This is a genomic window from Parafrankia soli (genome assembly GCF_001854695.1).
Taxonomy (GTDB): Bacteria; Actinomycetota; Actinomycetes; order Frankiales; family Frankiaceae; genus Parafrankia; species Parafrankia soli.
The window spans coordinates 1-52204 of the sequence record NZ_MAXA01000244.1 but is presented as its reverse complement, the minus strand read 5'-3'; the positions used below and the strand labels follow the sequence as shown (position 1 = coordinate 52204).

General features: G+C 72.6%; 32 protein-coding genes and 1 pseudogene. 9 read left to right on the top strand and 24 right to left on the bottom strand.

What is annotated here, in order from left to right; all coding sequences use genetic code 11:
• Window positions 1-784: 784 nt before the first annotated feature.
• The 3 genes from BBK14_RS26795 to BBK14_RS26785 all read right to left on the bottom strand — a co-directional run bounded on the left by BBK14_RS26795 (window position 785) and on the right by BBK14_RS26785 (window position 3337).
• Window positions 785-1333, bottom strand: a complete 549-nt coding sequence (locus BBK14_RS26795) for a helix-turn-helix transcriptional regulator (RefSeq protein ID WP_071066012.1) — start codon at window positions 1331-1333, stop codon at window positions 785-787.
• Window positions 1334-1574: 241 nt separating this feature from the next.
• A complete protein-coding gene (locus tag BBK14_RS26790; RefSeq protein WP_071066011.1) occupies window positions 1575-2537 on the bottom strand; it encodes an electron transfer flavoprotein subunit alpha/FixB family protein in 963 nt (320 codons plus the stop codon).
• A 14-nt stretch (window positions 2538-2551) separates the two neighbouring features.
• Window positions 2552-3337, bottom strand: a complete 786-nt coding sequence (locus BBK14_RS26785; RefSeq protein ID WP_041253713.1) for an electron transfer flavoprotein subunit beta/FixA family protein — start codon at window positions 3335-3337, stop codon at window positions 2552-2554.
• Window positions 3338-3875: 538 nt separating this feature from the next.
• On the opposite strand from BBK14_RS26785, the gene BBK14_RS26780 reads away from it, so the two are divergent.
• Both BBK14_RS26780 and BBK14_RS26775 read left to right on the top strand, forming a co-directional pair.
• Window positions 3876-5615: an NsdA family TPR-like regulatory protein gene (locus BBK14_RS26780; RefSeq protein ID WP_071066010.1), complete on the top strand. Its 1740-nt coding sequence runs from the start codon at window positions 3876-3878 to the stop codon at window positions 5613-5615.
• 28 nt (window positions 5616-5643) lie between these two features.
• Window positions 5644-6858, top strand: a complete 1215-nt coding sequence (locus tag BBK14_RS26775) for an endonuclease/exonuclease/phosphatase family protein (protein WP_241831871.1) — start codon at window positions 5644-5646, stop codon at window positions 6856-6858.
• Window positions 6859-6964: 106 nt separating this feature from the next.
• Here BBK14_RS26775 and BBK14_RS26770 read toward each other — a convergent pair whose 3' ends face one another.
• Window positions 6965-7741, bottom strand: a complete 777-nt coding sequence (locus BBK14_RS26770) for an enoyl-CoA hydratase/isomerase family protein (RefSeq protein WP_071066009.1) — start codon at window positions 7739-7741, stop codon at window positions 6965-6967.
• Between the two features lie 405 nt (window positions 7742-8146).
• On the opposite strand from BBK14_RS26770, the gene glgX reads away from it, so the two are divergent.
• Window positions 8147-10519: a glycogen debranching protein GlgX gene (glgX, locus tag BBK14_RS26765; RefSeq protein ID WP_083391274.1), complete on the top strand. Its 2373-nt coding sequence runs from the start codon at window positions 8147-8149 to the stop codon at window positions 10517-10519.
• Between the two features lie 74 nt (window positions 10520-10593).
• On the opposite strand, the gene glgP is transcribed toward glgX, so the two are convergent.
• From glgP to BBK14_RS26695, 14 genes are all read right to left on the bottom strand, one after another.
• Window positions 10594-13158, bottom strand: coding sequence for an alpha-glucan family phosphorylase (glgP, locus tag BBK14_RS26760; protein ID WP_071066008.1), 2565 nt, complete (start codon window positions 13156-13158; stop codon window positions 10594-10596).
• Window positions 13159-13326: 168 nt separating this feature from the next.
• Window positions 13327-15336 (bottom strand): acetate--CoA ligase, encoded by a 2010-nt coding sequence (gene acs / locus BBK14_RS26755; RefSeq protein ID WP_071066016.1) that lies wholly within the window; start codon window positions 15334-15336, stop codon window positions 13327-13329.
• 166 nt (window positions 15337-15502) lie between these two features.
• Complete coding sequence (locus BBK14_RS26750) at window positions 15503-15838, bottom strand: putative antibiotic biosynthesis monooxygenase (RefSeq protein ID WP_241831870.1); 336 nt, start codon at window positions 15836-15838, stop codon at window positions 15503-15505.
• Window positions 15839-15912: 74 nt separating this feature from the next.
• Window positions 15913-16794 (bottom strand): sucrose-6-phosphate hydrolase, encoded by an 882-nt coding sequence (locus BBK14_RS26745; protein WP_420849198.1) that lies wholly within the window; start codon window positions 16792-16794, stop codon window positions 15913-15915.
• A complete protein-coding gene (locus BBK14_RS26740; RefSeq protein ID WP_071066006.1) occupies window positions 16791-17960 on the bottom strand; it encodes a cysteine protease StiP family protein in 1170 nt (389 codons plus the stop codon). The genes BBK14_RS26745 and BBK14_RS26740 overlap by 4 nt, the downstream gene beginning before the upstream one ends.
• A complete protein-coding gene (locus BBK14_RS26735) occupies window positions 17957-19339 on the bottom strand; it encodes a phosphoribosyltransferase family protein (RefSeq protein ID WP_071066015.1) in 1383 nt (460 codons plus the stop codon). Before BBK14_RS26735 ends, BBK14_RS26740 begins: the two co-directional genes overlap by 4 nt.
• Window positions 19340-19353: 14 nt before the next feature.
• Entirely contained in the window at window positions 19354-20547 is a 1194-nt protein-coding gene (locus BBK14_RS26730) for an HpcH/HpaI aldolase/citrate lyase family protein (protein WP_071066005.1), read from the bottom strand.
• Between the two features lie 360 nt (window positions 20548-20907).
• A complete protein-coding gene (locus BBK14_RS26725) occupies window positions 20908-22710 on the bottom strand; it encodes a glycoside hydrolase family 26 protein (protein WP_071066004.1) in 1803 nt (600 codons plus the stop codon).
• A gap of 587 nt (window positions 22711-23297) precedes the next feature.
• Window positions 23298-27182, bottom strand: a complete 3885-nt coding sequence (locus tag BBK14_RS26720; RefSeq protein ID WP_071066003.1) for a zinc ribbon domain-containing protein — start codon at window positions 27180-27182, stop codon at window positions 23298-23300.
• Window positions 27183-27315: 133 nt separating this feature from the next.
• Entirely contained in the window at window positions 27316-29049 is a 1734-nt protein-coding gene (locus BBK14_RS26715) for an Hsp70 family protein (protein WP_071066002.1), read from the bottom strand.
• Window positions 29050-29263: 214 nt separating this feature from the next.
• Window positions 29264-32218 carry a hypothetical protein gene (locus BBK14_RS39155; protein WP_071066001.1) on the bottom strand — a complete coding sequence of 985 codons (2955 nt, stop codon included), beginning with the start codon at window positions 32216-32218 and terminating at the stop codon, window positions 29264-29266.
• A gap of 166 nt (window positions 32219-32384) precedes the next feature.
• A complete protein-coding gene (locus tag BBK14_RS26705) occupies window positions 32385-33062 on the bottom strand; it encodes a TerD family protein (protein ID WP_071066000.1) in 678 nt (225 codons plus the stop codon).
• A 96-nt stretch (window positions 33063-33158) separates the two neighbouring features.
• Window positions 33159-34361 (bottom strand): DUF475 domain-containing protein, encoded by a 1203-nt coding sequence (locus BBK14_RS26700; RefSeq protein WP_071065999.1) that lies wholly within the window; start codon window positions 34359-34361, stop codon window positions 33159-33161.
• A 403-nt stretch (window positions 34362-34764) separates the two neighbouring features.
• Window positions 34765-35340 (bottom strand): TerD family protein, encoded by a 576-nt coding sequence (locus BBK14_RS26695; protein ID WP_020458691.1) that lies wholly within the window; start codon window positions 35338-35340, stop codon window positions 34765-34767.
• Window positions 35341-36200: 860 nt separating this feature from the next.
• On the opposite strand from BBK14_RS26695, the gene BBK14_RS26690 reads away from it, so the two are divergent.
• The 4 genes from BBK14_RS26690 (at window position 36201) to glgB (ending at window position 44260) form a co-directional block, all read left to right on the top strand.
• Window positions 36201-38219 (top strand): alpha-1,4-glucan--maltose-1-phosphate maltosyltransferase, encoded by a 2019-nt coding sequence (locus BBK14_RS26690; RefSeq protein ID WP_071065998.1) that lies wholly within the window; start codon window positions 36201-36203, stop codon window positions 38217-38219.
• The gene (gene treS, locus BBK14_RS26685) at window positions 38216-39934 is read left to right on the top strand and encodes a maltose alpha-D-glucosyltransferase (RefSeq protein ID WP_071065997.1); all 1719 of its coding nucleotides are present in this window, start codon (window positions 38216-38218) and stop codon (window positions 39932-39934) included. Before BBK14_RS26690 ends, treS begins: the two co-directional genes overlap by 4 nt.
• A gap of 266 nt (window positions 39935-40200) precedes the next feature.
• Window positions 40201-41589, top strand: a complete 1389-nt coding sequence (locus tag BBK14_RS26675) for a maltokinase N-terminal cap-like domain-containing protein (RefSeq protein ID WP_071065995.1) — start codon at window positions 40201-40203, stop codon at window positions 41587-41589.
• 124 nt (window positions 41590-41713) lie between these two features.
• Window positions 41714-44260, top strand: coding sequence for a 1,4-alpha-glucan branching protein GlgB (gene glgB / locus BBK14_RS26670; protein ID WP_071065994.1), 2547 nt, complete (start codon window positions 41714-41716; stop codon window positions 44258-44260).
• A 97-nt stretch (window positions 44261-44357) separates the two neighbouring features.
• Here glgB and BBK14_RS26665 read toward each other — a convergent pair whose 3' ends face one another.
• Both BBK14_RS26665 and BBK14_RS26660 read right to left on the bottom strand, forming a co-directional pair.
• Window positions 44358-45353 carry a tetratricopeptide repeat protein gene (locus BBK14_RS26665; RefSeq protein ID WP_071065993.1) on the bottom strand — a complete coding sequence of 332 codons (996 nt, stop codon included), beginning with the start codon at window positions 45351-45353 and terminating at the stop codon, window positions 44358-44360.
• 110 nt (window positions 45354-45463) lie between these two features.
• Complete coding sequence (locus BBK14_RS26660; RefSeq protein ID WP_020458684.1) at window positions 45464-45760, bottom strand: MTH1187 family thiamine-binding protein; 297 nt, start codon at window positions 45758-45760, stop codon at window positions 45464-45466.
• 246 nt (window positions 45761-46006) lie between these two features.
• Between BBK14_RS26660 and BBK14_RS26655 the strand changes: the two genes are divergently transcribed.
• Complete coding sequence (locus tag BBK14_RS26655; protein ID WP_071065992.1) at window positions 46007-47476, top strand: ATP-binding response regulator; 1470 nt, start codon at window positions 46007-46009, stop codon at window positions 47474-47476.
• A gap of 53 nt (window positions 47477-47529) precedes the next feature.
• Here BBK14_RS26655 and meaB read toward each other — a convergent pair whose 3' ends face one another.
• The 4 genes from meaB to BBK14_RS26635 form a co-directional block, all read right to left on the bottom strand.
• A complete protein-coding gene (gene meaB / locus BBK14_RS26650) occupies window positions 47530-48603 on the bottom strand; it encodes a methylmalonyl Co-A mutase-associated GTPase MeaB (RefSeq protein ID WP_420849197.1) in 1074 nt (357 codons plus the stop codon).
• Window positions 48600-49784: an acetyl-CoA C-acetyltransferase gene (locus tag BBK14_RS26645; protein ID WP_071065991.1), complete on the bottom strand. Its 1185-nt coding sequence runs from the start codon at window positions 49782-49784 to the stop codon at window positions 48600-48602. Before BBK14_RS26645 ends, meaB begins: the two co-directional genes overlap by 4 nt.
• 352 nt (window positions 49785-50136) lie before the next feature.
• Window positions 50137-51135 (bottom strand): hypothetical protein, encoded by a 999-nt coding sequence (locus BBK14_RS26640; RefSeq protein WP_071065990.1) that lies wholly within the window; start codon window positions 51133-51135, stop codon window positions 50137-50139.
• Window positions 51132-51689 carry a SigE family RNA polymerase sigma factor gene (locus tag BBK14_RS26635; protein ID WP_050796088.1) on the bottom strand — a complete coding sequence of 186 codons (558 nt, stop codon included), beginning with the start codon at window positions 51687-51689 and terminating at the stop codon, window positions 51132-51134. The genes BBK14_RS26640 and BBK14_RS26635 overlap by 4 nt, the downstream gene beginning before the upstream one ends.
• Window positions 51690-51873: 184 nt before the next feature.
• Between BBK14_RS26635 and BBK14_RS35960 the strand changes: the two are divergent.
• Window positions 51874-52204 (top strand): annotated as a pseudogene (locus BBK14_RS35960) (crotonyl-CoA carboxylase/reductase); the annotation flags it as partial.

Below are 52204 nucleotides of genomic sequence, written 5' to 3'. Positions count from 1 at the left end.
GGCCATGGACGGGGGTTAAAAAATATGGCACTGACTATTCGGTACGCTGTTGAGTTCTCAAGGAGCAGATGCGACCGTTCTTCGCCTTCCGGCGTCGCCCGGTGCGTCTTTTTCAGCTTACTCGGTGTTTCTGGCCTTTGTCAAACCGCTCCGTGTTGGCTGCGATTTGAACTTCGGCTTTTGCCGTATCCGTTTCGGCCTTTCGGCCCCGGCTGCGGCGACTCGGTCAAGTTACCGAGACTTTCGGGTTTGTGTCAAATCACTCCGGCCGAGCCGGTGACTGCCACTCTTTCAAACCTTACCGCACCGTTTTCGGGCCTCTTCCTCGGGGGGTCCATGCCCCCTCGGAGGATCCTGGCCCGCCAACGCCCTGGACTGTTCGTCCTGGGTGGGCGGCGAGATGGAACTATACACGAGCAATCCGCGGGGGTGCGTGGACCACCCCGACCTATGCAACCCAGGCCTGGACCGCCCCCACCCCCGCCCGCCGCCGAGCCCGACGAAGGCTCCCCGACCGCCTGTCACCGGCCACTGCCCGGCTTCCCCGGCGCCCCGCAGGCCTGCCCACGGTGGGTCTCTCCCGGCGAGTTCCGACGATTGCCTCCCGGCGTCGCCGCTTCAGGACTGCTACCCCATATCGAGCGCCCCGACACCCGTGCCCACGGGGAACATCCGTGGCCGGGTATCGCACGCTTCGACGTCCATGGCCGGGTATCGGTGTTCTCGCGGTTGCCTGCTGCGCCCAGGTGGCTTCCGATGCGCCCGAGAGCTGCCGGCTCGCGTTTCAGGGCCGTGGACGTCCACCCGCCGCCTCGGAGCGCTCGGCCGCCCACCGTGCCCAGCCGGCCAGGRCCTCGTACAGCCGCGCTCCGCCCTCGATCGCCAGGCGCAGCGACCGGTTCTGTGGGGTGTCGGGGAAGTCGCCGCGGTCGGTGGCCTGCGCGTAGGCGCGGTACCGGCCGGCCGCCGACGCGAAGAACTCGGCCTCGCGCACCAGGTGCTGGTTGAGGTCCGCCGGTTCCATGAGCCAGAAGAAGAACGACCGCAGCAGCGACTGGAGCCGCATGGTGTGGTCGACCTCCGACGGCTCACGCAGCCAGCGCCTGATCTCGTCCAGGCCGGAGTCGGTGATCCGGTAGGCCTTGCGGCCGCGGGGGCCCTCGCTGTCGATCTCGATCAGGCCGTCGCCGGCGAGCCGGCTCAGCTCCCCGTAGATCTGCGGGTGCCCGGCCGGCCAGACGGCGCCCAGCACCTGCTCGAATCGCCTCGTGAGGTCGTAGCCACTGGCCGGACCCTCCGCGAGCAGCCCCAGCAACCCGTGACGTAGCGACACTCAGACACCTCCCGCTCCCAGTTCGACACCGAGCGTAACCGTCGGTGGCGCGGACTGCCCCTGCTCAGGAGCCGGGGGCGGCGGGACCGGGAGAGGCTTCGGCCGGGAGACGACCTCAGCGCCCCGGGAACGGCGACGGCCGGGTGCGGCCCTCCGGACAGAGAGGGAACGCACCCGGCCGTCCTGCGCCCGGTCGGGACGGCCCGGTCGCGGGCCGTCCCGGATGGAGCGGCTCGGCTGGTCAGCCGGCCTTGTGCTTCTGGATCTCCTCGGTGAGCTGCGGGACGACGTTGAACAGGTCACCGACCAGTCCGTAGTCCGCGAACTCGAAGATCGGGGCCTCGGGGTCCTTGTTGACCGCCACGATCGTCTTCGAGGTCTGCATGCCGGCCCGGTGCTGGATGGCGCCGGAGATCCCGACCGCGATGTACAGCTGGGGCGACACCGTCTTACCGGTCTGGCCGACCTGGTTCTGGTGCGGGTACCAGCCGGCGTCGGTCGCGGCGCGCGAGGCGCCGACGGCCGCGCCGAGCGTGTCGGCCAGCTTCTCGACCAGCGCGAAGTGCTCGGCGGCACCCAGGCCACGACCGCCGGAGACGACGACCTGGGCCTCGGTGAGGTCCGGACGGCCGGACTTCGCCTCGACGACGCGGTCCACGATCTTCGCGCCCTTCGCGGCGTCGGAGATCGCGATGTCGACCGGGGTCTCCACCGGGGTCGTCGGCGCGGCCTCGGGTGCGGTCGAGTTCGGCCGGACGACGACGATCGGGGTGCCCTTGGTGACCTTCGAGTTGACGATCGTCGAACCGCCGAAGATGCCCTGGGTGGCCGTCAGGTCGGAGGTGAGCGCGGTGGCGTCCCAGATCAGGCCGGAATCCGTGCGGGCGGCCGTGCGGGCCGCGACCTCACGGGAGTCCGGCGTGGCCGCGGCCAGGACGGCTGCGGGCGAGACGTCCGCGACCAGCTTCGACAGGACCTCGGCCGCCGGCGCCCCGATGTAGTCGGCGACGTCTTCGGACTCGACCAGGTAGACCTTGGCCGCGCCGTACTGGGCCAGGTACTCCTTCGCCTTGGCGTAGCTGCCCGGGCCGCCGAGGAACACCGCCGAGGGCTCGCCGATCGTGCGGGCCAGCGTCAGCAGCTCGGCCGTGACCTTCTTCGGCTCGCCATCGCTGTGCTCGACGAGTACAAGAACTTCAGCCATCGAACAACAACCCCTCAGATGAGCTTCTGGGCCGCGAGGAACGCAGCGACCTTCGCGCCGCCATCGCCCTCGTCCTTGACGATGGTGCCGCTCTGGCGCGGCGGTGCCGGCTGCGCGTCGACAACCGTGGACGTCGCCCCGGCGAGGCCAACCGAGCCCGCGTCGAGACCGGCGTCGGCGGCCGAGAGCTTGGTCAGCGGCTTCTTCTTGGCCGCCATGATGCCCTTGAACGAGGGGTAACGCGGCTGGTTGATCTTCTCGACCACGCCCACGACGGCCGGCAGGGTCGCCTCGACGAGCGCGTAGCCGTTGTCGGCGAGGCGCTCGACGGAGACCTTGTTCGCGCCCGGGTCGACCGTGACCTTGCGGGCCTGCGTGAGCTGCGGCAGACCGAGACGCTCCGCGAGGAGGGCGCCCATGACGCCGCCTCGGGCGTCGGAGGCCTCCGAGGAGGTGATGATCAGGTCCGGCGAGAGCGTGGAGATCACCTTCGCCAGCGCGGCGGAGGTGGCGAGGGCGTCGGAGCCGTGCAGCGACTCGTCGGTCAGGTGCACCGCCTTGTCGGCGCCCATCGAGAGAGCCTTGCGGATCGTCTCGACGGCCTTCTCCGGCCCCATCGTGACGACCGTCACCTCGCCGCCATGGGCTTCCTTGATCTTCAGGGCCTCTTCGACCCCGTACTCGTCCATCTCGTTCATGACGTTGTCGACGCTCTTACGGTCGACCGTCTTGTCCGAGGCGTCGAGCTTCTTCTCCGCCCAGGTATCGGGAACCTGCTTGACGGTAACCACGATGTTCACGCCTTGGGGCCTCCGTAGCCAGCAATATCGATGTCGGTCCTCCACGCATCGTCGCATCTGACGCCCTGACATGCCCGATGATCGGCGCCGTGATGCAGGCCGCAATCCGCCCGCTCCGGGCATGTCAGCCCGGCGGCGACGGACATCCGGGAGACATCATCCGGACACAACGGCGCCGGCCGGCGCAGCCTCGACCGGCGTATCGCGACACGGCCGCCCACCCACGGCGACGGCCACCGACCGCGCGCGGCGGCGGGACGGGTAACGCCCACCGGGCGCGTCCGCGGGCGGACCGATCTGACGGATCGGCCATCGACGCCGCCCGGCACCACCGCGACAGCGGCCTGGTTTGCCATGATGTCTCCCACTTCGACCGCCCCTACCGCAAGAGGCCCGGGTCCCACCATGACCGTGCATTCCGGCCCACTACTGCACACCCTCTTCCTGAATGTGTGACCAATCGGCTACTTTCTGCCCCATGAGGTAGCCGAGGGCCTGGTAAAGGCCCATCCGGCCACATCGAGCAGACGGGGGTCCGATGGTCGCGGAAGAACTCATGGTGGCTGGGCCGCCCCTGGCCCTGTCGGGCCCGATCCGGCCGGGCCGCCTGTCGGCCCGTATCTCCCCGGACCACACCTCCCCGGAGATCATCCCGCCGGACCGCATCTCGACAGCGCAGTCCGCCGCCGACATCCCGGGCACGCACATCCCGGCCACCCAGCTCCCGAACAACCAGGTCCCGGCGCCGTCGATGGCATCCACCGGGCGCGCCAGGCCGACGGCGAAGGCTGCCGCGGGCAAGGCCGCCGGCGGAACGTCCACCGGCGCGGGTGGCGCTGGCGGCGCCAGCAACACCCGCGCAGGCGGCACCAGGGGTGCCGGTACCAGCCCCGACACCGGCGAATCCGGCACGCCGACCCTGTTCTCCCGCCTGCTCGCCGAGGCCAACGTCTCCGACACCCGCTTCGCACGTCAGGTCAACAACCGCGCCCGATCCCAGCGCCGCATCGAGCTCGGCCTGGCCCGGACGACCGTCGGGCACTGGCGCCGCGGCATGCGGCCCCGGGACCCGATGGTCGCCGAGCTGGCCGCGGCCGAACTCTCCGCCCTCGTCGGCTACCCGGTGACCCCCGCCGACCTCAGCTGGCGGGGCGAAGCCAGTGAACGCGACGACCTCGGCCTCGCCGTCGCGGACATCCCCGACGACACCCTGCGGACGCTCGCTGGACTTTCGGGACGAGACATGCGGCGACGTGACGTCCTACATGACGGGGCGGCCTTCGTCGCCACCGCCTTCGCCGACCCCGTGCTGTCCAGCCTCACCGGCATGATCCGCCGGATCAGCGCGGACGTCCCGTCCTCCCCGTCCGGCGGAGCGATGATCCGGGACATGACCGAGACGTTCCGCCGCCTGGACGCCCGGTTCGGCAGCAGTGAGATCCGCCCCCAGGTCGTGACGTTCCTGCACGACCGGACGCGGGCGGCCGTGGCAGGACCGGCCGACACCGACACCTTCGGCGCCCTCGCCGAGCTGGCCCAGTTCAGCGGCTGGCTCGCCCAGGACTGCAACCGCCAGGCACTGGCCCAGCGCTACTACATCCAGGCACTCACGCTGGCCGAGCACGCCGACGACGTCATGATGGCCGGCCGGGTGCTGTCCGCGATGAGCGACCAGTCCGCGGCCCTGGGGCACAACCGGCACAGTCTGTCCCTGGCGCGCGCGGCGATCGACCGGTCCGCCCGGCAGTCCGCGCCGGCCGTGCAGGCGATGCTGCAGGACAAGCTGGCGTGGGCCCTCGCCCGCAACGGCGACGAGGCCGGCTGCATGCGTGCCCTGGACGCGCTGGAGCGCACGATCTCCCGCGAGCCCGGCGACGCCCCGTCCTGGGCCGGGCACTACAACATCGGCGACGTGGCCGAGTGTCAGGGCCACTGCTTCCTCCTGCTGGGCCGGGCGGAGATGGCCGAGAAGCGGCTGCTGGAGGCACGTGACCTGCAGGGTCCGGCGCGGGCCCGGACCCGCGCGTACGCAGAGGCGGACCTGGCGCTGTCCTACCTGAAACGCCCGCGCCCCGAGCTCGAGGCGGCCCTCGAAGCCGGGTACCGGGCGGTTGAGGTGGCCGGTCCGGTGTCCTCCACCCGGATCGTCAACAAACTCGCCGAGCTGGACCGGACGATCGCCGGCTTCTCGAAAGCCGTCGCGGCCCGTGAGTGGCGCTCACGCGCCGCTGGTCTCGTGCGACCTTCCCCGCAGCGGCCGGAACCCGCCGTCGGCTGACCGGCGTGGACCGGGCACCCTATGTCCGGTGAGCCCCGCGAAGGGCATCGGCCGCCGCATCGGCCGACGCGCCCCCACCTCCAGCAACGGCACCAACATCGGCGGAGCTACCGACAGCGGCGGAAGCCGCGGAGGTAACGGCGGTGGGAGCGGCGGCGGCAACGGCGGAAGCGGAAGCGGCGGGGGTGACGTCGGTGCCGGGACGGGCACGGGCATCGGCGCGGGCGACATCCCGGCGATCCCGTCCGACCCGCCCGGCCGGGCAGGCGGGACGCATCCGCCGGCCCGGATCGCCCTGGTGCTCGCCGCCTGGGTCGTCACGGTGGCGCTCGCCGTCATCGCCGCAGTGCGCCTCGTCCACCTCGACGACGCGTTCGCCTGGCCGTTCGCCTCGTTCAACGCACTGACACCGCTGCTGTACCTGCCGGTCTACGCGGCGCTCGCGATCGGCTTCGCGCTGCGGCGCAACCTGCTCATGATCTTCTGTGCGCTGCTCGTAGTCGCCCACCTGGTCTGGGCGCTGCCCGAGGTCCTCCCCGGCGACGCCGACGACGTCCCGCAGGGCTCGGCCCGGCTGCGGGTGATGAGCGCGAACCTGCTCTACTCCAACACCGAGGCCGGCCGGCTGGGCCGGCAGATCGAGGYCGCCGACCCCGACGTCCTGGTGCTGGTCGAGCTCTCGCCGCTGACGTTGGCGGACGTCCAGGCGTCAGGTGCGCTGAAGGAGTACCGGTACTCCGAGGTCCACCCGCAGGACGGCGCGTTCGGCTCGGCGGTGTTCTCCCGCTTCCCGCTGTCGGACACGGCGGCACCCGAGGTGGCCGGCAGCATGTCACTGCGCACGACGGTGCGGGTCGACGAGCGCCGCTCCTTCGTCATGTACGCGGTACACACGATCTCGCCGACCAGCGGGGACTACGCGAAACGGTGGCGCGCCCAGCTCGACCACCTCCGCGAGGACGTCGAGACGTCGAAACTGCCGGTCGTGCTCGCCGGCGACTTCAACGCCACCCGCGACCACCGTCCGCTGCGCCGGCTGCTCTCCGCCGGTGTGCGCGACGCCCACGACGTCCTCGGCGCCGGTTGGACACCGACCTGGAACGCGAAAACGGTCGCGTTCCCACCGGTGCTGCGGATCGACCACGTCCTCGCGTCACCGGCCTTCGCGGTCACCGGCTACCAGGTCGGCTCCGAGTTCGGCAGCGACCACAAGCCGGTGACCGCCGACCTGGCCCTACGCTGACCAACCCGGCCCCGGGCCTGCACTGACCGAGCCGGGCCGAGCCTCGCGCCGGCCGGCCCGGACCGCAGACCGAGCCGGGGCCGATGTCGGGTGCTGCGACGGCTAGCTAGCGGCCGACGAAGTCGGCCTTGCCCGGGCCGCGCTCGATGAACGAGTCCATGCCGTGGCGGCGGTCCTCGGTACCGAACAGGCCGATGAACAGCGCCGACTCCAACCGCAGCGCCTCGGAGAGCGCGAGGTCGCCGCCGTCGTCGATCGCCTGCTTCGCCGCGGCCAGTGCCAGGGCGGGCCCCGTGACGAAGCGACCCGCCATCCGCAGGGCCTCGGCGTACACCTCATCGGCCGGGACGACCTTGTCGGCCAGCCCGATCGCCTCCGCCTCGGCGGCCCGCACCTGCCGGCCGCTGAAGACGAGATCCTTGGCCCGGGCCGGCCCGACGAGCCGCGGCAGGCGCTGCGTGCCACCGGCGCCCGGGATCACACCGAGGGTGATCTCGGGCAGCCCGACCTTCGCGTTCTCGGCGAAGACCCGGAAGTCGGCACACAGCGCGAGCTCCAGGCCGCCGCCGAGGGCATAGCCCGTGACGGCCGCGACGACCGGCTTCGGGATACGCGCCACCAGGTCGAAGGCCGCGGCCAGATCGCGGACCCAGCCGGTAATGCCAGCGACGTCCAGCCCCGCCATCTCCTTGATGTCCGCCCCGGCGGCGAACACCTTCTCGCCGCCGTAGATGACAACGGCCCGGACGTCCGCCCGGGCGGTGGCCTCGAGGGCGGCGGCGCGCAGCTCAGCGGCAAGCGCCGCGTTGAGCGCGTTCATCGGCGGCCGGTCCAGCCTGATCGTCCCGACACCGTCGGAGACCTCGAGCCGCACGACCGCCATCGCCAAACCTCCGCATCGTCGCGAAACCATGAATCCTCATCACGATTCCGCGCATCCGTGAGCCACCCGCCCGCCGGAGACTCCCCCGCCGGGCCGCAGCCAACACTAGACGAGTAGGCCTCCACGTTCAGGCCGCCAACAACCACCCCAAGACCACACTCAGCCCACGCCCTTCCCCGACGAGAGCCTGCCCGAGGCACACAAGCTCCCCCAGGCGCCGAAGGCCCTGAAGCCGGGCCGGGACCACGCCAGATGGGGCACCTCGGGCCCGGGTGGGGGCCGACAGGGTCCGGGCGTCGGCCAACTGGGTGCGCCGCGGGACGGGAAGTGACGCCGGTCACTTGGGATGGGTGGAGGTGAGAGTTCGGGGGACCACCGGATGATGTGGCGGTTAGCGTCGTTCCCATGATCCGCCCCGGCTCGGCCACCCCGCTCGGCGTGTGGTGGGACGGCGAGGGAGTCAACGTCGCCGTCGTGGCGCCCGGTGCCGACGCGGTGGATTTCTGTGTGTTCGACGGCCAGAACGGCTCGGGCGGCCAGAACGGCTCGGGCGCCACCGGCCGCACCGACCTCGGCACCGACCCGGTCCGCGGAACGGACGGTGGCGCGGAGACCACTTCAGGTGGTGAGACGCGGTACCGGCTTCCCGAACGGGACGGCGGTGTCTGGCACGGTTACATCGCCGGGGTGGGCCCGGGGCAGGCCTACGGCCTGCGGGCTCATGGGCCGTACGCGCCCGGGCGCGGCGAGCGGTACAACCCGGCGAAGCTGCTGCTCGACCCCTATGCGCGCCGGGTCACGGGAAGCTTCGTGCCCCATCCGGCGGTGCACGGGTATGTGGCCGGCGATCCCTACGGGCAGGACCCCGACGACCGGGACTCGGCACCGTATGTGCCAAAGGGCGTCGTGACCGGACCCGTCACGCGGCCTCCCGCGGGATCCGTCACGGGGTCTGCCGCCGGGTCCGTGACGGGGCCGGACCCGGCCGCGAACAGGCTGCGGACGGCCTGGGCCGACACGATCCTGTACGAGCTGCATGTCCGGGGCTTCACCATGCTTCACCCGGGGGTGCCCGAGCGGCTGCGCGGGACCTACGCCGGCCTGGCGCATCCGGCGGTCGTCGACCACCTGCTGCGGATCGGTGTCACCGCGGTCGAGCTGCTGCCCGTCCACGCGCACATCTCCGAGACGACGCTGCTGGAGAACGGCCGATCCAACTACTGGGGCTACAACACGCTGGCGTTCTTCGCCCCGCACCCCGGCTACGCGGCCACGGACGACCCCGTCGCCGAGTTTCGCGCCATGGTCGCCGCKCTGCACGACGCGGGTATCGAGGTGTTGCTCGACGTCGTCTACAACCACACCGCCGAGGGCAGCGAGCGCGGGCCGACACTGAGCCTGCGCGGCCTGGACAACATCGCCTACTACCGCGTCGAACCCACCGACCCGCGCCGCTACCGCGATGTCACCGGCTGCGGGAACACCGTCGACGCCACGTCGCCGCACGTCGTGCGCCTGATCTGCGACTCGCTGCGGTACTGGGTGTCCGAGATGGGGGTGGACGGGTTCCGCTTCGACCTGGCGACGGCGCTCGCGCGGTCACCGGACGGGTTCGAGCCGGCCGCGCCGCTGCTGACCGCGATCCAGGCCGACCCGCTGCTGTCCTCGGTCAAGCTGATCGCCGAGCCGTGGGACCTCGGCTGGGGCGGGTACCAGGTCGGCGCGTTCCCGGCGCCGTGGGCCGAGTGGAACGGCCGGTTCCGCGACACCCTGCGTGACATCTTCAGCGACCGCACCGGCAGCGTGGCGGATCTCGGGTACCGGATCACCGGCTCGTCCGACATCTACGAGCATTCGGGACGCCGGCCCTGGGCCTCGGTCAACTTCGTCACCGCGCACGACGGTTTCCCCCTCGCCGACCTGGTCTCGTACAACGAGAAGCACAACGAGGCCAACGGGGAGGGCAACCGGGACGGGGAGTCGGAGAACCGGTCGTCGAACCACGGCGCCGAGGGACCGACGGACGACCCGAAGATCCTCACGAACCGCCGCCGGGCCCGCCGGGCCCTGATCAGCACGTTGCTGCTGTCGGCCGGTGTGCCGATGCTGCTCGCCGGCGACGAGCTGGGACGTTCGCAGGGCGGCAACAACAACGCCTACTGCCAGGACAACGCGGTCTCCTGGCTCGCCTGGCCGAACGGAACGGCAGGAACCCCCGAGGCCGGTGGGCCCGGCGATGGGCCGGCCGGCGAGGTGCCGGCCGCGGATCCGGCAGGTCCCGATCCGGCGCTGGTCACGCTGGTGGGCGGGCTGAGCAGACTGCGACGGGCCGCGCCGGTGCTGCGGCGGCAGCGGTTCTTCCGCGGTGGCGCGCCGACCCCGCAGCGGCTGCCCGACATCACCTGGTTCCGGCAGGACGGCGCGGTGATGTCGGCCGCGGACTGGAACGCCCCGCAGGTGGCGATCCTGGTGGCGCACCTGGCCGGGGAGGGCATCGAGTGGACCGACGCCGCGGGCACGCCGATCACCGGGGAGAGCCTGCTGCTGGTCATCCATCCTGAGGGCGAGGACCGGACGGTCGTGCTCCCCGGGGCGCCCTGGGCGACCTGGTACGACCTGCTGCTCGACACCGCCGCGGACGACCTCGCCGGGTTCCCGGACACGATCACCGAGCCCCGCCGGACGCTGGCGGCCGGCGCGCAACTCGACGTGGCCGGACGAACAGTCCTCATCCTGCGGGCCCTCGGCGGCTCCGATTGCAGTGTGGCGGCCGAGTGAGTCCACGATGACACTCGGCCACCACACCGGCCGCCCTGGGCCCGGAGGCCGGAGGCCCAGGGCGCGGGGGTGGATCAGGGGTTTGTGACCAGGCCGAGTTCGGCTGGGCTTGCGGTGAGGCGGTGGCGGGGCAGGACTCGCACCGTGTAGCCGAAGGGGCCGGTCCGGCCGAGCGGGATCGTGCCCTCGTACCGGTGGCCGTGGCCGCCCTCCCCCTCACCCACGTCGGTCAGCGGGAGCGTGCCGGGCGCCATGATGCGGTCGGTCTCGTCCACCCGGCCGTAGGAGGCGATCACCTCGACGTCGGCCGGGTCGAGCCCGCCGAGGTCGACCGTCGCCCGCACGACCAGCGACTGGCCCACCTGGGGGGTGTCCCCGAGCCCGGCCGAGTCGACGTTGAGCACGTGGACGCCCGACCAGGCGCTGCGCACCCGGTGCTTCCAGGCCGCGAGGTCGCGCGCCCCGGCGAGGTCGCCCTCGGTGGCCTGGYGGGCCGACACCCCGGCGGGCACGTAGTAACGCTCGACGTACTCGCGCACCATCCGGGTCGCCAGCACCTGCGGGCCGAGCGTGGAGAGGGTGTGCTTGACCATCGCCGTCCACCGCGGCGGGGCGGACGTCGGCGTCGCCCGGTCGTAGAAGCGCGCCGTCACCGTGTTCTCGAGCAGGTCGTACAGGGCCGCCGACTCGATGTCGTCGCGGCGGTCGGGGTCCTCGACGCCGTCCGCGGTCGGGATGGCCCAACCGTTCTGACCGTCGAACATCTCGTCCCACCAGCCGTCCCGGATGGAGAGGTTCAGGCAGCCGTTGAGCGCCGCCTTCATCCCGGACGTGCCGCACGCCTCGAGCGGGCGCAGTGGGTTGTTCAGCCAGACGTCGCAGCCGGCGTAGAGGAAGCGGGCCATGCCGATGTCGTAGTCGGGCAGGAAGACGATCCGGTGGCGCACGGCCGGGTTGTCTGCGAACTGGACGATCTGCTGGACGAGCAGCTTGCCGCCGTCGTCGGCCGGGTGGGCCTTGCCCGCGATGACCATCTGGACGGGGCGGTCGGCGTGCAGCAGGAGCCGCTTGAGGCGCTCGGAGTCACGCAGCATCAGCGTGAGCCGCTTGTAGGACGGCACCCGGCGGGCGAACCCGATGGTGAGCACGTCCGGGTCGAAGACGGACTCGACCCAGTCGAGCTCGCCGGGGGCCGCGCCGCGCTGCAGCCAGGAGACGCGGACCCGGCGCCGAATCTCGGCGACGAGCTGCTCGCGCAGTTCCCGCCGGGTCGCCCAGATGGCCTCGTCGGACACCTTGTCGAACCGGATGAAGGCCTCGGCGCCGCCGCTGAGCAGGCCGGGGCCGGGCTGGCGGTCGGCCAGCTCGGTGATCGAGCGGGAGACCCAGGTCGGGGCGTGCACGCCGTTGGTCACCGAGCCGATCGGCACCTCGGCGTGGTCGAAGCCGGGCCACAGGCCGGCGAACATCTCCCGGCTGACGATGCCGTGCAGGCTGCTGACGCCGTTGGAGCGCTGGGCCAGCCGCAGGCCCATGTGGGCCATGTTGAACACGTTGGGGTCGGGCTCGGCGCCGAGCTCGAGCACCCGGTCGACCGGGACGCCGGGCCAGCTGTTGTCGCCGCCGAAGTGGCGGGCCACCAGGTCCTTCGGGAACCGGTCGATACCGGCGGGCACGGGCGTGTGGGTGGTGAACAGCGTGCCGGCGCGGGCGGCCTCCAGCGCCTCGTCGAAGCTCAGCCCGGTCTCGGTGAGCTCGCGGATGCGCTCCAGCCCGAGGAAGCCGGCGTGGCCCTCGTTGGTGTGGTAGACCTCCGGCGCCGGCGAGCCGGTGACGGCCGCGTAGGCGCGCAGCGCGCGGACGCCGCCGATCCCCAGCAGCATCTCCTGGAGGAGCCGGTGGTCGGTCCCGCCGCCGTAGAGGCGGTCGGTGACGCCCCGCTCGGCGGACTGGTTGTCCTCGACGTCGGAGTCGAGCAGCAGCAGCGGGACCCGTCCGACCTGCGCCTTCCAGATCTGGGCGTGCAGGGTGCGCCCCTCGGGCAGGCCGACGGCGACCTTCACCGGGGCGCCCTCGGCGTCGGTGAGCTGCGTCAGCGGCAGGCCGTGCGGGTCGATGCCGGGGTAGCGCTCCTGCTGCCAGCCGTCCCGCGACAGCGACTGGACGAAGTAGCCGGCCCGGTAGAGCAGGCCGACCCCGATGATCGGCACCCCGAGGTCGCTGGCGGTCTTCAGGTGGTCGCCGGCGAGGATGCCCAGGCCGCCCGAGTACTGCGGGAGGACCTCGGTGATCCCGAACTCCGGCGAGAAGTAGGCGATGGCGCTGGGTGCGCCCGGGATCGCCTGCTTCTGGTACCAGAGGTCGGAGGTCAGGTACTCCTGCAGGTCGTCCGCGGCGTCGGAGAGCCGGCGCAGGAACTTCCGGTCGGCGGAGAGCGCCACGAGCCGATCGTGGTCGACCTCGCCGAGCAGCCGGACGGGATCGCCCTCACAGACCCGCCACAGCTCCGGATCGACCGACTCGAACAGGTCGAGGGTCTCCGGATGCCACGACCAGCGAAGGTTCAGAACCAGCTCGCCCAGCGCAGCGAGCTGCTCCGGGAGCTGGGCACGGACAGTGAATCGGCGCAGCGCTCTCACGAGACGGGAAGCCTAAACAGGGTGCATGAACTCGCCGCACCCGGGTTCGACCCGCCGGTTGCCGAGCCGCAACAACTTCTCCACGATCCCCCCAAGACGGATATTCCGCACTCCGCGCCGCCCGTCCACCGCGCGGTGGACGGGCGGCGGGGACGGACGGGACGGCGGCTACTCGTCGGGGGCGGTGGCGACCTTCGCGGCGAGCGCGGACATGACCGCCGGGTCGCGCAGGGTCGTGACGTCACCGAGCTCGCGGCCCTCGGCGACGTCCCGCAGCAGCCGGCGCATGATCTTGCCGGACCGGGTCTTGGGCAGGTCGTCGGCCCAGATGATGCGGCGCGGGCGGGCCAGCTTGCCGATCCGGTGGGCGACGTGATCCCGGAGCTGGGAGACCATGGCGTCGTCGCCGACCAGCTCGCCGCGCAGCGTCACGAACGCGACGATCGCCTGGCCGGTGTCCTCGTCCGACTGGGCCACCACGGCCGCCTCGGCGACGGCCTCGTGCGCGACGATCGCGGACTCCACCTCGGCGGTGGACAGCCGGTGCCCCGACACGTTGATCACGTCGTCGATCCGGCCGATGATCCAGAAGTAGCCGTCCGCGTCGAGCCGCGCGGCGTCGCCCACGACGTAGGTGCGGGGACCGAACCGGGAGAAGTAGGTCTGCACGAACCGCTCGTCGTCGCGGTAGAGCGTGCGCAGCATGGACGGCCACGGGCTGGTGATCACCAGGACCCCGGTGCCCTCGGTGACCGGCTCGCCGTCCTCGGACAGCAGCGCCGGGCTGATCCCGGGCAGCGGCGTCGTCGCCGACCCCGGCTTGGTCGATGTCACCCCGGGGATCGGCGAGATCAGGATCGAGCCGGTCTCGGTCTGCCACCAGGTGTCGACGATCGGGCAGCGCCCGCCGCCGATCACCTGGTGGTACCACAGCCAGGCCTTCGGGTTGATCGGCTCGCCGACCGAGCCGAGCAGCCGCAGCGACGACAGGTCATGCCGCTCCGGGTACCGCGCTCCCCACTTGATGCACGCCCGGATGGCCGTCGGCGCGGTGTAGAAGACGGTGACCTTGTACTCGGCGATCAGCCGCCACCAGATGTCGTAGTCCGGGTAGTCCGGCGCGCCCTCGTACATCACGCTCGTCACGGCGTTCGACAGCGGGCCGTACACGATGTAGGAGTGGCCGGTGATCCAGCCGACGTCGGCGGAGCACCAGTAGACGTCGGTCTCCGGGTCGATGTCGAAGACCGTGCGGTGGGTGTACGTCGCACCGAGCAGGTAGCCGCCGGTGGTGTGCAGGATGCCCTTCGGCTTCGCCGTCGATCCGGAGCTGTACAGGATGAACAGCGGGTGCTCGGCGGAGAGCGGCACCGGCGGGCACAGCGGGTCGGCGGCGGCGAGCAGCTCGTGGTACCAGACGTCGCGACCGGCCGTCATCACCGTCTCGGCCCCGCCCACCGGCCCGGTGGAGCGGACGACCACGACGTGCTCCAGCTTCGGCAGGTCACCCAGCTCGGCGTCCACGCCGGCCTTGACCGCCGCGGTGCGGCCCTTGCGGCGGGCCCCGTCCACGGTGATCAGCACCTTGGCGTCGGAGACCTCCATCCGCTCCCGCACCGCGGACGGCGCGAAGCCACCGAAGACCACGTTGTGCACCGCGCCGATGCGGGCGCAGGCGAGCATGGCCACCGCGACCTCGGGGATCATCGGCAGGTAGATGCCGACGACGTCGCCCGGGACCACGCCGAGGGAACGCAGGCCGTTCGCCAGCCGCTGGGTGTCGGCGAGCAGCTCGGAGTAGGTGACGGCCCGACGCTCACCCTCCTCGCCGTGCCAGTGGTAGGCGACCCGGCCGCCCAGGCCGGCCGCCACGTGCCGGTCCAGGCAGTTGGCGGAGACATTGAGCTCGCCGTCGTCGAACCACTTGTAGAAGGGCGGGTTCGCGTCGTCGAGGACGCGGGTGAAGGGCTTCTGCCAGGTCAGCAGCTCGCGTGCCTTTCCCGCCCAGAAGGCCAGCGGGTCGGCGGCGGCCGCCGCCACGTCGGCGGCGTACGGCTGACGACGGGCGAAACCCGGCGGCGGGTCGAAGCGCTCCACGGTCTGCAGGCGCTCCAGCTCGGCCTCGAGCGCTCCACCGGCGCCGCCGCCGTCGCCGTCCGTCCCGCTTCCTGTGTGCATGCCTGCCACGGTCACGCGTTCCTCCTGCGTCGGCGAAGGCCCGAACAACGGCAGCCCGGACAACGCGGTCACCTACGGTTTCACCGGTGTATCACGAAGCCCCGCGACCTCCCAGGGCCACCGGGCCGCACGGGCGGCCCGGTTCAGCGGCGGGCGGGCGGGGCCGTCAGCCGACGGTGAGCGCGAGCAGGACCATCATGGCCTGCTTCCAGTTGGGCGACGGCGCACCGTCGGCGCCGTCCCCGAACCGGAACCAGCCGCTGAACGACAACCCCACGGTGCGGACGTCGAAACCGGCGAAATGCCGCCGCCCGTCCGCGAGGAGTTTCTCCCGGGCGGCTGAATCCAGCCATTCCTCCAGGTGCCGCATCGAGTCGTACCGGAAAAGCGCGACCCAGTGCTCCTGCACCCCGGGAACGAGCGGGGCATCCACATCGAGCAGGTCTGCCAGGAGGTCGGCGCGACGGCGTACGCGGCCTGGAACGCCAGGCCCGACCGCCACCCCTGCTGACCCACCTCCGGTACTGACCCACCTCCGGCTCTGCTCGGCAGGAGCGCGGCCCCGGGCCGCGATGGTTACCGGGCCGGCTCGGGGTGGGAGGTTGACCAGGTGTGGAGGAGGGTCAGCAGTTCCTCTGCCGCCAGGAGGCCGGTGGCGGTGGTCACCGTGAGGTTCGGGGCCTGCCAGCCCTGCTCGTGCAGCTCCCCGTGCGCCGGTCGGACGGCCAGGTCGGCGGCGGCGAGCATCGGCGCGTCGAGGACGGAGTCGCCCGCGGCCAGCACCCGGGACGCGCCGGCCCGGCGGGCGACCTCCGCGACGGCCGCCTGCTTGGTGAGGGCCGTCGGAACGAGGTAGACCTTGCGGCCCTGGGTGGACAGCGACCACCCCGCCGACGCCACCTCGGCGGCGACGTCGGACAGGTCGGGAATCGCCTCCCGGCTGTGCGCGACCAGGTAGACGAACAGGCCGTCCGCCACCCGGACGATGCGGGCCCATCCGGCGGCGTCGAGCCGGGCGGCCAGGGCCTCCATCTCCGCCAGCGGCGCGCAGGTGCCCGTGAGTCGGGCCGCGACCTGCTCCGCCCAGGCGGGGTCGGGCTCGCCGTCGACGAGCAGGTGCCCGCCGTTGGCCGCGATCGCGAACGCGGGGCGCACCCCGAGGTCGATCCGCCGGTACTGGGCGAGGGTCCGTGTGGTGACCGGGACGAAGACCGCCGTCCGGTGCAGGCGGGCGAGGATGTCGAGCGCGCGGGTGGTGGAGTAGGCCGAGGGGACGCCGTCGATCCGTTCGACCAGGGTCACCTCCGGCTCGGCCGTCCCGGAGACCAGCCGGAAGGACTTCCGGGCGAAGATCAGCGTCTGGTCGAGGTCGCAGGCCAGCAGGTGCGGACCGTCCGGTGCCGGTGCCGGTGCCGGTGCCGGCACCGGCACCGGCGCGGGGCGGGGCGGGGTGGTCACGGCGTCTCCGGGCGCCAGCGCGCCGCCGGGGTGTGGAACACCGGTCTCTCGCCGTCCGCGGCGCGTACCGGCCGCACCAGGCCGACGCAGGAGAAGGGCAGGTCGGCCATCTCCTCCACCGGCACCCCGCGCGCCTCGGCCAGCGCCAGGACGTGCGCGAGCTCGTCCAGCCGGTCGGGGGCGACGAGGATGCGCCACGGAACCCGGCGCAGCAGCACCCGGGTGGCCTCGCCCACCCCGGGCTTCACCATGATCACATCCGGGATGTCGAACCGCTCGGCGATGCGCTCGACGGCGGCCCAGCCCTCCCAGGTCGGTGTCCGGTCGGCGGCCCACAGCCGGGGCCAGGCCGCCTCGACCTCGTCGGCCACCTCGTCGAACCGGTCGACGACCGTGTCGATGAAGTGCCGGGAGAGGTCGTGCGGGAGGAGCTCCCGGTAGAACTTCGCGCCGTGGAAGTCGTCCGGGCCGATGTGCTCGGCGTTGAGCACCGTCCGGCTGACCAGCCCGCTGACCGTGGAGTTCAGGCAGGCGCTGGGGATGAGGAAGTCGTCGCGGGTGCCGAACAGCGGCACGCAGCGGGCCGGGTCGGCGAGCACGGCCAGGGTGTCGTCGACGCCGAGGCCGCGGACCGCCTCGGCCAGCACCCGGGTCATCACCCCCTTACCGGTCCATCCGTCGACGAACTGGATGGCCGCGCGGTCGTGACGGTCGGTGATGTGGCGCAGGGCGTTCATGTCGACGCCGCGGTCCTTGATGACCGAGATCGCGTAGTGGGGGACGTCCAGGCCGTGCCGGAGCGCGTACCAGCGACGCATCAGGATTCCGATCGGCGTGCCCGCGCGGGCGATCGAGGCGATCACCGGCGCGGGCTTGGTGTGCCGGACGAGCTCCGCGACGATCCCGGTCGCCAACGCCACCCGCCGTGCGGACCGCTCCAGCGCCTGGTGGTAGATCCGCAGGTAGGCGGCGTCGGGCTGGTACTCGATCGGCAGGTCCTCGGAGTAGTGCCGGCCGGACTGGAAGCCCTCCTCGCGGTCCTCCGTCGGCCGTTCGAGGTTCGCCGCGCTGAGGTCGGTGAGCAGGAAGGTGACATCCTCGGGCAGGTAGGAGCCGGAGCCGATCAGCGTTCGCCCGCCGGTCACGACGGGCCGCACCGCGCTCACCGGGCGTCCTCGGCGCCGCGCGCCGCCGGCACGTGGCAGGGGATGGTGACGACGGTGACGTCGGCGCAGCGGCGCAGCTCGGTGAGCAGGCCGTCCAGGTCGGGGCCGTCGGGGACCGGCCCGCGGTCGTCCATCCCCGAGTCCACAACGAGCACGATGTCGTCGTAGCGGCCCGGCGTCACGTTGTACACGTGGCTGACCCGCTCGGGGCCGTCGGGCGCCGGGAAGGTCAGCGCCGCCCGGATGGCGTAGCCGTCGACGTCGAGCGGATGGACCGGGGAGCGGGTCGTCGACTGGTAGACCACCCTGCGCCCGGTCAGTTCCGCCAGGCCGTCCGCCAGCCGCATCGGCACGTACATCAACTCCTCGGTACCCAGGACCAGGATGTCCCCGCCGCGGGCGGGGTCGGGCAGTCCCGCCAGGACGTCCTTCGCCACGGCCGGAACCGCGTCGGTGAGGCGCTCACGGGCGGCCGGGGACCAGCCGTGGCGTGCCCCGTCCGGCAGAGCCGCCGGCCAGCTCACCGCCACCCGGGTGACCCGGTGCTCCGCGCGGCCGCCGTCATCGTCGGCGACGCCGTCGCCGCCGCCGCCGCCCTCGGCAGGGGTCGGGGCGCCGAAAGCGGCGCGGATCCGGCTGGCCCGGGCCGTCACGTCCGCGGGCACCGTGACGGTCGCCGCGACGAGGGAGACGACGTCCAGGCGGATGCCGAGCTCGGCGGCGAGGGCGTCGAAGGCAGCCCGGGCGGACGGCGGCCGGGCGTCGACGAGCGCCGCCACTGCGTAGTCCGTTCGGGGGGCGAAGGCATGCAGGATGCGGATGGTGCCCATCGCCGTCCGTCCGGTCGACAGCTCGTCGTCGACGAGCAGCAGCCGGCCGGGGGTTTCCAGCACACCGGGATCGGCGGGCATGAGCCAGTGGTGGGTGGCGTGCGAGTGCGACTCGACGAATTCCAGGACAGGCGTGCTGCCCGGTACCCGGCGCCGCGTCGTGTGCAGGTAGTGGCTGTTCGGCAGGCCGTCGGCGACGGCGTGCCCGAGCGCGGTGGCGGTCTCGCAGTACCCGATGACGAGCGGGACCTCGGCCGCCCCCGGCCCGGGGCCGGCCCACCGGGCGGGTGCCGGCAGGGCCCGCACCCGTTCGGCCAGGCGGGCCGCCGCGTCCAGCGCGGTAGCCGGCGGCACCGGCAGGTGCTTGCCGAGGACCCGGCTGACGAGCAGGTGCGCCCGCAGCGGGTTGCGGCGCAGCGCCAGCCCGACGAGCCGGCGCAGCTCGGCCGCGTCCGCGGGCGCGGCCGGTTCGCCGCCGCGTACCTCGATCCCCAGCCCGAGCTCCTCCCACAGCCAGTCGGGGTCACGCGTCCGGTCCTGGCCGAGCATCCGATCCTGCCCGGTCACCGCAACGCGTCCTGCGTCGCGGCCAGAACGTCGACGAAGGTGAGGCCCTCGCGCAGCACGCCGAAGGCCCGTGCCCGCCGTTGCACGGCCTGCGCCCACGGCCGGTGCGGGCGCAGCTCGTTCATCTTGTTCGCGTAGCTGCTCGGCCGGACGCCGCCCGCGTCCCCCTCGAGGACCGCCTCCGCGTCCTCGTACTCCTCCTGGGTCACGACATACAGGGCGTGGACGGCCGGCACGTGGCTCGGGTGGATCACCGTCTTGCCGATCAGTCCGTTGGCCTTGTCGAGGACGACCTCCCGGATGAGCCGGTCGAGGTCGGCCGAGACGAGCTCCGTGCGGATCCGCGCGCCGCGCTCGCTGCCGTCGACGAGGTCGGCCTCCTCGAACGGCGTCACCCGCAGGGAGCTCACGAACAGGCGCTCGGGCTGGGCGAAGTACTCCCACACCGGGCCGGTGACGACGTGGTCGCCGCCGCGGGCGCAGATGTTCACGATGTCGGCGATGCAGTCACGTACCACCGCGATGTCGTAGATGGTCAGGTCACGGTCGCGGCGCAGGCCGAACACCCCGGACAGGTCGGTGGCGCCCAGCCGCACGGCCAGCACGTGGTCGGCGTGCTTGTCGATGAGGCGGCGCACGGCCGTCAGCGCCTCGATCCTGGTCTCGCGGTAGATCACCTGCGGGCTCTCCAGCACGGGCATCGCCCACAGCAGCCGGCCGAGGGTGTCGGACCCGCGCAGCACCGCCTCGAGCGCCGCCTCGCCGCTCTCCTCCCCGAACTTCGGCAGGACGAACCCGGCGAGCAGGGAGCGCGCGGGCCCGCCCAGCCGGGCCAGCAGCGCCGGGATCTGCGCGACGGCGCGCACCCGGACGAACAGCAGCGGCAGACCGTCACCGCAGACCGGCGGATCCTCCCCCAGGTCGGCGAGCGCCGCGGCCACGTTCGACTCGGCCCCGAGCACCTCGTGGTCGGCGATGGCGTCCTCCAGGCAGAGGACCATCGAGGTCACCCCGGCCGCCACCTGGCGGCGGACGTCCGAGGCCAGTCGCGGGCGGGTACCGGGGGCGTACAGGGTGGCGCCGAGCGCGGTGGCGACGAGCCGCCGGTCACCGCCGGTCGTGATCTCTTCCGGAGCTCGGTGGAACAGGGTCCTGGCGGCCTGGCCGTCCAGGAAGCTGAAGTGACGCAAGCGGCGCGCTCCTGTCGAGACGATCCGACGATCCGGGGACGGACGATCCGGCGGGCCTGCGCGAGCGATCCCGCGAGCCCTCGTAAGCGGGAACCGCAACCGCGCAGGTCACAGGGCGGGCTTGGACATGGTGCCCGGGGCTGACGCTACCGCGCCACTCCGGGAGTTCGACACGAAACAGCACACGACGCCTCCGTGCACAGGTGTTGGTCGGCAGACGAACGGGCCGTCACCCCCGCGATGCCGGGGTGACGGCCCGTTCACTGAAACGAACGATCATCTGTGTGCCGAGAGCGGTCCGCCGTTCGGACCGGGCTGCTCAGCACTGCCCGGAAGACGAGCAGCGCTGAGTGGCGCCGTTCAGAGCGAGCCGAACAGTTTCTTGTACAGGGCGGACGCCTTCGGGTTCTGGCCGCCGTTCATGATGGTCGAGCAGACGTTGCCGGGCGCCGCGTCGTGGAAGTACGCCTCGTACGCCATCACGTCCGCGTACTTCGTGAACGTGTCGAACATCTTCTGGATGTAGAAGGGGTTGTCACCGCCGCCGTTGCGGCTGCACGAGGACACGCCCCATTCGCCCACGCCCACCTTCTTGCCGTGCTGGCGGGCGAACTCAAGCAGGTAGCACAGGCCGTTCGGGTCCTCGCACTGCTTCTTCCAGGTGGCCTCGTCCCGCGACGGCGGGTACCAGTCGTAGGAGTCGATGCCGACATAGTCGACGTACTCGTCACCCGGGTAGGCCGCCCACGGGGTGCCCCCGTTGGGAACCGGCGAGGCGTGCGCGTTGAACGTCCAGTCGATCTTCACCGCGGGGTCCGTCGAGCGGATGGCGGTCGAGATCTTGCGGAAGCAGTCGCGGAACTCCGTCCCGGCCGGGTCCGAGTGCCAGTACATGAACTTGCCGTTGAATTCCCAGCCGATGCGGACGATCGAATCGGCGCGGCCGTTGTTCTTGAGGAACGTGCCGAAGGTCTTCCAGTAGCTGTCGTACTCGCCGCGGGCGCAGGCCGCGTTGTTGCCCTGGCCCTTCGGATAGGTCGGCTGGCTGATGATCAGCTTGCCCGGGAATGCCTTGTACAGGTCCAGCGGCCAGCGCGGCTCGACCATCGCGTTCCAGCCCTGGGTACGGACGGTGAACACGTGCGCCACGTCGTTCGCCCGCCCGCGCCACGTCCCGAAGGACATGACCTGCGACAGGACGTGCGACGGGTAGACGCCGGACATCCAGGGCAGGCCGGAGAGCCGGCCGGTGCCGCCGGTGGTGGTGCCGGTGCCCGTCCCGCTCCCCGCCGACGGCGCGGCCGTGGGCGCTGGCGCGGGTACGGCGGTCGGCGCCGGCGAGCCCCGCCGGCCGGTGCTCGGGGGGGTGGTGGCCCGAGCGGTGCCCGTCGGCTCCGAGCTGGTGGGCCCGGAGGCCGTGGGCTCCGAAGTCGTGGGCTCGGCGGTCGTCGGCGCCGGGGTGGCCGCAGGGCCCGGGACAGGACTCGCCGTCGGGGCTGGTGCGGGGACCTCGGCGCCGTTGGCCGCCCCGTTCGCCAGGCCCGGCGTGCCAGCGTCGACGACGTCGAGCGTGCCGCTGGCCTCCACCGACTCCTGCTTCGCCGTCACGGTCACCCGGCCGGAGAAGCCAAGCGGCACCTGGAAGCCGAGGATGAACCGGCCGTCCGCGCCGGACCGGGCGCTCGCGGAGCCACCGAGGTCGGTGGTCGCGGCGGTGACCGCCACGTCCTTGCCGGGCCCGAAGCCACGCCCGCCGACGAGCACGATGTCGCTGTCGAACAGGACGAGAGTCAGTTTCGACTGCCCGGCGGTGGCCGGGCCGGAGGTCAGGCCGGCGACCGGGACCTGCTGGTCGGCGACACCCCCGGCCGACGAGGACGGCACGGGCGACGAGGTTCCGTCAGCCTCCGGGGTCGTGCCCACGGTGGGTGACGGTGTCGGTGTGGCGGCCGTCGGCGCGGCACCGGCCGGTGCCACCAGCGGCAGGGACAGCGCCAGCACGAAGCCGGCTGCCAGGCCCAGCCGCGGCCCACGGCCGAAGCGGTGCCGGCGGCGCGGCCGCGGCGGCCGGGACGCCGGGGCGCCCGCGGGATTCCGGCCGAAGCCGAACCGGGAGGTGCGGTCGACCTGAGGGGTCGGTCGGCCGCCGGGTGTCGAGGCCATGCTCGCGCGCCGCCTTTCGGTCGTGGCGTCGGACGGAGCATCGACGGACAAACAACTCGGCACACGCGGGAAACCGGCTGTGCGCGGTCTCCCTGCGGCTCGTCCCCTCCGGGCCACCACCACCGTGGTGGGACCCAGCGTGCCGCCTCGGCGCCAGAGCCGACGGCGTCCGACGGATTCTCCGGCTGCAACGGCCGGATCCGGCAGAATCCGGCCTTACCACCCTGGGACTGATCGAAAGTGCCCCAGAGCTGATCGAAGCCATCGTAAGGGACTAACCAGAACGGGGGTGGTACTACCCCGGAAACAGCTGGTGCGATAGGAGGAAAGTGCCGGCACGGCGAATACCATCCATAACACGACAGCCAAAGTAACGGATACACAACAATCCGATCATCTTTGGCGATCCTGCTCACAACGACGGGCGAACAGCGAAAGAGTTCACGGTTCGTCCGGAACACACGAGGACGGCGGTGACAGCGCGGCTGGTTGTCACCAAGCAGGTCGGAACGCACGCGACCGTCGCAATCGCCCGCCACCGCCCCGCGGGTGGCGGGCGAGACCAGGGCCCTCGTCCGCGGGGACGCTCAGCGGACGACGAGCATCGGGTCCTCAGGATGGTCGATCCACACCGCCGGAGCACCCGGCGTGACCACCGGCAGGAGCCGGACCCCCCACGGGAGCTGCGCCCCCTCGAGGGTGACCTCCATGGTCCACGACCCCGAGCTCGAAGCCGGCTGCAACTCGGCCAGCACCTGTCCCTCGGCCGGCGACCCGGGCGGCTCCTCGCCGGGCCGCGCCAACAGCACCAGCCGGGGGGCCGGCCCGGTCGCCCGCACCTGGACGCGCAGGGTCCGCCGGCGCCACCCCGCCTTCGACACCGAATAGGTGACGGACGTCAGCTCCGCCGGCGGTGGCACCGGCACCGGCGGCTGGAGCTGGGCCGGAGAACCGAACGGCGCGGGCGGCCCGGGAACCAGGGCGTGGCCCTGGGTCTGGGCGGGTGCGGGGGGCGGCGCGGCGAGCGTGCCGGGGCCGGGTGCGCCGGGACCGGCCGGCGCCACGGGGTGCACGCCGACGTCGGGCGTCGCCGGACCCGTCCCCATGCCGGGGTGCGCCCCGGACTCGTCCGACGCCACGGGCAGCGGCATTCCCACCGTCGGCGGGCCCACAGGGCCCCCGCCAGTCCCCGGCGCGCCGCCTCCGGCGCTCGGCCCGCCGGGCCCCGCCGGACCGCCGGGGATCGGAAGGGCACCTGTCGCCGGCGGAGGGCCCGGCACCGGCGACGCGCCGGGAGCGGGCTGCGCACCCGAAAGCGGCGGGGCACCCGTGAACGGCTGGCCACCGGGAAAGGGTTGGGCGCCGGTCACCGGCGAAACGCCCGGGGACGGCAGGACACCCGATACAGGCGGACCGACCGGAGACGACGGACCGAGCGGAGACGCCGGACCACCTGGGGACGACGGACCGACAGGTACGGGAGCTACGAGCGGAGCGCCCCCGGGCGCCCGGACGGTCTCCGGGGACGGCATGACGTCGATCATGACCGGCCGGGCGTCCGCGGACACCGCGGGCAGCGGTGGCCCACCGGCCGGCGGGCCACCGCCATGGCCGGGAGCGGTACCCCCGTGGCCCGGCGGGGCGGACTGCGCGGGACCGAGCCCGGCGCTGGCGGGATCGTGACCACCGTTGCCGGGACCGTGACCACCGTTGCCGGTCGGGAAGTCGGCGATGCCGGTGGTGAACTCGGAGACGTCATGCGTCACCACCGGGAAGCGGTGCGGAGCCGAGCGGCCGAGCACACCGAGACCACCGACGACCGTGACCGGGGTGTAGATCAGCTCGCCGGTGCCGGGAGCAAGCGGGACCGCCGCGTCCCGCAGGTGGCCCTGCCGGCTCGCGCCGACCAGTCGCAGCGGTGGTGTCAGCGCGGCGAGCGGGACCTCGGCGCCCTCGCCACCCAGCAGCGCCAGCGGGCCGGAGCTCGGCTCGGGCCCCCGCCCGAACTCCCCCGCCCCGACCGACACCGCGCCGGCGCCAAGCACCCCGGTGCCGTGCCCACCGGCACCCTGCCCACCGGCACCGTACGCACCCGCGCCATACCCACCGGCCCCGTTCGCACCGGAGCCCGACCCGTCCGCACCGGGACCACCCGGGTGGAGAGCGCCGACGGCGCCGCCGGACGGGGGGACGGCCGTCGCGTAGACCCGCACCTCGGCCCCGGAACGCGGCGTCCACCGCAGGGCGACCTGCCCGTCCTCGGCGCCGACGACCAGGTCGGTGACCGGTCGCGGCCGGGTGAGCAGGCCGAATTCGGCCCGCGACCCCGAGGTGCGGGCGGCGCTGCCGTCGACGTCGGTGTACTCGACGAACACGCGGTAGCGGTAGCCCACACCGGGCAGCACGTCGGAGTCGAGGAAGCTCCCGCCGGTCACCCGGGCCCGGCGCGGCGGGGCGGAGACCGACGAGTCGGGATCGACCGTGCGCTCGATCGTCACGGTGTCGGACGGCCCGCTCGGCCGCCAGGTGAGGCGGACCCCGGTCGGGGTCGCCTCGGCCCGTAGGTCGGCGACGTCCCGCACGGCGATGACCGGCGCGGTGCTGACCGGCCGGGAGCGCCGCTCGCCGGAGAGCGCGGTCACCTCGTGCCGGACCGGCGTCCACGGTGGGGCGCCCGCGTCGGCGAGCTCGGTGGAGCTGGTGGTGCCCAGGCCGCGCCGGGTGAGCTGCCCGGAGCCGGGGTCGACGGCGACCCGCTCCACCCGGTAGGTGACCGGGCCGGCCGAGGCGGACGGCCGCCAGCGCAGCAGGACCGCGTCGTCGGCCAGCACGGAGGTCAGATCGGTCGGTGGCTGCAGCGGCAGAGCAGCGAGAGCGCGCAGCGCGTCCGCGCTGTCGACGGCGGTGGCGAGCACGGCGACCAGCGCGGCCTCCTGCTGCTCGGGCGGCAGGCCGCGGGCGGCCTCGACCCGGCGCCGGATGACGGCCTGTTGCGCGGTCAGCTCGCCGAGCACCTCGGCCGGCGGGCGGCCGTCCGGCCCGGGGACGTCCGCCGCGCGGGCGACCAGCCAGCGGGCGCGTTCCACCGCGGCGTCGGAGCGCAGGGTGGAGCGTTCCTCCGCCAGTGCCCGCCAGCCCGCCTCGGCGGCGCCGAGCCCGGCCCGGACGAGCGACTCCAGCTCGTCGGCGGCCTCCGCCGTCCCGTTGCCGGCCCCCGAGCCGGCGGCCGCGACGGCCGCGCGCACCCGGGCGAGGCCGTCGCTCGCCTCGCGGGGGCGGCCGGCCTCCAGCGCCTGGCGCACGGCGGCGAGCGCGTCGCCGGCGGCCCGGACCTGGCGCAGGCTGTACCCGCAGCGCCGGCAGGTCACGGCGGCGGCCTCGGTGAGCGAGGCGCACCCGGGGCAGGTGGTGTAGAGCCCCGCGTCGCAGTACCGGCAGGTCCGCGAGCCGCCGACCGGCTCGGGACGTCCACAGCCGGGGCACAGCACGTAGTCGACGGCGCCGCCGGTGCTGACCGCGGCGCCCAGGTTGCGGGCGATGCCCAGGATGACCGTCTTCGCCTGCTCGGCGCCCAGCCCGCGGCCGGCGGCCAGGGCGGCCCGGACGAGCCCCTCGTAGGCGACCGCCGTCAGCTCGCCGTCGAGCACTACGTGCTCCTCGACGATCGGGCGGAGCTCGTCGGCGACATCGGCGAGCAGACCCGCGGTGTACGCCGCCGGGTCACCCTCGACCAGCCGGGAGCGCACCATGGCCAGCAGGTCGGCCGTCAGCGTCTTCTCGCGGTCGTGCGGGCGCCGGGCGTTGCCGGCCGCCACCGCCTCCCAGGCGGAGCGGATGCGGTCCGGCCCGGCGTCGGGCGGCAGACCGAGGAAGTCCCACAGGGAGGCGGTGCCGGCCCGGTCTCCGCCGCGCAGGACGCGCAGGTCCTCCAGCCGCTGCCGGATCTGGCTGCGGACCTCGGGGGCGAGCGCCTCGACGCCGGCGCCGCCGCCGTCCGCGATGATGACCTCGCGGCCCAGCCGGGCGTCGAACTCGGCCCCGGTCACCCCGGCCGCGGCCGCGAGGCGGCGCAGGCCGGCGACCCTGGAGGCCGGGATGCCACCAAAACGATCACGCAGTGTGACGAGGTAGCCGTCGACCTTGGCGAGCCGCTCGGCGTCGCCGTTGCGCCGGGCATCGAGGACGGTGTGCCGCAGGCGGGCCCGGGCGTCGCCGTCGAGCAGCGGCGCCTCCCACTCGCCGCGGCGGCGCACCAGCTCGGTGGCCAGCGCCGCGTACTTCGCCGAGTTGCGCTCACGCTGCAGGAACGCCATCACCCGGGCGAGCTGCGCGGCGACCTCGGAGTCGGTGTGCTCGAGCAGCGGATCAAGGTCCGCGACCAGGTAAGGGTCGGCCGTGTCCACCGGGGTCCGGGCACGCAGCGGCGCCAGGACCCGTCGCCGGTAGCCGCTGCCGTCGAACGCCGCGCTCACCGTTTCACCCTCGTTCCGCCACCGCCCGCACGCCCGGGCACACCCGCTCCAGGTCGAGGGTACGGATCTCGGCTCGGGTGCGCGGTCACGGTGGTGCTCATCCCCGCGAGCACCACCGCCGCCCCGACGGAGATCAGTTCCGTTGCTTGAGGAGATTGACCTTGGCCGATTCCTCGGTCTTCATGCTCTCGCTGCCGACCCCGGCCTTGACCCGCAGGACAAGCGGCTCGGAGGCGCCCACATGGGTGGCGGTGACCTGGATGGTCTGGTCCCGGCCCATCTCGAAGGTGACCTCGACCGGTGTCCCGCGGGGATGACCGGCCGGGATGCCACTGATCGCGCCGGCCACGATCACCTTGTTGTCCTCGATGCGCGTCGACTCGACGCCGGTGCCCTGCTCGAAGACCCGGATGTCGACCTCGGACTGGTCGTCGGAGATCGTGTAGAACGTGCGCTTCACCTGGATCGGCAGGGCGTCGTTCTGGTGGGCCAGAAATGCCGCCACCGCGCTGCCGCGATCTTCCGCGAAGATCCCGAAGCCACGCGAGGTGACATCCGTCACGCGGGTGCGCACGAGGTCGACCACCGACGAGGTCGTCAGCCCGGCGGCGGACGCGCTCGCGGCGGCGGCGACCTCGAGGTCACCGGTCGCGGCCGCGTCGAGCTGCTGGTCCGGACGCAGCCGTCCGCTGGCCACCAGCTCCGCGCGGACCTCGCGCTCCAGCGCCTTCTTCTGCCCGTAGACCGCCGCGCCCTTGGCGACGGCGAGGTCCGGGTCGACCAGCCGGCAGGTGAGCCCGAAGGTCTCCCCCAGCCGGCGGGCGACCGCGGGCAGCTTGCTCATCCCGCCGACGAGGAGACAGAGGTCGATCTTGTCGACGCCCTTCTCCTTGGCCCGCTGCAGGACCGCGCCGGTGAGGTCGATCGTGCGCTGCAGCAGCGGCCCGGTGATCTCCTCCAGCGTCGCCCGGGTCACCGGCACGCTGCTCCGCCGCCCGCCGTGCATCACCAGGACGTCCACGCTCTCCCGCCCGGACAGCGCGAGCTTGGCGTCCTCGGCCGCGGTGAGCAGCTCCTGCTCGTCGTGGACGTCGTCGAGCGGGTCACCGGCGTCCGGCTGCTCCTGGACGAACTTCTGCGCCAGGTAGCGGACGATCTCGTTGTCCCAGTCGGCGCCGCCGAGCTCGTGGTCGCCGTCCGTGGCCACCACGGTGATGTCGTTCTCGCTGAGCCGGATCACCGTCGTGTCGAACGTGCCGCCGCCGAGGTCGTAGACGAGCACCGTCGAGGTGGACTGGCCGTCCTGGGCGAACCCGTAGGCGAACGCCGCCGCGGTCGGCTCGTTGATGATGTCGACGACGTTGAGGCCGGCGAGCTCGCCGGCGAGCTTGGTCGCCTTGCGCTCCTCGTCACCGAAGTAGGCCGGGACGGTGATGACCACGTCCGTCACCGGGGTCCCGGTCGCCCGCTGCGCATCCGCGGCCAGTGCCTTGAGCACCAGGCTGGACACCGACGCGGCGCTGTACTCGACGTCGTACGCCACGAACCGCCAGTCCGAGGCGCCCATGTGCCGCTTGACGAGCCGCGCGACGTCGTCCGGGCGGATGCGCGCCTGACGCTTGGCCTGGGTGCCGACCACGAACGACGTCGAGCCACCGCCGCCGGACGCACCGGCCACCGCCCCTGCCGTGCCGCCTTCCGCGCCGCCCGGGCCACCGGCGGCCACGCCGTCGAAGAGGACCACCGAGGGGGTCGTCGGCTGTGACTCGATGTTGCGGATCACGTCCGGGCGGCCGTACTCGTCGACCTGGGCGATACACGAGTAGGTGGTGCCCAGGTCGATTCCGAACACCTTGGTGCCTGCCACCGTCTGATCTTCCCTTCACCTGACGACTGCTGCGGCCGGCAGACCACGACCGGCGACGCCCCCACCCGGCCGGCTTACGTGCCACCGGCTCCGCCGCCGGCGGCGTGCGCGCCGGCATCTGCCTCATGATGATGACGCGCGCGTGCCGGGCCGTCGGAGCCGGCCGTCCCCCGGGCCGTCCCGCCCCGCCGGAACGCCCGGTCGGGACGCCTGGTCAGAAGGCCCGGTAGACCTCGGTCTCGGCAGGTCGGACGACCATGGACTCCCCGCGGACAAAGCCGGGACGAACCGTCCGGGCGACCGTTCCCTCCAGCGCCGGATCGTCGGTGCCGACCCGGCGGACCCCCAGCGACCGCCCCGGATCGAACGGGTCGCCGGCCGCCGGCGCGTAGGGACGGACGTCCGCGGCCAGGTCCAGGATCTGGAGCAGCTGCTTGCGCAGGATCCCGGCGACGCTCTGGGCGTCCTCGGCACCGAGGCTGCTCATCTGGTCGTACAGCCGGACCAGCCCGCGCAGCAGCGGGGTCATCGCCTCGGTCAGCTCACCGCCGCGCAGCCGGCCGTTCTCCGCGTGCAGGCGGTCGACCAGCTCGGCGTCGTGGCGGCGCAGGTGGACGAGCTCGTCCACCCGATCGGCGAGGCGTTCCAGCACCTGCCGGTCGACCAGCGCCGCGGCGGACACGTCCACTCCGGCTCCGTTCATGACGGCTCCGTTCAAAGCGCCGTCCACGGCGGCGGCCGGCGGGGCCTCGTCCGACGGGACCGCGCCGGTCACGGCCGGGCCATCGGTGTCCCCCACTGCCAGGCCCACCGGGACCGCGGCGGACGGCACGACCCCGGCACCCACCGAAACGGCGCCCGCCGGCCCAGCGCCGGCTGACCCAGCGCCGGCCGGAACGGTGCCCGCCGGAACGGTGCCCGCCGGCATGGTCTGCGCGGGCACGGCGTCCGCGCCCGATCCGTCGATCACGTCCGCGTCGGCCGGCCGGCCGGTGCCGTCGAACGGCCCCCGCTCGAAACCGAGGCCGAGGCCGGTGCCCGGCGGTGGTGCGCCCAGCGCCTGCGCGCCGGCCCCGTCCGCCGTCCTGCCGGTGCCTGCCTCGTCTCCTGTCAGGAGATCATCTCCCGTCAGGAGGTCATCGAACGCCACAACATCATCGGATGCCGACAGATCACCGGACGCGACGACGTCGTCGGGCTCCAGCAGCTCGCCGGACGCCACGACCTTGCCCGCCACGACCTTGCCCGCCGCGGCATTGTCCGGCACAACACCGCCCGGCACGATGTCGCCCGGCACGACGTCGCCTGTCGCCACGACATCGCCGGCCGCCACGCCATCGCCGGCCGCCACGGCGTCGTCCGCCGGGTGGCCACCCGGTGTCGGGAGGTCACCCGGCACGAGGACGTCCACCCGGTCCCGCGCGGCGAAGGCGTGCTCCGCTGCCGGGTAGTTCCCGATCGGGTCCCCGGCGTCGTCGAGCTGGCCGGGGACGCGGCCGGCGGGGGCGTCCCCGGCATGCCGGTCGGACGCGCTCCCGCCGAGGATCTCGTAGTCGAGCAGGTCGAACTCGTCCCGACGGCTGGCGGGACGGGCCCCCGTCGAGTCCCCGCCGTCCCCGGCCGGGGCGTCCGGCATGCCGGCAGGCTCGGTCGACTGGCGCACGTAGCGCCGGAAGAAATCAATCTTCTGCGCGGGCATCGGCGGCAGCTCGGCACCGCCGCGATCGCCGGCTCCGTCGTAGCCGGCGGCGGCTGTGTACTCACCGTCGCCGGAGTAGCCGGTGTCCCCGCCGTAGCCGGTTCCGCCGCCGGGCGCGAAAGCGGTGCCGCGGCCGGCATCGGCCTTCGCCTCGTAGGCGGCGCCACCCGCGTAGCCCGCATCATCGGTGTAGTCGGCGCCACCGGCGTAGGCGGCGTCGCGCCGGTATGCCGGGCCGTCCGGGAAGTCGCCCTCGCGTTCGTACCGGTCGGACCCGCGGGCGTACGGCGCGGCATCCGGGTAGCCCTCGCCACCGGCACGCGGGCCGTCCCCCGAGTACTCCTCGTCACCGGCGAACGTCGTGTCCCTCGGGTACTCCGCATCTCCCGAGAACTGGGAGTCGCCCGAGAACCGCGGGTCGTCCGAGAACTGGGAGTCGTTTGAGAACCGCGGGTCGTCCGGGTACCGCGCCTCCCCCACGAACCGCGCGTCACCTTCAGTGAACCGCACGTCACCGGAGTACTCGGCGTCGCCGGAGTACTGCGCACCGGCCGGGTAATCGGCCTCGGCGACATACTCCGGCGTACCGGGGCCATCCGGGACGAACTCCGGGTCGCGGGCGTATCCCGGCGTGCCGGCATACGCCGCGGCACCGCCGCCGTCCCCGGCGTACCGGGGCTCGCCCCGGTAGCCGCCGTCGTCGGGATAGCCGCGAGCGGCGTTGTAGCTGGTCCGGCGCGGGAGCGGGGGCTCGCCACCGCGGGTGTAGTCCGCCTCGCCTGTGAAAGCCGCCTCACCGGGGAAGCCGGGAGCGTCGGCGAACCCGTCACCGCCCGCGTACCGCGGCCCGCCCGGGTACCCGGGACCGCGGTCGTACTCGCCGTCGGCGGTCTCGGGCCGCCGGTAGCCGTCGCCCGCGTACCGGTCCTCGCCCTCCGGCCCGGACTCGTACGTGCTCTCCTCGTACCCGCCGCCGGCGTACCCGGGGTCGCCGTACCCGGGGTCGCCGTACCCGGGGTCGCCGTAGGCCTCGTCCGGGTAGGCGGAGCGGTAGCCCGCCTCCGGATCTCCCTCGCCGCGGTCTGGTGGGCCGTACCCGGCGCGCTCGTAGGTGTCCGGGGCGAATCCGCGACCGCCCCCGGCCGGCGCGCCCGCGCCACCGGACTCGGAGCGCTCGCGCCCCGACCGGCCGCCCGGCAGCCGTGACACGTAGCCCCTGGGACGGAGGTACTCCCCGTCGCCCGGGTCGGTGCCGTCGTCCGTGTCGTACCAGGCGGACGTACGCTCCGGCCCGTCCGACCGGGGCTCGCCCCGATCGTCCTCACCCTGCTCCCGGGTGTCGGGCAGCTCCTCGCCGGGCAGGTCCTCAGGGGCGAACCAGCGGTAACCACCGGCGCCGCCCCGGCCCTCGCCCGCCTCACCCGGGCCGCCGGAGCGGCCCGACCGGGAGGAACGCCGTGGCTGGAACATGGAGTAACGCCCCTCCCCGTCAGGCGGCGGCAACGGACGGGTCATCCCGGTGCGTGGGCCCTGATCACGACTGATTCCCGGCTACTGCGGACAGCCTGCCCGGTTCCGGCGTTCCACTCAACTCCGGGTCCGCCCCGCGCACCGCGGGACGGGCCGCGGTGACCGGTCACTTGCGGCCAGCGGTCCAGTCCAGGCCCCACGAGTACGCCTTGTCCAGCTCGCGATGTCCGCTGACATACCGGACCTCCCGGCTGACGGAGAAGTCACCACCGGTGTTCGTCAGCAGCGCGATCGCGCACATCCGGGCGCCGCCGGCCCGCTCGTCGAGGCGGACCTCGATCGGCGCGCCCTGGGCCGGGGTCAGCGTCACCACGGCGTCGGCCTGGTCGAAGGAGGCCACGCCCTCGTAGATGAAGGCGAAGACCAGCAGGCGACGGATCTCACCGATCCGGGCGAGGTTGACGTGCAGGTTCTCACCGCCGGTTGCGGCCCCGGTCCGGTCGTCGGCGTCGAGGTTGACGTACGGCGGGTTGTCGAACGAGCCGAAGGCGTTGCCGAGCGCCTGGACCACGCCGGAACGGCCGTCCGCCAGCTCGAACAGGCAGGCCAGGTCGAGGTCGATGCCGCCACTGCCGGCGCTGAGCACCCGCTTGAGGAAGCCGCCCTTACCCCCGCCGCCGCCGGTCCCGGTCTGGTTCCAGTTCAGGTTGACGTGCAGCCGCCCGCCGCCACCCTGCTTGCTCAGCGACACGGTCGGCGTGGACTTGGTCAGCGTGACCTTGCTCAGTGACACCGGCGGCCCCGCCGCCGGTGCGGCGGGTCGTTTGCTGTAGTCGATGCCCATGTTCCRCTCCCTTGCGGTCGGTGGGTGATGGCAGTGGGTGACTGCGGTGGGGTGGTCGGCGGTGAGATAGGTGGTGGGTGGTGGTCGGTGGTGACGTCAGCTCCGGGTGCCGACGACCGGCGCGCTCTCGGGATCTCCGGCGTCCCCGGACTGGTCACCCGCGGCCGCGTCGTCCCCGCCGTCGAGGTTCTCCTGCCGCTCCTTCGAGCGGTGGCGGATCGAGGACAGCAGGGCCAGCCCGATGAACGCCACACCGATCAGCCCGGTGACGATCTCGTGCACCTCGGTCTCGATCGAGACCGCCAGGATGACGGCGAGCGCGCCGATCGCGTAGTGCGCTCCGTGCTCCAGGTAGATGTACTCGCCCAGTGTCCCGCGCCGGACGAGGTACACCGTGATCGACCTGATGTACATGGCGCCGATACCCAGGCCGGCCGCGATGATGAAGATGTTCTGCGAGATGGCGAACGCCCCGACGACGCCGTCGAACGAGAACGACGCGTCGATCACCTCGAGGTAGAGGAACAGGAAGAAGGCGGCCCGGCCGGTCGCGAGGACCACGTCCGAGGTTCCCGTGGTGCGACCGGGTGCCGTGGTCTTCCCCGCTGCCGAGCCGTCGACCCCGGCCTTCTCGTCCTCGTCGTCCTCGTCGTCGTCCGCGCCGATTCCGCGGGCCTCGAAGAACTCGCCCAGCCCGCGGACACCCAGATAGGTGGCGAGACCGGCGACCCCCGCCGTCAGCACCTGCTGGGTGTGGTCGCCGGAGAAGGCCTCCCCCACGACCAGCAACGCGACGAGCCCCAGCACGACGGACACGACGTCGAGCTGGCCGGCCCGGCGGAACGGCTCCTCGATGCGCTTGATCCACTGGATCTCGCGCTCCGGGTCGAACATGAAGTCAAGGAAGATCATAAAAAGGAAGATCCCGCCGAAGGCGGCGATCGAGGGGTGCGCGTCGTGCAGCCGGGCCCCGTACTCCTCCTCGTGGTTCAGCGCCAGGTCGAAGACGTCCACCGGGCTGAGATGCGCCGTCAGCGACACGATCACGATCGGGAACAGCAGCCGCATCCCGAACACGGCGATGATGATGCCGACGCTGAGGAAGATGCGCTGCCAGAACTCGCTCATCCGGCGCAGGATCGTCGCGTTGATGACCGCGTTGTCGAACGAGAGGCTGATCTCGAGGACGGCGAGGATGGCGACGATCGCCGCGGCGTCGCCGCCGCCGATCACACCAGCCCCCGCGACCCCGATCACCGTGATGGCGAGGGACCAGCCGAAAATTCGAAGTGCGTGCACTCCTTGAAACACCTCCCGGACCGGCTCACAGTGCTTCGACAGGCGTTTACGGACGAGCTCCGCGGTCCGTACGGAACCCACCACACACAACGTCACACACTGTCGCCGACCGCTGCGTCCAGCTCACCGGGCGGTGTAGGTCCCGCGGTCGAGCGAATCGTAGCCAGGTACGGGTCACTCGGCACGACCGAAACCCGACAGGCATCCACCTTCCCCACCGTCCGTACACGGCTGGATCCATCGGCGCGAACGCGTCGCAGGGGGGCCGGCCCGTGACCCGCTCGAGCTCCCGGCCGGGGCCCGCCGGCGGAGCCGGAGTCGATGCCGGGGTCAGCGCCAACGCCGAGGATCACCCCGGGACCAAGTCGTCCCGGGGTGATGTCGCGCACGCGGACGCGAACCGTCAGACGTTCACCCCGTAGTCACGGGCGATTCCCGCGAGGCCGGAGGCGTAGCCCTGGCCGACCGCGCGGAACTTCCACTCCGCCCCGTGCCGGTAGACCTCGCCGAAGACCATGGCGGTCTCGGTCGAGGCGTCCTCGGTGAGGTCGTAGCGCGCGATCTCGGCCTGGCCGGCGGCGTTCACCACGCGGATGAACGCGTTTCGCACCTGCCCGAAGCTCTGCGAGCGCGAGTCCGCGTCGTAGATGGAGACCGGAAAGACGATCTTGTCGATCTCGGTCGGGAGGCCCGCCAGGTCGACGTTGATCTTCTCGTCGTCCCCCTCGCCCTCACCGGTGAGGTTGTCGCCCTGGTGCTCGATCGCGCCTTCCGGGCTCTTCAGGTTGTTGAAGAAGATGAAGTGCCCGTCCGAGACCACCTTGCCGTCCGCCCGGCACGCGATCGCGCTGGCGTCCAGGTCGAAGTCGGCGCCGGTGGTCGTCCGCACGTCCCAGCCGAGACCGACGATGATGTTCGTGAGACCGGGCGCCTCCTTGGTCAGCGACACGTTGCCGCCCTTGCTGAGGCTGACTCCCACTGCTCCTCCAGGTTCGGTGTTGTCGGATGCTCGCCGGGCCGGCTTCCCAGCCGGCCCGGCGCTGTCGCCCGCGCGCGGTGGTCGCGCCGGGGGCGGCGCGCCGCCCCCGGCCGCCCAGGGGTCCGGGCGCCGGCAGCGTACTGCGTCACACATCACGCCCCGGGCCCTCGCGGGTCCGGTGTGTCCGCCTCGGACCCTCGCGGGCCCGGTCTGGTCACCTGCGTCACATGTCCAGCCGCGCGCGAGCCGGCGGGACCTGCCCGGCAGCGACGCGTGCCCCCGGGCAGTTGCCGGCAGCCACCCGCACCGCCACTTCGCCCGAGGGCGACCGCCCCGGCGGCCGTACCCTCCGGCCGCCGTGGCCGGGCCGTGCTCCGCCCGCCCGGCGCCCGGGTCGATCGGAACTCGGTGTTCTGCAGTTCTGTGTTCAGCGGGACGAACGAGCRCGCGACGAGGTTCCCAGATCACCGAGCGTGCCACCACCAAAGGCTCACCACCCCCAGGGGCCACTGTCACCCAAACGACACATCGCCCGAACTCGACGTGCGGCGGGCGATGTGGTGGGCACACCGTCAGAAACGAGCGCCATCGAGGCTCCCAGACCGGCGCGGCGACCCGTCCGACGTCACCCACCGGACACACCACAGTGTCTACGAGAGCAATACTCGCCGCGGAAGGTTAACCACCGGAGCAAGCCGGGAACATCGGTCAGGACCGTGACCATCGGGACAGCACAGGCAGACCCACCACAGAGACAACGTGGGCCCATCCGGTGGTTGCATGCAGTTCACGTGGCGGTGTCACCGAACGCCATGTACAGGGTCGACCATTGAGTCGTGGTTCGTCTGGATAAGGTCCCCATGATGATCGGACGTTCAGTAGGCCGGGTTGTCATCACTGACGCGCGCCCGGTCGTCTCCTGTGGCCAGTGGCCGTCGCGGGCGGTGGAGGGGGAAACCCTCACCGTCAGCGCGACGGTCTTCCGTGAGGGGCATGACCTCATCGGGGCCAATGTCGTTCTTTCCGGCCCCGACGGCCAGGGAGTTCCGTTTACGCGGATGAAACTCGCCGGCGCGGGCACGGACCGCTACGAGGCCGATGTCGCCATGGGCCGCGAGGGCCTGTGGGGCTATCGCGTGGAGGCCTGGGCTGATCCGCTGGCCACCTGGCGGCACGGCATCGAGCTCAAGGTCGGTGCCGGCCAGACGGTGGACGAGCTGGCGGTCGACTTCGAGGACGGCGCGCGGCTGCTGCTGCGCGCGCTGCCCGGAGTGCCCGAGCCCCGCCGGGTCGACATCGCGCGGGTCGTCGCGGTCCTGCGCGACGACAACGTGACGGATCCGCACGAGCGCATCGCCGCCGCCTGCTCCCCGGAGCTGGCCGGTCTGCTCGACGAGCACCCGCTGCGCGAACTCGTGACCCGCACCCCGTTGTACCGGGTGTGGGTGGACCGCGAGCGGGCGCTCTACGGCAGCTGGTACGAGCTGTTCCCCCGGTCCGAGGGTGCGAGCCTCGACCCACCGCGATCGGGCACCTTCCTCACCGCCGCGGAACGACTGCCGGCCGTCGCCGCGATGGGCTTCGACGTGGTCTATCTGCCACCGATCCACCCGATCGGCGAGATCAACCGCAAGGGCCCGAACAACACCCTCACGCCCGGCCCGGAGGACCCCGGTTCACCGTGGGCCATCGGCAGCTCGCAGGGCGGCCACGACGCCGTCCACCCGGATCTGGGGACCCTGGACGACTTCGACCTCTTCGTCGCGCGGGCCCGCTCGCTCGGCATGGAGGTCGCACTCGACCTAGCGTTGCAGTGCGCGCCGGACCACCCCTGGGCGAAGCACCATCCGGAGTGGTTCGTCGTGCGCAGCGACGGCTCGATCGCGTACGCGGAGAATCCGCCGAAGAAGTACCAGGACATCTACCCCCTGAACTTCGACGCCGACCCGATCGGTCTATATCACGAGATTCTGCGGGTGGTCCGGTTCTGGACGGCCCGCGGCGTCCGGATCTTCCGGGTGGACAATCCGCACACGAAGCCGGTCGAGTTCTGGGAGTGGCTCATCGGCCAGGTCAAGGCGACCGAGCCGGACGTGCTGTTCCTGGCCGAGGCGTTCACCCGCCCGGCGATGATGCACACGCTCGCCAAGATTGGCTTCACCCAGTCCTACACCTACTTCACCTGGCGCAACGAGCGCCGTGAGCTGGAGGAGTACGCGCAGGAGCTGGTCGACGCGGCGCACTACATGYGGCCCAACTTCTTCGTCAACACCCCGGACATCCTGCCCGGGTTCCTGCAGACGGGCGGGCCGGCGGCGTTCCGCATCCGGGCGGTGCTCGCCTCGATGCTCTCCCCGACCTGGGGGGTGTACGCGGGGTACGAGCTGTACGAGAACTCCCCCGTGCGGGCCGGGAGCGAGGAGTACCTCGACTCGGAGAAATACCAGTACAAGCCGCGGGACTGGGCCGGCGCGGAACGCGCCGGGGCCTCGCTGGCGCCCTACCTCACCCGGCTCAACCAGATCCGGCGCGACCACCCGGCCCTGCACTGGATGCGCAACCTACACATCCACGAGTCCGCGACGCCCGAGATCACAGTCTTCTCCAAACGGCACACCACGGCCCGGGCGGGCGGACCCGCCCTCGGCCGCCTCCGCCCCGACGACGACCTCGTCATCGTCGTCGTCAATCTTGACCCGCATTCGGCCCGGGAGACCACCGTGCGACTGGACATGCCCGCTCTCGGGCTTGACTGGGGCGACCGCTTCGAAGTGCACGACGAGATAACCGGCGCCACCTACCAGTGGGGCCGTGAGAACTACGTCCGCCTGGAGCCGACCGAGCCCGCCCACATCCTGACCGCGCGGCGCCTGCCGTGAACGAGTCGGAACCGTTCGCGGAGCAACCGCTGCGCGAGACCGCGGCCGAGGGCGGCGACACGGGGACGTCCCAGGACCCGCTGTGGTTCAAGCGGGCCGTGTTCTACGAGGTCCTCGTCCGCGGCTTCGCCGACTCCAACGGCGACGGCACCGGTGACCTGGCCGGGCTGGTCTCGAAACTGGACTACCTCGAGTGGCTCGGCGTGGACTGCCTGTGGCTGCTGCCCATCTACTCCTCGCCGCTGCGCGACGGCGGGTACGACATCAGCGACTACTTCCAGATCCTCCCCGAGTTCGGGGACCTGGGTGACTTCATCAACCTCGTCGACGAGGCGCACCGGCGCGGGCTACGGATCATCGCCGACCTGGTGATGAACCACACCTCCGACGCACACCCGTGGTTCCAGGCGTCCCGCTCGGACCCGGACGGGCCGTACGGCGACTTCTACGTCTGGTCCGACACCGACGAGAAGTACCCCGACGCCCGGATCATCTTCGTCGACACCGAGAAGTCGAACTGGACCTGGGACCCGGTGCGCGGGCAGTACTACTGGCACCGGTTCTTCTCCCACCAGCCCGACCTCAACTACGACAACCCGGACGTCCAGGAGGCGATGCTGGAGGTCCTGCGCTTCTGGCTCGACCTCGGCCTCGACGGGTTCCGCCTGGACGCCGTTCCCTACCTGTACGTGCGCGAGGGCACGAACGGGGAGAACCTGCCGGAGACGCACGAGTACCTGCGCCGGGTCCGCAAGGAGATCGACGCCAAGTACGCCGACAGGGTCATGCTGGCCGAGGCGAACCAGTGGCCCTCGGACGTCGTCCAGTACTTCGGCAATGACGACGAGTGCCACATGGCCTTCCACTTCCCGCTGATGCCGCGCATCTTCATGGCGGTGCGGCGGGAGTCGCGCTACCCGATCTCGGAGATCCTGGCGCAGACCCCGGAGATCCCGCCGAACTGCCAGTGGGGCATCTTCCTCCGCAACCACGACGAGCTGACCCTGGAGATGGTCACCGACGAGGAGCGGGACTACATGTACGCCGAGTACGCGAAGGACCCGCGTATGAAGGCGAACATCGGGATCCGCCGACGCCTCGCCCCGCTGCTGGACAACAGCCGCGACCAGATGGAGCTGTTCACCGCCCTGCTGCTCTCCCTGCCCGGCAGTCCCGTGCTCTACTACGGCGACGAGATCGGTATGGGCGACAACATCTATCTCGGTGACCGCGACGGCGTGCGCACCCCGATGCAGTGGTCCCCGGACCGCAACGCCGGGTTCTCGACAACCGACCCGGCCCGGCTGTACCTACCGGTGATCATGGACCCGGTGTACGGCTACCAGGCGCTGAACGTCGAGGCCGAGCAGCGGATGCCGACGTCGTTCCTGTCCTGGACCAGGCGGATGATCGAGGTCCGCAAGCGGCATCCCGTCTTCGGGCTCGGCACCTACGAGGAGCTCGGCGCGTCGAACCCGTCGGTCTTCGCGTATGTCCGGGAGTTCGGTGACGACAGGGTGCTCTGCGTCGCGAACCTCTCCCGGTTCGCCCAGCCCGTCGAGCTCGACCTGCGGAGATTCGCCGGCCTGGTGCCGGTGGAGCTGCTCGGCCGGGTCCATTTCCCACCGGTCGGCGAGCTTCCGTACCTGCTGACACTGCCCGGTCACGGACACTACTGGTTCGCTCTGTCCAATCCGGGGGAATTCACTCAGTAGACGTCAGGACAGCCGTCAGGACATGCGGCTGGACGCGCCGTACGGCTGGCGTCGCCCGCGCGGTGTGTCCGGGCGGAACCGAACCGGGCCGAACCCGGTCGGTTCGGTCTTGATCTCCGGGCCGGACGACGCCAGGATTCACTCCTCCGGTGCCGCGCGGTTCTCCACATTCCGGGCGGCACCCAGGCCGGAGGAGAGCCGCGGAACACGGCGGGGCGGCTCGACGCCGATGACGAAGTGAAAAGTGACGCGCAGGGAGGTCGGGCATGACGGACCACCACTCCGAGCTCACGGCCCTGCTCTCGGACTGGCTGCCCAGGCAGCGCTGGTTCGCGGGCAAGGGCCGGCCGGGCGGGAGGCTGCGCGTCGGGCAGGACGTCCGCCTCAGCCTCGACGCGGCGGTGAAGGCGGCGATGCACCTGCTGGTGGTGGAGGTCCGCTACGACGACGGCGGCCTCTCCGACCACTACCAGGTCCCGGTGGTGATCCGGCCGGACGCCCCCTTCGGCCACGAGGGGTTCCTCATCGGCGAGTCGTCGGTGGGCCTGGTCTACGACGGCCTGCACGACTCCGACGGAAGCGCCGCCCTGCTGGACTACCTGCGCCGGGGCGCGAGCCGCGAGGGGCTGACCGCGACGGCGGTCGAGTCGTTGGACGACCTGCCCGCGCACGCGGTCGGCGCCGAGCAGTCGAACACCTCGATCGTCTACGGCGACGCCTACATCCTGAAGGTCTTCCGCCGCCTGTGGCCCGGGACGAATCCCGATCTGGAGATCACCCGGGTTCTGGCGCGCGCCGGCAGCGAGCACGTGGCCCGGCCGGTGGCCTGGCTGAGCGGGCAGCTCTCCGGCGTCCCGACGACCTTCGCGTTCATGCAGGACTTCCTGCGCACCGGCGCCGAGGGCTGGCTGCTGGCCCTGGCCAGCGTCCGCGACCTCTACGCCGAGGGCGACCTGCACGCCGACGAGGTGGGCGGCGACTTCGCCGCCGAGGCCGAGCGGCTGGGCGCCGCGACCGCCCAGGTGCACCGCGACCTGGCCGCCGCGCTGCCGACCCGGCCCGCCGACGCCGCCGCGCTCGGCGAGGTCGCCGACTACCTGCACAGCCGGCTCGACGCCGCGCTGGCGGCCGTGGCGGAGCTCGCGCCGTTCGAGGCCGCACTGCGGACCGCCTACGACGAGGTCCGCCGCGCCGACCACGCGGCGCCGTTCCAGCGCATCCACGGCGACCTGCATCTCGGCCAGGTGCTGCGGGTGGAGTCGGGCTGGGTGCTGTTCGACTTCGAGGGTGAGCCGGCGCGGCCGGTGCCCGAGCGGACCCTGCTCGAATCCCCGCTGCGCGACATCGCCGGCATGCTCCGGTCGTTCGACTACGCGGCCCAGTCGATGCTGCTCGAGCGCTCCGACGAGCCGTCGCTGGCCTACCGGGYGCTGGAGTGGGCCGACCGCAACCGGGACGCCTTCTGCCGCGGCTACGGCGCGGTGTCCGGCGCGGACCCCCGGGACGGCGGCGCCGTCCTGCGTGGTCTCGAGCTCGACAAGGCCGTGTACGAAGTGCTCTATGAGGCGCGCCACCGGCCGGGCTGGATCAGCATCCCGCTGCGTTCGGTCGAACGGTTGACCGGCGGGCGACCCACTGAGCTCCCCGCGCCCTGAGTGGACAAACGCCCCGTGCGCTGAGCGAACAGCGCTCCCCGCGCCCTGAGCGACACGACGAAACCCACCGGGGGCGCCTGGGTGGGACGCGATCTCGACGACGAGAGAAGGACAGGTGGCCGGAGTGGACGACCCCGACGACACGAGGCGGACCGGATCCGTGAACGGGCGCCCTGACTCGGTGAACCTGTCGAGGTTCACCGACACCGCCGTCGTGGACCGGCCAGGCGTTGTAGAGAGGACCGGCGCCACGGACAGGACCGGTGGCGCGGACAGGACCGGTGGCGCGGATCCGGCGGCCCCGAGCGGTGCTCCGGACCCGGCCGCCGCGGCCCGCCCGGCCGGTGCCCCGGAACCGACCGGCACACCGGACCCGGCGAGCGCGCCCCCGCTGGGACTGCCCGGGGAGGTGCTCGACCGCCTCGCCGGCGGCGCGCACCACGACCCGCATGGCGTGCTCGGCGCGCACCCCACCCGGGGCTGGACACTCATCCGCGCGCTGCGCCCCGACGCCACCGCCGTCACCGTCCTCGTCGACGGGACGCGCCACCCGATGACGAGGCTGCAAAGCGGTGGGATCTTCGCCGTCGCCGTGCCCGGCGGCATCCCCGACTACCGGTTCGAGGTCACCTACCCCGACTCGACCCACGTGGTCGACGACCCGTACCAGCACCTGCCGACGCTCGGCGAGATCGACCTGCACCTGATCGGAGAGGGACGTCACGAGCGGCTCTGGCACGTCCTGGGCGCGCACGTGCGCCGCCTCGACCGCGGGCCGGGCGGCGGCGCCGGGACAGTCGCGGGGGTCAGCTTCGCGGTCTGGGCGCCGAACGCCCGCGGTGTGCGGGTGGTCGGCGACTTCGACTTCTGGGACGGCCGCGGCTTCCCGATGCGCTCGCTGGGCTCGTCGGGCGTCTGGGAGCTGTTCGTCCCCGGTATCGGGGCCGGCACCCGCTACAAGTACGAGATCCTCGGCTCTGACGGCGTGTGGCGGCAGAAGGCGGACCCGCTTGCCTTCGCCACCGAGCAGCCCCCGGCCACCGCCAGCGTGGTCCACGAGTCGAGCTACACCTGGGACGACGCGGCCTGGCTCGAGCGGCGTGCGAGCATCCCCTGGCACGCCGCGCCGGTCAGCATCTACGAGGTGCACCTGGCCTCGTGGCGGCGCGGCCTGAGCTACCTCGAGCTGGCCGAGCAGCTCGTCGAGTACGTGCGCGAGAACGGCTTCACCCACGTCGAGATGCTGCCGGTTGCCGAGCACCCGTTCGGTGGCTCCTGGGGCTACCAGGTCACCTCGTACTACGCGCCGACGTCCCGCTTCGGCAGCCCGGACGAGTTCCGGCACCTCGTCGACGCGCTGCACGCCGCCGGGATCGGCGTGATCGTCGACTGGGTGCCCGCCCACTTCCCCCGGGACGCCTTCGCGCTGGGCCGCTTCGACGGCACCCCGCTCTACGAGCACCCCGACCCGCGCCGCGGCGAGCAGCCCGACTGGGGCACCTACGTCTTCGACTTCGGCCGGTCCGAGGTGCGCAACTTCCTCGTCGCCAACGCGCTGTACTGGCTGGAGGAGTTCCACGTCGACGGGCTGCGGGTCGACGCCGTCGCCTCGATGCTCTACCTCGACTACTCCCGGCCCTCGGGCGAGTGGGTGCCCAACGCGCACGGCGGCCGGGAGAACCTGGAGGCCGTCTCGCTGCTGCAGGAGGTCAACGCGACCGTCTACCGGCGGGTGCCGGGAGCGATGATGATCGCCGAGGAGTCGACGGCCTGGCCCGGCGTGACCCGCCCGACCCACCTCGGGGGCCTCGGCTTCGGCTTCAAGTGGAACATGGGCTGGATGCACGACACCCTCGACTACTCGTCGCGGGCGCCGCTGTTCCGCACCTACCACCACCACCAGATGACGTTCTCGCTGATGTACGCGTTCTCCGAGAACTTCGTCCTGCCGTTCAGCCACGACGAGGTCGTGCACGGCAAGGGCTCGCTGCTGCGCAAGATGCCGGGTGACCGCCGGGCCCAGCTGGCCAACCTGCGGGCGCTCTACGGCTACATGTGGGCGCACCCCGGCAAGCAGCTGCTGTTCATGGGCTGCGAGTTCGCCCAGGACAACGAGTGGAGCGAGGCCACCTCGCTGGACTGGCACCTGCTCGGCGAGGCCGGGCACGGCGGGGTGGCCCGCCTGGTCCGCGACCTCAACCACACCTACCGGGAGATCCCGGCCCTGTGGGAGCGCGACTCCGATCCGAGCGGCTTCTCGTGGATCGACGCCAGCGACGCCGAGAACAACGTCTTCGCGTTCGTACGCTGGGGTGAGGACGGCGAGCGGGCGCTGGCGTGCGTGACGAACTTCGCCGGCGTCGGCCAGGTCGGCTACCGCCTCGGCTTCCCGTTTCCGGGCCGCTGGCGCGAGGTGCTCAACACCGACGCGCTCGACTACGGCGGCGGCGGCATGGGGAACCTCGGCGGGATCACCGCGGTGGCGGACCCGTCGCACGGCCTGCCCGCCTCGGCGGCCCTGTCACTTCCCCCGCTGGGCACCGTCTGGTTCGTGCACGAGCCGGCTGACGGCGGACCTGCCGGCGACGGACCTTCTGCCGACGGGCAGGCCGACAACGAGCTGACCGCCGGCGAGCCGGCAGACGGCGCGCGGTCCGACCCCGAGGCCTGACATCCGGGCCCCGCCGGGGCGACCGGTCCTCGTCGGACTCGGCCTCCCCGGCGGCACACCGCGGCTCCGCGGTGACAGCGGTGTCAGACAGACGTGCTCAGAACAGGGCGGCGGCGAGGGCCCGCCGGGCCGGGGCGACCGCCGGCTCGCCGTCGCCCAGCGCCTGGAACAGCCCGACCAGATGCGCCCGCAGCTTCTCCCGGTCGTCGCCCGAGGTGCGGCGGACGAGGTCGACGAGGCGGCCCAGGCCGGTGGCCGGGTCGCCCTGGGCGATGGTCAGATCGGCCACCGCGAGCGCCGCCTCGACGTCGTCGGGGTTCTCCGAGAGCCGCTGACGCAGCCAGGCCGGGTCGTAGCCGCGCACCCGCCGCAGCAGCTCCACCCGGGCCAGGCCGAGGGTGGCATCCGCGTCCCCGGGGGCCTCGGCGAGCTGGGCCTGGTAGGCGGCGGCCGCCGCGTCCAGGTCGCCGGTGGCCATCGCGTCCTCCGCGGCGGCGATGTTCGGCGGCAGCGCGGGGCCGCCCTCGGCTCCCGCCCCCGGCAGCCCGCCCATCGCCTCCCCGACGACGCTCAGGAGCTGGTCCAGCCAGCCGCGCACCTCCCGCTCGGGGACCGCGCCGGTGAACTCTCCGATGATCCGGCCGCCGACCACCGCCTTGACCGCGGGAATGCCCTGCACGCCCGCGGCCTGCGCGAGACCGGGGTTGGCGTCGACGTCCACCTTGGCGAGCACCCAGCGACCACCGTCGGCGGCGGCGAGGCGCTCCAGGACGGGGCTGAGCTGCTTGCACGGCCCGCACCACTCGGCCCAGAAGTCGATGACCACGGGAACCTGCATGGAACGGTTCACGACGTCCTCGGCGAACGTCGCCTCGGTCACGTCGATCACGACCGGGCCGGCCGCACCGGCGGGCGCCGCGCCGCCGGGAGAGCTGCCGGGGCCGGCCCGGCCGGCCGGGGGCGCCGGCGGCTGGGCCGGCTTCGGGTCTAGGGGAACCGCACCGGCGAGCCGTAGGCCGCCGAGGGTGTCGGGTATACTGCCCGGCCCGCCCCTGCGCGGCGAGCCGGGTGGGACAGGTGACCTCCGCTGCATGTCTCCATCGTTACACCCGGCGGTCGCGGTCAGGACGCCCCCGGGCCACTTTTCCGCGCGTGGTCACCCCGGCGGCAACACCCGGACACCCGGAGACCCCGCGCCCGGCCTCAGCCGCCGGCCAGGTGGCGCTCGACGCTGGCGACCTTGGCGTGCAGCGCGTCGCTCACGCCCTCGCGTAGATCAGCCTTGAGTACCAGGCTCACCCGTCCGCACCGGGCCGCCACGGCCTCGGTGGCCCGCCGTACGACGTCCATCACCTCGGCCCACTCGCCCTCGATGATCGTGAACATCGCGTTGGTCTCGTTCGGCAGGCCGGAGTCGCGTACGACCCGGACCGCCTCGGCGACCGGAGCCGAGACGTCCTCGCCGAGACCGATGGGAGTGACGCTGAAGGCAACAAGCATGTGGACAGGCCTACCATGCCTCGCGCTGCGGACACGGAGGTCCGTGCTGGTTCCACGCGGAGTCGAACCATGGGTGCCCACCCGACCGGAGAGCCATTTTTCGCGACGAACCCGTCACGGGATGTTGATGCTAGGTGAGAATTGACCGGAGTTCACCAAACCCGGGACAACGCGCGCTGACGGTACGCCCTACCATGACCCGCCGTGGGGTGGATGCAGACTTATGACGAGGCAGACGAGGCTTAGGTGGGGCTGAGTACCCTGCTCGACACGCTGACCGACCTGGTGGTGGTCGTCGGCGGTGACGGGCGTGTCCTCGAACTCGGCGCGGCCGCGCGCGCGTTCGTGGGAGACCGGATCGGCACGGCGCCGCACCTGCACGACCTGTCCGACGTGGTCGATCCCGCGTGCCGGGTCGAGCTCGCCGGCCCGGTGTCGCAGGCACTGGCCCGGACGGGCGTGTGGCGGGGCACCGTCTCGCTGATCGACCTGGCCGGCACGACCGCGCCGTACACGGTCACGGCGCGGCTGGACCCGGCCGGCGGGATGGTCATCGTCGCCCGCGACACCGTCGATGCGCGTGCCCGCCGGGCCGCCGAGACCGAGTCGCGGTCCAAGGACGAGTTCGTCGCGCGGCTCGGCCACGAGCTGCGCACACCGCTGAACGCGATGCTCGGGTTCGCCCAGCTCCTCGAGCTCGAACCGCTCACGCCCGACCTGCACGAGGACGTCGAGCGCATCATCACCGGCGGCCGCCACATGCAGGCCCTGATCGACGACGTCCTCGACCTGGCGCGGCTGCGCGCCGGGCGCGGTGACATCAACAAGGGGCCGGTGAACGTGCTGGACATCGTCCAGGGCGTGGTCGAGCTGGTCGAGCCGCTGGCCGAGCGCCGCGGGATCCGGCGGATCATCCATCCGGCCCGGCCGCTGATCGCCGACGCGGACCGCCGCCGGCTGTGGCAGGTCCTGCTGAACCTGGTCGGCAACGCGCTGAAGTACGGCCGGGAGGGCGGCAACGTCCGGGTCGGCGTGGTCCCGGTCACCGGTTCACGGATCCGCATCGAGGTGGAGGACGACGGGATCGGGCTGTCCCCGTCCGCGCTGTCCCGGCTGTTCCGGCCGTTCGAGCGCCTCGGGGCCGAGGACACCGGAGTCGAGGGCAGCGGCCTCGGTCTGGCCCTCTCCCACGCCCTTGTGACGGCGATGGGCGGTGTTCTGACGGTTGCCAGCAGGCCCGGGGTGGGCAGCGTCTTCGCGGTCGTCCTGGACGCCGTGGACGTCCGTTACGACCACACCGAGGATGACCCGGACGACTTCATGGGCGACGGGCAGCTCGAGCCGGGTGGCCTTCGCGTGGTCCATGTCAGCGGCGACCCGGGGCTGCGCGCCCTGGTCAGCGACACCCTGGCGAGCGCGCTCGGGGCGGACACCATCAGCGTGCCGCGCGGGGCCCTCGCGGTCGAGGCCATCCGGCGGGCCCGCCCGTCGCTGGTCCTCCTCGACCGCGACCTGCCGGACGTGACCGCGGTCGACCTCCTCCCCCGGCTGGCCGCGGACCCGGTGGCGGGCACCGTCCCCGCCCTGGTGCTGACCACCGAGGTGGACCCGGACGAGTGGACCCGCCTGCGCCGGGCGGGCGCCGTACAGGTCCTCGGCATGCCGCTGGACGTCACCTCGCTGATCGCCGCCACCTCGCAGCTCACCACCGCCTGACGCCTGGAGGGCGGCCGGCTGTCAGCTGGCCGCCCTGGCAGCTGACCGTCGCGTCACCCGGAGCGCGGGAGGTGGGGGTCGGGGATGGCGGCCAGGAGGGTGGCGGCCGCGGTATAGGGGTCGAGGCGGCCGGAGGTGACCTGGCGGGCCAGGTCGGCCAGCTGGGCCGCGCCGTTGAGCCTGCCCAGCCGGGCCCGCATGCCGGCCAGGGCGATCTGGGAGATCTCCTCGGCCGCGCGGTGCAGCCGGCGGCGTTCGAGCTCACCGGACGCCCGCAGCCAGTCGTGGTGGCGCTCGATCGCGTCCAGGAGCTTCGGCACGCCCTTCCCGGTCGCGGCCTCGAGTCGCACGACCTCGGGCCGCCAGCCGGCTTCCGTCTCCCCACCGGCCGCCGTGCCACCGACCGCCCTGCCACCGGCCATCCGGACGGCGGCGACGAGGTCGCGGTAGGTGTGGTCGGCGCCGGGACGGTCGGCCTTGTTGACGACGAGGATGTCGGCGATCTCCATGATGCCGGCCTTGGCCGCCTGGATCCCGTCCCCCATGCCCGGGGCGAGCAGGACCAGCGTGGTGTCGGCCAGCGAGGCGACATCCACCTCGGCCTGGCCGACACCGACGGTCTCGATCAGCACGATGTCGAAGCCGGCCGCGTCGAGGACCCTCAGCGCCTGTGGGGTGGCCCAGGACAGCCCGCCGAGGTTGCCCCTGGTGGCCAGGGAGCGGACGAACACGTCCGGGTCGGTGGCGTGCTCGACCATCCGGACCCGGTCGCCCAGCAGCGCGCCGCCGGTGAACGGGGAGCTCGGGTCGATCGCGAGCACGCCCACCCGCAGCCCGCGAGCCCGGAAGGCGCCGACCAGCGCCGAGGTGGACGTCGACTTCCCCACCCCGGGAGCCCCGGTCAGACCGATCACCCGGGCGCGGCCGGTGTGCGGGGCAAGCAGGGCGCTCACCTCGCGCAGGGCGGCAGATTCGTCCTCGACGAGCGAGATCAGGCGGGCCACCGCGCGCCGGTCACCGGCCAGGGCGGCGGTGGTGAGCTCCGCCGGGCTCGGGCGCGCGGCGCGCGCCCGCCCGGCTGGAGCGACCCCGGCGGAGCCCGCGCTCACGCCGGAGCCCGAGCTCACGCCGGAACGCGCAGCACCAGGGCGTCGCCCTGGCCGCCGCCGCCGCACAGCGCCGCCGCGCCGATGCCGCCGCCGCGACGCTGCAGCTCGAGCAGGAGGGTGAGCGCGACCCGGGTGCCGGACATCCCGACCGGGTGGCCGACCGCGATCGCGCCGCCGTTGACGTTGGTGATGTCCGGGCCGATCCCCAGCTCGCGCATCGACTGGATGCCGACGGCCGCGAACGCCTCGTTGATCTCGACGAGGTCGAGGTCGGCCGGGGTCAGCTTCTCCTTCGCCAGGGCGGCGAGGATCGCGTTCGACGGCTGGGAGTGCAGGGACGAGTCCGGGCCGGACACGTAGCCGTGGTGGCCCACCTCGGCGATGATCGGCAGGCCCAGCTCCTCGGCCTTCGCCCGGCTCGTCACGACGACCGCGGCCGCGCCGTCCGAGATCTGGGAGGCCGAGCCGGCGGTGATCGAGCCGGCCTTGTCGAACGCCGGGCGCAGCTTGGCCAAGCTCTCCGCGGTCGTCTCGGCCCGGACGCCCTCGTCCGCGCTGACGACGATCGGGTCGCCGCGGCGCTGGGGCACCTCGACCGGGACGATCTCGTTCTCGAACAGGCCGTTCTTCGCCGCGGCCGCGGCCCGCTGATGGGACCGGGCGCTGAACTCGTCCTGCTCCTCGCGGGTGATGCCGTAGCGGGAGTTGTACCGGTCTGTCGCGAGACCCATCGACACCTGGTCGAACCCGCAGGTGAGGGCATCCACCGCGATCGAGTCCGTCAGGGTGGTGTCGCCGTACTTGACGCCGCCACGCAGCGCGGGCAGCAGGTGCGGCGCGCGGGTCATCGACTCCATGCCACCGGCCACGATGACGTCGTACTGACCGCTGGAGATGTAGAGGTCCGCCAGCGAGATGGCGTTCAGGCCCGACAGGCACACCTTGTTGATGCTGGTGGACGGCACCGTCATCGGGATGCCGCCCTTCACGGCGGCCTGGCGGGCGGCGGCCTGGCCGGCGCCGGCCTGGATGACCTGGCCCAGGATGACGTAGTCGACGGCGTCGCCGGCCAGCCCGGCCCGCTCGAGCGCGGCGCGGATGGCGATACCGCCCAGGTCGACCGCGGTGAAGTCCTTGAGGGCGCCGGAGAGCTTGCCGATCGGGGTGCGCGCACCGGCCACGATGACAGAACCAGGCATGGACGCCTCCTAGGTCACGGGTACCGGCTCGCGCGGCACCGGCCCTGCACGGTTACCCCCGCGATATGCCGCGAGGCTACCCCCGCGATGTGCCGCGACCGCGTTCCGCCGGCCACGACAGCCGGACGGGTGGGGAGAACAAAACTCTCCCAGCAACAATAACGTGATCTTGGTGGACGCGCCGGGGGTGCCACCCGCCGGAACAGCCCCAGGGCGGCCCTGTGTGACGAACATCGCCCGCCGCGCCCGGAGGAGCGGCGGCCGGGAGGAGCGGCGGCGAACCACGGCGACGGTCAGGACGAACGGGCCGTCGGCCTACCGGTCAGGAAGAACGGACCGGTGGGCGGACCGGTCAGGAGAAGACGCCGCAGGATGCCCGGAACTGGCTGTTCGCGCCCGACGCCGGCATCTGGGTGGTCGTGCCCTGCCCGGCCGTGACCAGCCCCTCCAGGGTGAGCTGGAGCGGGGTGGTGACGACCTGGAAGTCCGTTCCGACGGTCGACGACGTGCCGGCGACGAGCCGCATCCCGGTCTCGTCGCAGCCGAAGCCGAAGCCGGCGTTGTCGCGCTGGCCGGCGGACAGGCGCACTCCGGGGCCGAGGGTGACCGGCGCGAGCACGTCCCGCGCGGCGTAGCGGAGCATCGTGTACTCCTCGATGCCGTCGCGGGTCGCGGTGCGGACCAGAATCTCGGCGAAGCCGTCGACGTTCGCGTCCACGACGGCGTGAACCGTCGGGAGCTGCAGGCCGGGCAGGTCGACGCTGGTGGTCCTGCCACTGCGGGAGAGGGTCACCTCGATCTTCGAGGTCGTCTCGTTGACCCGGACCTGGTCGCCGATCCCGTCCCCGTCCACGTCGCTGGCGCCCGCCGGCCGGGTAACGGGGGTGGGCAGGTCCGCAGCACCGGAGCCGCCAGGCCCCGGCGTCGAGCTCGCGGGCGGGCTCGACGGGCTCACGGTGGACGGCGGGGTCGTCGCCGCCACCGACGGGCTGGACGTCGCCCGCGGCGGCCTGGTCGAGCCGGGGACGCCGTTGCCGCCGTTCGAGCCGCCAGACCCCCCGGTGGACGGGGTGGCCGGCCGGCTGGTCTCGGAGAGCACCGAGGACACCAGCGGCGGTGCGGCAGGCTCGACGACCTGCTGGTTCGACGACTTCGGCCGGACCGCGACGATGGCCAGGACGATCAGGGCGGCCATCGCCACGCCACCGGTGGCCATCAGCGGCAGGCGCCACCAGCGGCGGCGCTCCACCCCGGCCCGGATGCGGTGCAGCGCGTCGGGGGACGCCCGCACGGGCTCCACCGCCGCCCGCAGCAGGCGGGTGAGCTCCTCCGGTTCGAGCCCGCTGCTCACCGCAGGCCCTCCAGCTTGCCGCTCAGTGCCGCCAGCCCCCGTGACGTGTAGGCCTTCACCGACCCGACGCTGCAGCCCATCACCGCGGCGGCGTCAGCCTCCGACATGTCCGCGTAGTAGCGGAGCACGACCGCTTCCCGTTGCCGTCTGGGCAGCTCCCGCAGTGCCTGGACGACGGCGGCCCGCTCGACCAGAGAGTAGGCCCCCTCTTCGGCGCTCGCGGCGTCGGGCATCGGCTTGGGGGCGTGCTTGAGAGCGACCAGTCGACGCCGGAGGGTGGACCGTGCGAGATTGACCACCGTCTGACGGAGGTAGGCCAGGGCCTTGTCCCGGTCCTGGAGCCGACCCCAGGCACCGTGCACCCGGATGTAGGCGTCCTGCACGACCTCCTCGCACAACCCGATGTCATCCAGCAGCAGTGCCGCGAGACGGACGAGGGATCGGTAGTGCTCGGAGTACAACGCCGTCAGAGCGGCGTCGGCGTCCCGCGCGACGGCGCTACGGGCGGCGTCGCTCCGCGCAGGCACGGGCCGCCACCCTTCCACGACTGTCATGGGCGCGGTCACGCAAAGTCTGACGCGCGCCGACCCTCCAAGGTTGTCCCAGAAGTTCTATCGCGTCGCGCGGCACGCCGACACCCCTCAGTTCTCCTGGCCCGCCGACCTGCGGGTCGTCCACCACGCCGGGCGGCGGAGCCCCGCCACCGGGCACCCGACAGACGCCGGAGGTAGATCGAGAATGAAGCGGATCCTCGAAGCGATCATGGCTGGTGGGGGGCGTTCGCCGGAGCGGCGGGCGGAGTTCGGGGCGTTGGCGGTGCCGGAGTCGTACCGGGGTGTGGTGGTGCGCAAGGACGAGGTGGGGATGTTCGAGGGGCGGGTGTCGCGGGAGAAGGACCCGCGGGAGTCGTTGCATGTGGATGAGGTGGCGACGCCGGAGTTGGGGCCGGGTGAGGCGTTGGTGGCGGTGATGGCGTCGTCGGTGAACTACAACACGGTGTGGACGTCGATTTTCGAGCCGTTGTCGACGTTCGGGTTCCTGGAGCGGTACGGGCGGTCGTCTCCGTTGG

Excerpts from the sequence above, each read along its gene's own strand:
- BBK14_RS26725 (WP_071066004.1), bottom strand. The coding sequence starts at position 22,710 with ATGGCCTCGACACCCGGCGGCCGACCGACCCCTCAGGTCGACCGCACC.
- BBK14_RS26780 (WP_071066010.1), top strand. The coding sequence starts at position 3,876 with ATGGTCGCGGAAGAACTCATGGTGGCTGGGCCGCCCCTGGCCCTGTCG.
- acs (WP_071066016.1), bottom strand. The coding sequence starts at position 15,336 with ATGCACACAGGAAGCGGGACGGACGGCGACGGCGGCGGCGCCGGTGGA.
- BBK14_RS39155 (WP_071066001.1), bottom strand. The coding sequence starts at position 32,218 with ATGTTCCAGCCACGGCGTTCCTCCCGGTCGGGCCGCTCCGGCGGCCCG.
- BBK14_RS26770 (WP_071066009.1), bottom strand. The coding sequence starts at position 7,741 with ATGGCGGTCGTGCGGCTCGAGGTCTCCGACGGTGTCGGGACGATCAGG.
- BBK14_RS26790 (WP_071066011.1), bottom strand. The coding sequence starts at position 2,537 with ATGGCTGAAGTTCTTGTACTCGTCGAGCACAGCGATGGCGAGCCGAAG.
- BBK14_RS26735 (WP_071066015.1), bottom strand. The coding sequence starts at position 19,339 with ATGCTCGGCCAGGACCGGACGCGTGACCCCGACTGGCTGTGGGAGGAG.
- BBK14_RS26665 (WP_071065993.1), bottom strand. The coding sequence starts at position 45,353 with ATGCAGCGGAGGTCACCTGTCCCACCCGGCTCGCCGCGCAGGGGCGGG.
- BBK14_RS26660 (WP_020458684.1), bottom strand. The coding sequence starts at position 45,760 with ATGCTTGTTGCCTTCAGCGTCACTCCCATCGGTCTCGGCGAGGACGTC.
- BBK14_RS26705 (WP_071066000.1), bottom strand. The coding sequence starts at position 33,062 with ATGGGCATCGACTACAGCAAACGACCCGCCGCACCGGCGGCGGGGCCG.
- BBK14_RS26635 (WP_050796088.1), bottom strand. The coding sequence starts at position 51,689 with ATGACAGTCGTGGAAGGGTGGCGGCCCGTGCCTGCGCGGAGCGACGCC.
- BBK14_RS26645 (WP_071065991.1), bottom strand. The coding sequence starts at position 49,784 with ATGCCTGGTTCTGTCATCGTGGCCGGTGCGCGCACCCCGATCGGCAAG.